Annotated in this window: 61 protein-coding genes and 10 tRNA genes (1 of these 71 running past the window's edge); 62 read left to right on the forward strand and 9 right to left on the reverse strand. The window is 43.7% G+C overall.

Annotation, left to right across the window (positions count from 1 at the left end; all coding sequences use genetic code 11):
- Nucleotides 1–294, forward strand: a 294-nt coding sequence (locus GX348_10115) for a hypothetical protein (protein ID NLP42532.1), incomplete at its 5' end; no start/stop codon positions are given.
- Nucleotides 295–524: 230 nt separating this feature from the next.
- Here the strand turns inward: GX348_10115 and GX348_10120 are convergent.
- The gene (locus GX348_10120) at nt 525–707 is read right to left on the reverse strand and encodes a hypothetical protein (GenBank protein NLP42533.1); all 183 of its coding nucleotides are present in this window, start codon (nt 705–707) and stop codon (nt 525–527) included.
- A gap of 648 nt (nt 708–1,355) precedes the next feature.
- Here GX348_10120 and GX348_10125 point away from each other — a divergent pair.
- The 32 genes from GX348_10125 (at nt 1,356) to GX348_10280 (ending at nt 29,048) form a co-directional block, all read left to right on the forward strand.
- A complete protein-coding gene (locus tag GX348_10125) occupies nt 1,356–1,949 on the forward strand; it encodes a rubrerythrin family protein (GenBank protein NLP42534.1) in 594 nt (197 codons plus the stop codon).
- A gap of 237 nt (nt 1,950–2,186) precedes the next feature.
- On the forward strand, nt 2,187–3,257 hold the full coding sequence (locus tag GX348_10130; protein ID NLP42535.1) for a GNAT family N-acetyltransferase: 1,071 nt from the start codon (nt 2,187–2,189) through the stop codon (nt 3,255–3,257).
- A gap of 145 nt (nt 3,258–3,402) precedes the next feature.
- Entirely contained in the window at nt 3,403–3,804 is a 402-nt protein-coding gene (locus tag GX348_10135) for an acyl-CoA thioesterase (GenBank protein NLP42536.1), read from the forward strand.
- Nucleotides 3,805–3,851: 47 nt separating this feature from the next.
- Nucleotides 3,852–4,658 (forward strand): glutamate racemase, encoded by an 807-nt coding sequence (locus tag GX348_10140; protein NLP42537.1) that lies wholly within the window; start codon nt 3,852–3,854, stop codon nt 4,656–4,658.
- A 75-nt stretch (nt 4,659–4,733) separates the two neighbouring features.
- Nucleotides 4,734–5,267: a hypothetical protein gene (locus GX348_10145; GenBank protein ID NLP42538.1), complete on the forward strand. Its 534-nt coding sequence runs from the start codon at nt 4,734–4,736 to the stop codon at nt 5,265–5,267.
- A 22-nt stretch (nt 5,268–5,289) separates the two neighbouring features.
- Entirely contained in the window at nt 5,290–5,964 is a 675-nt protein-coding gene (locus GX348_10150) for a F420-0:Gamma-glutamyl ligase (protein NLP42539.1), read from the forward strand.
- A gap of 76 nt (nt 5,965–6,040) precedes the next feature.
- Nucleotides 6,041–7,018, forward strand: a complete 978-nt coding sequence (locus GX348_10155; protein NLP42540.1) for a 2-hydroxyacyl-CoA dehydratase — start codon at nt 6,041–6,043, stop codon at nt 7,016–7,018.
- 9 nt (nt 7,019–7,027) lie between these two features.
- A complete protein-coding gene (locus GX348_10160) occupies nt 7,028–7,792 on the forward strand; it encodes a 2-hydroxyglutaryl-CoA dehydratase (protein NLP42541.1) in 765 nt (254 codons plus the stop codon).
- A gap of 2 nt (nt 7,793–7,794) precedes the next feature.
- Nucleotides 7,795–9,471, forward strand: coding sequence for a hydantoinase/oxoprolinase family protein (locus GX348_10165; GenBank protein ID NLP42542.1), 1,677 nt, complete (start codon nt 7,795–7,797; stop codon nt 9,469–9,471).
- Nucleotides 9,468–10,790, forward strand: coding sequence for a histone deacetylase (locus GX348_10170; GenBank protein ID NLP42543.1), 1,323 nt, complete (start codon nt 9,468–9,470; stop codon nt 10,788–10,790). The genes GX348_10165 and GX348_10170 overlap by 4 nt, the downstream gene beginning before the upstream one ends.
- A gap of 29 nt (nt 10,791–10,819) precedes the next feature.
- Nucleotides 10,820–11,563: a ribonuclease PH gene (gene rph / locus GX348_10175; GenBank protein NLP42544.1), complete on the forward strand. Its 744-nt coding sequence runs from the start codon at nt 10,820–10,822 to the stop codon at nt 11,561–11,563.
- Entirely contained in the window at nt 11,563–12,156 is a 594-nt protein-coding gene (locus GX348_10180; GenBank protein NLP42545.1) for an XTP/dITP diphosphatase, read from the forward strand. The genes rph and GX348_10180 overlap by 1 nt, the downstream gene beginning before the upstream one ends.
- Complete coding sequence (locus GX348_10185; GenBank protein ID NLP42546.1) at nt 12,153–12,629, forward strand: metallophosphoesterase; 477 nt, start codon at nt 12,153–12,155, stop codon at nt 12,627–12,629. The genes GX348_10180 and GX348_10185 overlap by 4 nt, the downstream gene beginning before the upstream one ends.
- 93 nt (nt 12,630–12,722) lie before the next feature.
- Complete coding sequence (locus GX348_10190; protein NLP42547.1) at nt 12,723–13,160, forward strand: RDD family protein; 438 nt, start codon at nt 12,723–12,725, stop codon at nt 13,158–13,160.
- Nucleotides 13,161–13,329: 169 nt separating this feature from the next.
- A complete protein-coding gene (locus tag GX348_10195) occupies nt 13,330–14,289 on the forward strand; it encodes a winged helix-turn-helix transcriptional regulator (GenBank protein NLP42548.1) in 960 nt (319 codons plus the stop codon).
- An 87-nt stretch (nt 14,290–14,376) separates the two neighbouring features.
- Nucleotides 14,377–14,808 (forward strand): methylaspartate mutase subunit S, encoded by a 432-nt coding sequence (locus GX348_10200; GenBank protein ID NLP42549.1) that lies wholly within the window; start codon nt 14,377–14,379, stop codon nt 14,806–14,808.
- Nucleotides 14,801–16,186, forward strand: a complete 1,386-nt coding sequence (locus tag GX348_10205; protein ID NLP42550.1) for a MutL protein — start codon at nt 14,801–14,803, stop codon at nt 16,184–16,186. Before GX348_10200 ends, GX348_10205 begins: the two co-directional genes overlap by 8 nt.
- Before the next feature lie 2 nt (nt 16,187–16,188).
- Complete coding sequence (locus GX348_10210) at nt 16,189–17,640, forward strand: methylaspartate mutase subunit E (protein ID NLP42551.1); 1,452 nt, start codon at nt 16,189–16,191, stop codon at nt 17,638–17,640.
- Between the two features lie 19 nt (nt 17,641–17,659).
- Nucleotides 17,660–18,904, forward strand: a complete 1,245-nt coding sequence (locus GX348_10215; GenBank protein NLP42552.1) for a methylaspartate ammonia-lyase — start codon at nt 17,660–17,662, stop codon at nt 18,902–18,904.
- 67 nt (nt 18,905–18,971) lie between these two features.
- Nucleotides 18,972–19,877, forward strand: a complete 906-nt coding sequence (locus GX348_10220) for an alanine-tRNA synthetase second additional domain-containing protein (protein NLP42553.1) — start codon at nt 18,972–18,974, stop codon at nt 19,875–19,877.
- Between the two features lie 49 nt (nt 19,878–19,926).
- A complete protein-coding gene (citD, locus tag GX348_10225; GenBank protein ID NLP42554.1) occupies nt 19,927–20,220 on the forward strand; it encodes a citrate lyase acyl carrier protein in 294 nt (97 codons plus the stop codon).
- Nucleotides 20,220–21,095 carry a CoA ester lyase gene (locus tag GX348_10230; GenBank protein NLP42555.1) on the forward strand — a complete coding sequence of 292 codons (876 nt, stop codon included), beginning with the start codon at nt 20,220–20,222 and terminating at the stop codon, nt 21,093–21,095. Before citD ends, GX348_10230 begins: the two co-directional genes overlap by 1 nt.
- Nucleotides 21,092–22,633: a citrate lyase subunit alpha gene (gene citF, locus GX348_10235; protein NLP42556.1), complete on the forward strand. Its 1,542-nt coding sequence runs from the start codon at nt 21,092–21,094 to the stop codon at nt 22,631–22,633. Before GX348_10230 ends, citF begins: the two co-directional genes overlap by 4 nt.
- Before the next feature lies 1 nt (nt 22,634).
- On the forward strand, nt 22,635–23,687 hold the full coding sequence (citC, locus tag GX348_10240; GenBank protein ID NLP42557.1) for a [citrate (pro-3S)-lyase] ligase: 1,053 nt from the start codon (nt 22,635–22,637) through the stop codon (nt 23,685–23,687).
- Nucleotides 23,688–23,803: 116 nt separating this feature from the next.
- The gene (locus tag GX348_10245) at nt 23,804–24,646 is read left to right on the forward strand and encodes a fumarate hydratase (protein ID NLP42558.1); all 843 of its coding nucleotides are present in this window, start codon (nt 23,804–23,806) and stop codon (nt 24,644–24,646) included.
- Between the two features lie 14 nt (nt 24,647–24,660).
- Nucleotides 24,661–25,218: a Fe-S-containing hydro-lyase gene (locus tag GX348_10250; protein NLP42559.1), complete on the forward strand. Its 558-nt coding sequence runs from the start codon at nt 24,661–24,663 to the stop codon at nt 25,216–25,218.
- 209 nt (nt 25,219–25,427) lie between these two features.
- Nucleotides 25,428–26,048, forward strand: coding sequence for a succinate dehydrogenase (locus GX348_10255; protein ID NLP42560.1), 621 nt, complete (start codon nt 25,428–25,430; stop codon nt 26,046–26,048).
- 38 nt (nt 26,049–26,086) lie between these two features.
- Nucleotides 26,087–27,838, forward strand: a complete 1,752-nt coding sequence (sdhA, locus tag GX348_10260) for a succinate dehydrogenase flavoprotein subunit (GenBank protein NLP42561.1) — start codon at nt 26,087–26,089, stop codon at nt 27,836–27,838.
- Nucleotides 27,839–27,856: 18 nt separating this feature from the next.
- Complete coding sequence (gene sdhB, locus GX348_10265) at nt 27,857–28,615, forward strand: succinate dehydrogenase iron-sulfur subunit (GenBank protein NLP42562.1); 759 nt, start codon at nt 27,857–27,859, stop codon at nt 28,613–28,615.
- Between the two features lie 186 nt (nt 28,616–28,801).
- A tRNA-Pro gene (locus GX348_10270) sits at nt 28,802–28,878 on the forward strand.
- A 14-nt stretch (nt 28,879–28,892) separates the two neighbouring features.
- Nucleotides 28,893–28,966: transfer RNA gene (locus GX348_10275), tRNA-Gly, on the forward strand.
- A gap of 5 nt (nt 28,967–28,971) precedes the next feature.
- Nucleotides 28,972–29,048: transfer RNA gene (locus GX348_10280), tRNA-Arg, on the forward strand.
- A 126-nt stretch (nt 29,049–29,174) separates the two neighbouring features.
- Here the strand turns inward: GX348_10280 and ndk are convergent.
- Both ndk and GX348_10290 read right to left on the reverse strand, forming a co-directional pair.
- Complete coding sequence (gene ndk / locus GX348_10285) at nt 29,175–29,588, reverse strand: nucleoside-diphosphate kinase (GenBank protein ID NLP42563.1); 414 nt, start codon at nt 29,586–29,588, stop codon at nt 29,175–29,177.
- A gap of 23 nt (nt 29,589–29,611) precedes the next feature.
- A complete protein-coding gene (locus GX348_10290; protein NLP42564.1) occupies nt 29,612–29,782 on the reverse strand; it encodes a hypothetical protein in 171 nt (56 codons plus the stop codon).
- A 183-nt stretch (nt 29,783–29,965) separates the two neighbouring features.
- On the opposite strand from GX348_10290, the gene GX348_10295 reads away from it, so the two are divergent.
- Together GX348_10295 and GX348_10300 are read left to right on the forward strand one after the other, a co-directional pair.
- Nucleotides 29,966–30,415, forward strand: coding sequence for a hypothetical protein (locus GX348_10295; GenBank protein NLP42565.1), 450 nt, complete (start codon nt 29,966–29,968; stop codon nt 30,413–30,415).
- A 199-nt stretch (nt 30,416–30,614) separates the two neighbouring features.
- Nucleotides 30,615–30,797: a hypothetical protein gene (locus GX348_10300; GenBank protein ID NLP42566.1), complete on the forward strand. Its 183-nt coding sequence runs from the start codon at nt 30,615–30,617 to the stop codon at nt 30,795–30,797.
- Between the two features lie 56 nt (nt 30,798–30,853).
- Here GX348_10300 and GX348_10305 read toward each other — a convergent pair whose 3' ends face one another.
- On the reverse strand, nt 30,854–31,039 hold the full coding sequence (locus GX348_10305; protein NLP42567.1) for a hypothetical protein: 186 nt from the start codon (nt 31,037–31,039) through the stop codon (nt 30,854–30,856).
- A gap of 270 nt (nt 31,040–31,309) precedes the next feature.
- On the opposite strand from GX348_10305, the gene GX348_10310 reads away from it, so the two are divergent.
- The 11 genes from GX348_10310 to GX348_10360 all read left to right on the forward strand — a co-directional run bounded on the left by GX348_10310 (nt 31,310) and on the right by GX348_10360 (nt 36,556).
- A complete protein-coding gene (locus GX348_10310) occupies nt 31,310–31,744 on the forward strand; it encodes a DUF3842 family protein (protein NLP42568.1) in 435 nt (144 codons plus the stop codon).
- A complete protein-coding gene (locus GX348_10315; GenBank protein NLP42569.1) occupies nt 31,731–31,928 on the forward strand; it encodes a CooT family nickel-binding protein in 198 nt (65 codons plus the stop codon). The genes GX348_10310 and GX348_10315 overlap by 14 nt, the downstream gene beginning before the upstream one ends.
- Nucleotides 31,929–32,078: 150 nt before the next feature.
- Complete coding sequence (larA, locus tag GX348_10320) at nt 32,079–33,374, forward strand: nickel-dependent lactate racemase (protein ID NLP42570.1); 1,296 nt, start codon at nt 32,079–32,081, stop codon at nt 33,372–33,374.
- 158 nt (nt 33,375–33,532) lie between these two features.
- Entirely contained in the window at nt 33,533–34,831 is a 1,299-nt protein-coding gene (locus GX348_10325) for a polysaccharide deacetylase family protein (protein ID NLP42571.1), read from the forward strand.
- Between the two features lie 105 nt (nt 34,832–34,936).
- Nucleotides 34,937–35,013 (forward strand) — tRNA-Arg (locus GX348_10330).
- Between the two features lie 135 nt (nt 35,014–35,148).
- Nucleotides 35,149–35,224: transfer RNA gene (locus GX348_10335), tRNA-His, on the forward strand.
- A 30-nt stretch (nt 35,225–35,254) separates the two neighbouring features.
- Nucleotides 35,255–35,330, forward strand: a tRNA-Gln gene (locus GX348_10340).
- Between the two features lie 14 nt (nt 35,331–35,344).
- Nucleotides 35,345–35,420 (forward strand) — tRNA-Lys (locus GX348_10345).
- 17 nt (nt 35,421–35,437) lie between these two features.
- Nucleotides 35,438–35,520 (forward strand) — tRNA-Leu (locus tag GX348_10350).
- Between the two features lie 194 nt (nt 35,521–35,714).
- A tRNA-Leu gene (locus GX348_10355) sits at nt 35,715–35,796 on the forward strand.
- A 205-nt stretch (nt 35,797–36,001) separates the two neighbouring features.
- Nucleotides 36,002–36,556, forward strand: coding sequence for a DUF2703 domain-containing protein (locus GX348_10360; GenBank protein NLP42572.1), 555 nt, complete (start codon nt 36,002–36,004; stop codon nt 36,554–36,556).
- A 48-nt stretch (nt 36,557–36,604) separates the two neighbouring features.
- Here the strand turns inward: GX348_10360 and GX348_10365 are convergent, their stop codons facing one another.
- On the reverse strand, nt 36,605–37,069 hold the full coding sequence (locus GX348_10365) for a hypothetical protein (protein NLP42573.1): 465 nt from the start codon (nt 37,067–37,069) through the stop codon (nt 36,605–36,607).
- A 140-nt stretch (nt 37,070–37,209) separates the two neighbouring features.
- Here GX348_10365 and GX348_10370 point away from each other — a divergent pair, with 140 nt between their 5' ends.
- The 3 genes from GX348_10370 (at nt 37,210) to GX348_10380 (ending at nt 39,269) form a co-directional block, all read left to right on the forward strand.
- Nucleotides 37,210–37,575: a hypothetical protein gene (locus GX348_10370; protein NLP42574.1), complete on the forward strand. Its 366-nt coding sequence runs from the start codon at nt 37,210–37,212 to the stop codon at nt 37,573–37,575.
- A 138-nt stretch (nt 37,576–37,713) separates the two neighbouring features.
- Nucleotides 37,714–38,760, forward strand: coding sequence for a stilbene synthase (locus GX348_10375; GenBank protein ID NLP42575.1), 1,047 nt, complete (start codon nt 37,714–37,716; stop codon nt 38,758–38,760).
- Entirely contained in the window at nt 38,754–39,269 is a 516-nt protein-coding gene (locus GX348_10380) for a hypothetical protein (protein ID NLP42576.1), read from the forward strand. The genes GX348_10375 and GX348_10380 overlap by 7 nt, the downstream gene beginning before the upstream one ends.
- Before the next feature lie 244 nt (nt 39,270–39,513).
- Here GX348_10380 and ilvD read toward each other — a convergent pair whose 3' ends face one another.
- Nucleotides 39,514–41,166 carry a dihydroxy-acid dehydratase gene (ilvD, locus tag GX348_10385; GenBank protein ID NLP42577.1) on the reverse strand — a complete coding sequence of 551 codons (1,653 nt, stop codon included), beginning with the start codon at nt 41,164–41,166 and terminating at the stop codon, nt 39,514–39,516.
- Nucleotides 41,167–41,418: 252 nt separating this feature from the next.
- Between ilvD and GX348_10390 the strand changes: the two genes are divergently transcribed.
- Both GX348_10390 and GX348_10395 read left to right on the forward strand, forming a co-directional pair.
- A complete protein-coding gene (locus GX348_10390; GenBank protein ID NLP42578.1) occupies nt 41,419–42,270 on the forward strand; it encodes a YitT family protein in 852 nt (283 codons plus the stop codon).
- 34 nt (nt 42,271–42,304) lie between these two features.
- The gene (locus GX348_10395; GenBank protein ID NLP42579.1) at nt 42,305–42,643 is read left to right on the forward strand and encodes a hypothetical protein; all 339 of its coding nucleotides are present in this window, start codon (nt 42,305–42,307) and stop codon (nt 42,641–42,643) included.
- 137 nt (nt 42,644–42,780) lie between these two features.
- Here the strand turns inward: GX348_10395 and GX348_10400 are convergent, their stop codons facing one another.
- On the reverse strand, nt 42,781–44,025 hold the full coding sequence (locus GX348_10400; protein ID NLP42580.1) for a radical SAM protein: 1,245 nt from the start codon (nt 44,023–44,025) through the stop codon (nt 42,781–42,783).
- 143 nt (nt 44,026–44,168) lie between these two features.
- Here GX348_10400 and GX348_10405 point away from each other — a divergent pair.
- From GX348_10405 to GX348_10430, 6 genes are all read left to right on the forward strand, one after another.
- Nucleotides 44,169–44,243: transfer RNA gene (locus GX348_10405), tRNA-Gly, on the forward strand.
- Nucleotides 44,244–44,469: 226 nt separating this feature from the next.
- Nucleotides 44,470–45,759, forward strand: coding sequence for a trigger factor (locus GX348_10410; protein ID NLP42581.1), 1,290 nt, complete (start codon nt 44,470–44,472; stop codon nt 45,757–45,759).
- Between the two features lie 53 nt (nt 45,760–45,812).
- Entirely contained in the window at nt 45,813–46,415 is a 603-nt protein-coding gene (gene clpP / locus GX348_10415) for an ATP-dependent Clp endopeptidase proteolytic subunit ClpP (GenBank protein ID NLP42582.1), read from the forward strand.
- A 12-nt stretch (nt 46,416–46,427) separates the two neighbouring features.
- Nucleotides 46,428–47,690 (forward strand): ATP-dependent Clp protease ATP-binding subunit ClpX, encoded by a 1,263-nt coding sequence (clpX, locus tag GX348_10420; protein NLP42583.1) that lies wholly within the window; start codon nt 46,428–46,430, stop codon nt 47,688–47,690.
- Nucleotides 47,691–47,915: 225 nt separating this feature from the next.
- Nucleotides 47,916–49,616, forward strand: a complete 1,701-nt coding sequence (gene lonB, locus GX348_10425; GenBank protein ID NLP42584.1) for an ATP-dependent protease LonB — start codon at nt 47,916–47,918, stop codon at nt 49,614–49,616.
- A 10-nt stretch (nt 49,617–49,626) separates the two neighbouring features.
- Entirely contained in the window at nt 49,627–49,821 is a 195-nt protein-coding gene (locus GX348_10430) for a DUF378 domain-containing protein (GenBank protein ID NLP42585.1), read from the forward strand.
- A 19-nt stretch (nt 49,822–49,840) separates the two neighbouring features.
- Here the strand turns inward: GX348_10430 and GX348_10435 are convergent, their stop codons facing one another.
- A complete protein-coding gene (locus tag GX348_10435) occupies nt 49,841–51,325 on the reverse strand; it encodes an AAA family ATPase (GenBank protein ID NLP42586.1) in 1,485 nt (494 codons plus the stop codon).
- Nucleotides 51,325–51,864, reverse strand: coding sequence for a hypothetical protein (locus GX348_10440; protein NLP42587.1), 540 nt, complete (start codon nt 51,862–51,864; stop codon nt 51,325–51,327). The genes GX348_10435 and GX348_10440 overlap by 1 nt, the downstream gene beginning before the upstream one ends.
- Nucleotides 51,865–52,067: 203 nt before the next feature.
- On the opposite strand from GX348_10440, the gene lon reads away from it, so the two are divergent.
- The 5 genes from lon to GX348_10465 form a co-directional block, all read left to right on the forward strand.
- Nucleotides 52,068–54,392, forward strand: a complete 2,325-nt coding sequence (gene lon, locus GX348_10445; protein NLP42588.1) for an endopeptidase La — start codon at nt 52,068–52,070, stop codon at nt 54,390–54,392.
- Complete coding sequence (locus GX348_10450; protein ID NLP42589.1) at nt 54,385–55,014, forward strand: YihA family ribosome biogenesis GTP-binding protein; 630 nt, start codon at nt 54,385–54,387, stop codon at nt 55,012–55,014. Before lon ends, GX348_10450 begins: the two co-directional genes overlap by 8 nt.
- Before the next feature lie 88 nt (nt 55,015–55,102).
- Nucleotides 55,103–55,552 (forward strand): Lrp/AsnC family transcriptional regulator, encoded by a 450-nt coding sequence (locus GX348_10455; protein NLP42590.1) that lies wholly within the window; start codon nt 55,103–55,105, stop codon nt 55,550–55,552.
- 33 nt (nt 55,553–55,585) lie between these two features.
- Nucleotides 55,586–56,062 (forward strand): Lrp/AsnC family transcriptional regulator, encoded by a 477-nt coding sequence (locus tag GX348_10460; GenBank protein ID NLP42591.1) that lies wholly within the window; start codon nt 55,586–55,588, stop codon nt 56,060–56,062.
- A gap of 363 nt (nt 56,063–56,425) precedes the next feature.
- Nucleotides 56,426–57,671 carry the 5' portion of a lactate permease LctP family transporter gene (locus GX348_10465; protein ID NLP42592.1) on the forward strand. It continues 383 nt past the right edge of the window, so 1,246 of the gene's 1,629 nt are visible here — the first part of the coding sequence; its start codon is at nt 56,426–56,428; the stop codon falls past the right edge of the window.

Consider the following 57,671-nt stretch of genomic DNA (forward strand, 5'->3'; position numbering starts at 1 on the left):
AAATGTGATGATCATAAGGACCATAAAGAAAAATGTGTTTGCGGCAGTGACTTTATCTTGCTCGAGTTAACAAAGGACGCTGAATCGGTAAGTCTGCGAGAAATAGAAATCAACGGTGGTTTTAGAATTGAATGGGTAAATGTAGAGTTTCCTGAAGGTTCTTGCATAGCTGTAAATGTTAGTAATATCATTTATGCTGGTGTTAATGCAAATATTGATAAAGAGAAATTTTCGATTGGTCAAATGACTACTGAACCTGCACCTGCACCCGAACCCGCTGAGCCCGAGGCCTAGTTAAAGAAATATAATAGAATACCGACCTCAATACCTGTCGATAAGGTTTTGGGGTCGGTTTCTTCTATTTAATTCTAAATTAATTCTAAAATTTATCAGCTAATATTAAACCATAGTCAATTCAGAGTGGGGTAACTACTCTGTTGATATAGATTACCTCCCGATTTTCCGTCTGTCTTAGGGCAGACGGTTTTTTGCTAATACAGGGTTGAGAGAGGTTGGATTATGGACTAATCTGAAAGGAAATCATAAACATTTTGGTTTGATTTGATGGCAGGATTGTCTCGTAAAAATACTTTCTCTTTATTTTTAGCGATTGCAAAGTCCATATCTTTTCCGGCAGACATTAGCTGATTGGTGGTTTTTGAAATAGTTCGGAACTTTAGATATGAGCTATTATTTCGATATGTCATTAATTGACCACCTCTGCAACACTATTTAAATTGTTCTTCTTGTTTTGCATAGACATCTTTCTGAATAGGTGGCGTCTCATTGCTCCTATTTTTAACGGTGTGCGGTAATTTGTAGCCGAGTTTTTCGCCGTAGCCGTCGGAACTTTTCAAAAGAATCACCTCCTAATGCTAGTTTGACCAGAACGAGAATATCAAATCCGGGCAGTAAAAAACTGGAGGTTCAAATAGACGTATTGCTTTATACAATATACAAGAAGATAGAGCTATCTCTACAATTGACAGAATATACAGAAAATAGTACAATTAAAATAACAGAAGAATAGAGAGGAGGCCTCCGCTATGGATACGATTAGACTTTGTATCATTAGTTTTGGAGTAGCTAGCCTGTTATCTCTCTGTGTTGTGTTAATTGTTTGTTTTAAAATCAAGGGTAATTAAAACGAGCCTGCGGGCTCTTTTTTTGCCGCCAGTCATATTCACAATTTATGATGCATAAGTAAAAGCATAGTTTAACTGTGACGACCATAATATTGAATGCAATTTTGAACTTGAATTATAATTATCTATATGGTAATATTATCAATGGATAGGATTTTTTAGAAAAGGATTAAATTTATCTAGAATATATATAATTAGGGGGAGAAGAAAATGAAAAATTTAAAAGGCACTAAAACGGCTGAAAACTTGCTCAAAGCATTCGCAGGTGAGTCCCAAGCTCGTAATCGCTATACTTATTACGCCTCGGTAGCGGAAAAAGAAGGCTATAAACAGATAAGAAATATTTTTATTGAAACAGCCGACAATGAAAAAGAGCATGCAAAAAGATTTTATAAGTTTTTACTCGAAGGATTCCAAGGCGAACTGCCGGCAATGATTGAGATTACTGCTGGTTTTCCTGTTGCTCAAGGCTGTACGCTGGACAACTTGAAGGCAGCCGCTGCTGGTGAAAACGAAGAGTGGTCTGACCTTTATCCCGCTTTTGCCAAAGTTGCTGAAGAAGAAGGTTTCCTGGAAATTGCTAAGGCTTTTAACATGATTGCATCGGCTGAAAAACGCCATGAGACACGTTACGTAAAATTAGCGAATAATATCAGCGAGGGTAAAGTATTCAAAAAAGATAGCAAAGTATTGTGGAAGTGCGGCAACTGTGGTTATGTACATGAAGGAGAAGGTGCGCCTGATTTATGTCCGGCTTGTATCCATCCTACAGCCCACTTTGAAGTATTCGTTGAAACTTACTAATTTACCTACAAACATTAAGCGGAGCCATTATGGCTTCGCTTTAATTTTTACTTTGATTAACAAGGTGGAGTAATTAGTGGGCTAGCATATCGCTAATTTGTATGCTGATGGCTACAGCGCAGAAGATTATAAAGCAGTTAAGATGATTTTTAAAATGGGGGACATAGTGGGAGGCTATTTTTTTTTCTCTTGTCAATACTAATGTTAAATAGCGTAATAGTGAGGGAGTATATGACAATGCCAAGCTCACGCAATATTAGTATTGAAAAAGTTCGTTATCATGACTTGAATGACTTAGAAAAGATCTTTACTAAGGAATTTGGCGAAGAAGTAGACGTCGCAATAATTAGGCAGCGTATTCATCGAATCCGGCAGTTTTATTTTGTGCTATTACCGCTTAGCGGTATTTCGTTGTGGCTTAAAAATCTGTTTAGTATCTATATTTGCCGGGTGGATGGAAAAGTTGCAGGCTTTATGCAGGTATCCTTTTTTAATCGCGGCCAATTGCATTTGGATTTCATTGCTATAAATAAAAAGTACCGCGGCCAAGGCTTGGGGACTTTAATTCTGCGCAAACTGATCGATGGGGCGGCTCGTAATAATTACGATATTATTCTTGAAGTAAGAGCAGACAATCCGGCCTACAACCTCTATAAACGCCTGGGCTTTATTGATAAGGCCCAAATCCTTCATTATGATAAAGATATTGATAAAAGCCTCCCTGTGCCGAATACGGCTAAGTCGCGGCTTGGTGGGCTGCGCAAGCGTAATAATAATGATTGGCAGCAAATTTACGAGCTTTATCTTAAGAGCCTGCCTCTGAAGTTGCATCAAATAGCTCGCCGTGAGGTTCGTGAATTTAATCCAAACTTGTTTACCAAATCTCTTGAGTGGTTTAAAAACTATATGATGGGCATTGTTAAGCAGCAGTATGTTCTCGAAAGGCATGGCAGGATTGTCGGTAGTCTGGAATTACAAAGCTATTTAAAAGCACAGTCCCATATTATGAATGTAATGCTCGACTCCGAGCATGAATATTTGCGTGAACGGGTTTATATACAAGCTCTTCAATTACTCCGAGCATATAAGAGAGGAACAATCAGCACGACAATTTACCGTGATGGTATTGAAAAGCAGCAAGCACTGGAAAGGCTCGGCTTTGTAGAAAAAGAGGCATATTATTTAATGTTTCGCCCGGCGCATTTGCAGAATAAGGCTGCTCAGGAAAATAAACGCCATTCGGAAGGGGATTCTAATAAATTGCTGCCTCAAAAATTGCCGCGTCCGGAATATGTTGCTATAGAGTAAAAACTGCCAAAAGAGCCTGCGGGCTCTTTTTTGAGGTCCTGTCGGCACTTTGACATATTAAATAAATATAAGTACAATAAAACGAGAATTCACTGGATATCTATGGCAAGTAAATCAGGTTAAATTTTAATAGAAGGTGAAGTTTATGATTACAGTAAGAGAAAAAGTCCGTTTTGTTGAGACTGATATGATGGGTGTTGTTCATCATTCCAATTATTTCCGCTGGTTCGAGATGGGACGGGTGGAGTATTTAAGGCAAGCGGGTATTTTGTTGACTGAGATGATGGAGCGCGGTATTTTATTCCCGATAACAGAAGTAAGCTGTAAATATCATTCGTCGGCAAAGTTTGATGATTACATATTAATCGAAACCAAAATGATCGATTATTCCCGAGTAAAGATGGTTTTCTCTTATGAAGTGCGGCGGGAAGCGGATGGTATTCTTTTGGCAACTGGCCAAACGACGAATCTATTTACGACAAATGGAAAAATAACCAGGCTGCCTGCTGAGTATTATAGCAAGTTGGAAAAATTTACTGTAAAATGAATATGATGTTCATTGAAAAGAGACACTAAGATACAGGGGGCGGCAGTATGGGAAATAATGCGCCAATAGGGGTGTTTGACTCTGGGATCGGCGGGCTGACCGTAATGAAAGAATTGATTAATTTACTGCCAGGCGAGAATTTTATTTATTTTGGCGATACGGCTCGGGTGCCGTATGGATCGCGGCCTCCGGCAGAAATAAAGGAATTTACCGATGATATAATGCGATTTTTATCAGCGCAGGACATAAAAATGGTTGTAATGGCTTGCAATGCTATGACCTCAGTTAGTTATGAGTTTGTTAAGGAGAAATACAAACTTCCTACTGTTGGCGTTAATCGCGGCCTAGAAAGGGCAATTAAGCTAAGCACTACCAAAAAAATTGGGGTTATTGGCACGGTTGCAACAGTTACCAGCCGCTTACATGAAAAGGAGTTATTCATACAGGATTCAAATGCTAAGATTTACGCGGTTGGGTGTCCCCAATTAGTGCCGTTGATTGAGAGCGGAATTTTAGAGGGACCGCAGATTGAGGAAGCTGCTGCTGAATATCTCCTACCGCTAAAGCAGGCAGGGGTAGATGTTATAATACTGGCATGCACCCATTATCCATTTATTACGGAGGTTATCAGCCGTTTCATGGGCAAGGGTACGGCTATTATAAACCCGGCTTGTGAAACAGCTCAGGACGCTTGGGAAATCTTGAAAAAATCTGATCAGCTGGCGGCTAGAGGGCAAGGTTCAGTAGAATTATGCTTTTCGTCCGACCTTGAACAAGCCGCACGGATGGCAGGACATCTATTTGATACTACAGCTGTTAGCTTTAGGTTGGTCAATCTGCAAGATTTTCGTTAAAGACCTAGAAAATTTGGGGAATTTTTGGTATAATTCTTAGTTGTAGTTTATATTGGTGTATATGGAGGATTTGTCGTGGAGTTTTTGTTTGGTTTAATTGTGCTGGTTGTCGTGGTTGTTCTCTCAGTTTGGATTTATATAGTCCGTCAAGGCGACGCCGAGTTTGAATTCTTAGTCGACCAGCGCACAGAGTTTACACTTGTAGACATGACGGAAAATACAGCAACTTTTTCGTGCAAGGTTCCGTTTGTAAACAAAGGAACACAAGATGGTACAATTATGGACGCCTATACCCGTCATCTTCTACCGTATGAGCAGTATGATGGCGTAGAGGTAAACTCACGCTTGGAACTTGAGACAGCTCCACGTACCGACGGCTACTTTGAGGCTTTGATTGTTCCCAAGACGACTGGTCAGGCTGTTATTGTTACAGTTAAATTAACCGCCAAAAACGGGAATATCCGTGAAGCTCTCGGCCAAATGGTGGACATGCCCATTGATATTGTGTACCAAATAGTTGCACGCAGCGAATGGTATATTACCAAAAACCGCTTAGTCATGAAGTCGCAGGAAATAGCAAAAGCAGCAGGCTTAAAACGCGCCGTATAGAATCGGTGCAGGAGGTAGTGTCATGGCAGAATTAGAACTTAAACCGGTACGTACCCGGATTTTAACTCCAGAAGATAACATTGTTGACGCAATTATAGAATATGCCCAAGATGATATTGGTCCCGATGATATTGTGTCGGTAGCAGAAAGTGTTGTTGCAATTACACAGGGGCAGGCTACTAGACCGGAAGAATTAAAACCGTCTTTTTTAGCTAAGGTTATGTGCCGGTTTGTACCGCAGAAGGGCAGTTTATCTAGCTGTTACGGCATGCAGGCCGCAATTAATGCAGAGGGTCAATGGCGGGTGTTTTTTGCCATGATTATGGGCTTTTTAGCTAAGATTATTGGTAAAGACGGCGTCTTTTACGAACTGGCCGGCAGACAAGCGGCCCTGATTGATGATGTTACCGGTACAATGCCGCCGTTTGATAAACATATTGTATACGGTCCGGACAATCCTAACGGAGTAGCTGAAGAGATCAAAAGCCGCTTGGGATGTTTTGGCGCAGCGGTTGCCGATGTTAATGACCTTAAACGGGCTGCAGTGCTGGGGATTTCATCTGGTTTGGACCCCGAAAGGTTGGCGCAGATCCTCATTGATAATCCCTTTGGCAATGCTTCTCAGAGGACGCCTATCGTTATTATCAAAAATTATGGAAAAGTTGAGGCAGCAGCACAGGCTAAAGCTTTGGGTTAAATGACTACGTAAGAGGATAGAATAACACTATCCTCTTTATTGTTTAAACTAGAAGATTGCAAGGAGGCAGTAATACGTGGCCCGCATTGGAATAACAACTACGGTGCCGGTTGAAATAATTTTGGCCGCCGGTCATATTCCTATAGATATTAATAATATTTTTATTGGGGACGAAGGCGCGCAGCGGCATGTGCAGGCTGCCGAGGACGCCGGTTATCCTCGAAATATCTGCGGCTGGATAAAGGGGTTATATTCTGTTGTTGTAAACAGTCCTGATATAGACAAAGTGCTAGCCGTTACTCAAGGCGACTGCAGTAATACTCATGCTCTGATGGAAACTTTTGAACATGCCGGTATTAGTACAATACCGTTTGCTTATCCATTTGACCGGGATTATGACCTTTTAAAACTTCAGATGGAAAAGCTTATGAAAGTCCTTGGAACCGACTGGGACGCTGTCCAAAAGACAAAGCAGCGTTTGGATAAAGTAAGGGCCAAAGTTAGAGAAATCGACCGCCTCACTTGGGAGGAAAACACTGTAAGCGGGTTTCACAATCACCTGTATCAAGTATCGTGCAGTGATTTTAATGGTGATGTGGAAACCTTTGAAAAAGATGTTGATACATTTATTGTTAAGGCCGAAGCTGGAGATGAGTTTAATGAAGAGCTCCGAATTGGTTACATAGGCGTACCGCCAATTTTTACTGACCTTTACCCCTATCTTGAACAAATGGGGGCTAGGGTGGTATTTAACGAGGTGCAGCGGCAATTCGCAATGCCGAATGAGGTTGAGGACGTGGTTGAACAATATCGGCTATACACATATCCGTACGGTGTTTTTGGCCGGATAGACGACATTCGTAAAGAAGCTGAGAGGCGTAACCTTGATGGAATCATTCATTATGTTCAAAGTTTCTGTTTCAGACAAATTGAGGATATGATTCTTCGCGAACGTTTAGATATCCCTATTCTGACAATCGAAGGTGACAAGCCGGGCAAGCTTGACGCGCGGACGCGGCTTAGAATTGATAGTTTCTTAGAAATGCTCCGGTGAGGTGATTAGATGAGATGCGGGATTGATTTAGGCAGTCGCAGCGTAAAATTGGTAGTAATGGACGGCGAAGAAATAAAGTTTGAAAAAGTTTATGAAACCGTTGAATTTTATCGTAATTTTGGTCGACGAACCGACGAGGGTATGGTAGTCGACTTTGCTGCGCTTGAAATAGGTGAGGTAACGCAAGTTACGGCTACCGGTTATGGCCGAAATACTATTGATATTGTCGGCGCGACAGTTATTGCGGAGCTCAAAGCCCATACTGCAGGTGCTATCTGGCAGACCGGCCTAGAAGATTTCACTTTGCTGGATCTAGGCGGGCAGGATAGCAAGGTAATTAAAGTGCGCAAGGGCAAAATGGTAGGCTTTGAAACTAATGATAAATGTGCTGCGAGTACAGGCCGCTACTTGGAAAACATGGCAACTGTTCTGGGAATCAGTTTAGCCGAAATGAGCAGCTATAGTGAAAACCCGGTCGAATTGAATGCCACTTGCGCAATCTTTGGTGAGTCAGAACTTATCGGCCGAATTGTTGAGGGTCATAGTATTTCGGCATTAGCTGCCGGTGTCAACTATACCATTTTTAAGCGGATTAGACCGATGCTGACGGCTCTGGCGAGCGAGACTATAATATTTACAGGTGGGGTTGCCTTGGGTAAGGCTATTCGCGAACTGATTGAGCGCGAACTCCAAGTTAAGGTGGTTGTGCCGAAACATCCGCAATTGAATGGAGCAATCGGCTGTGCAGTATATCAAGCGAAAAAGAGGCGATAAATGTGCTGCTGGGGATTGATGTGGGGGGGACTTTTACTGATGCTGTAATTATTGCATCGGGCAGGATATTGGCTAGCGCTAAGAGGCAAACTACGCATCACGACCTTCTGGAAGGTATTTTAAATGTCCTTGATGATATACTTCCGGCTATTGACCAGTCAAAGCTTAAAAGGGTAGCTCTTTCTACAACTATTGTCACAAATGCGTTAATCGAAGGCCGGATTGAAAAGGTGGGGCTGTGTCTTGTTCCCGGACCAGGGTTTGACACTAGCAAAATTATTCCCGCTCCGGCCTTTATATTGTCTGGTTATATCGATCATCGCGGTCGGGAAGTAAAAAAAATCGAAAAGTCCGAAATCCAGGATTTTTGCAGGCGCAGCGCCGATATCGACGTATATGCCGTTGTCGGTAAGTTTGCAGTGCGGAATCCTAAACACGAGACACTGATGGCTGAATGGATAAAAGATGAAGCTAAACCAAGCCATATAACAATCGGGTCGGCAGTTTCGGGCAGTCTTAATTTTTGGCGGCGGACTAACTCAGCCTATTTTAATGCGGCCGTTTGGAGGCAGTTTAGCAATTTTTCTGCGGCCGTTGAACGGGCGTTGTTGCAAAGAAAGATTAGTGCGCCGGTTTACATATTAAAGGCCGATGGGGGAACGATGCCGCTGACGGCAGCCAAAACCCTACCTGTAGAGGCGGTTTTCACTGGGCCGGCTGCAAGTGTTTTAGGTATTATGGCAATGTATAATTCAGATCGTCCAGCAGTATCGGTAGATATCGGCGGGACGACAACCGATATTGCCCTTTGGGAAAATGGCAAGCCGTTATTTTCATCACGCGGCGCAATGATAAAAGGCTTTCCCACCTCTATTCGTTCGCTTCGCCTGAAGTCAGTTGGAATAGGCGGCGATAGCTTTATTTGGCGTGAGAATGGTGAATTAAGAGTCGGGCCAATGCGAAAAGGTCCGGCTATGGCAGCCGGCGGGAACTGGCCAGCTTTATCTGACGCCATGATTGTGGCAGGTTTGGCTAGGTTTGGCGACAAAAATAGAGCCCTTCAGGCTATTTCTCAAGTAGCTTTACCAGGGCAGTCGCTAACTGACGCTGCCTGGGCGGTGCTGAATACTGCAGCTGAAATTGTCAAAAAAGCTATCAATGATATGATTGACGAGCAAGCTGCTGAGCCTGTTTACCGGGTTGAGGATGTTATAAAAGCTGCTCGGTTTAAACCTGAGACCCTGATTGGAGTAGGCGGCGCAGCTGGCGGTCTGTCGCCTGTTATCGCCAAGCAATTCGGGATTCCTTGCCAAGTGCCAAACGGCGCAATGGTAGCAAACGCAGTCGGAGCCGCGGTTGCGCGCCCGACAATTGATATTACGCTCCGTGCTGATACTGCTGAAGGCTATTATTCGGTAGCTGAACTTGGTGTTAAGCAAGCTCTCGCCAACCGCAGGCTAAGTCTTTCGGACGCCTATCAATTAGCCGTTAAATATTTGCAAGAGCGGGCTCGCCAGGTCGGGATAGACGCCTCAGATGTTGAGGTTGTTCAACAGGAAGAGTTTAATTTAGTGAGAGGTTTTAACTCGACTGGTAAGATAATTAGCTCTCGTGTCCAAATTAAACCAGGTGTACTTATGCCAATTGATGATAGCGGGGCAAAGGGGGTATTGGAATGACTGCCAAAAAACCGCTTGGTCTGGTGTTTTTCCCGGCCTTTGACTGGGCAATAACGCCAACTCATCCCGAACGTCAGGAAAGACTCTTATATACGCGTGATCAGATTGTGGAAGAGGGTCTTTTAGACATGCCTGAAATCTGCGAGTATAGACCGCGGCTGGCCACGTATCAAGATATTGAGCGAGTTCATCTCGGAGTGCCTGATATAGCCTCTTTAATTACCGATGCTCACTTAGTGTCGGCAGGCGGGGCAATTACGGCAGCCGAGGCTGTATTGAAGGGCGAGGTGGCCCGCTCTTTTGCTTTAGTGAGACCTCCCGGTCATCATGCCATGAAGGTTGTACACGGCACGCGGGGTTTTTGCACAATAAATATTGAAGCAATTATGGTGGAATACTTACGTAAATACTATGGCATTAAGAAGGTCGCCATTGTTGACACTGATGTTCATCATGGGGACGGGACCCAAGATATTTTTTATCATGATCCTGATACGTTATTTATTTCATTTCATCAGGATGGTCGTACATTATATCCTGGAACAGGTTTTATGGATGAGATGGGCAGCCCTAACGCCTATTGCTCTAATATTAATATTCCGCTGCCGCCTGGGACAACTGACCAAGGTCTTCATTATGTACTTGACAATCTAATTGTGCCGATGTTAGCTGATTTCAAACCTGATCTCGTAATTAACTCAGCCGGGCAGGACAACCATTACAGCGATCCTTTAGCCAATATGGCTATAACTGCCCAAGGTTATGCCCGGTTGGCCGATAAGCTTAAGGCCGATATCGCCGTTTTAGAAGGTGGGTATTCGATTGAAGATGCCTTGCCCTATGTTAATGTTGGCATTATTTTGGCGATGGCTAATTTGGACTATCGAAAAGTTGTTGAACCGCATATTGAAGATTGCCCGAACCAAAGCGAAAAAACTACTTTGTATATTAGACAAATAGTCGATAAATGGCGCGGGATTTGGGCAGCCCGTGATTCTCTCAGGCGCGAAGCGATAGCGAAGGCTGGTGACTTCTGGGTCAGCCGGCGCGGCATATACTATGATGACAGCGGCATTAATGAGGAACGCCGTGAACGAGTGCGGGTGTGCCCGAAATGCTCTGGTTACTTCACTGTCGAGACAGAGGCCGAAGGATATGGTTTTGGGGCGAAGTCGGCATTTGCGGCTGTTGTTCCGCGGGATTCCTGCCCGCGTTGCAGAAAACAAGCCAAAGATGAAACGATTAAGGCAAGAAACCAGGGCCGCTATGGCCATTATTTTATCCAAGATAAGCAACAGGACGTTTTTGAGAAGTTATAGCGATAAGAAACAATACTTAGGAGGTAACCATGACAAGAGTCGATGGACGCGATAAAGATGAACTGCGGAAAGTGAAAATAACACGCGATTATTTAAAATACGCTGAGGGGTCAGTTTTAATAGAAGTCGGCAATACAAAGGTTATTTGTGCGGCAACAATTGAAGACAAGGTACCGCATTTTTTGAAGGGTACTGGCGAAGGATGGATTACAGCTGAGTATTCACTTCTGCCGCGGTCGACTCAGACGCGTAACGCCCGAGAGTCGGCGAAAGGCAAATTAACCGGCCGCACGCATGAAATTCAGCGGCTGATTGGCCGAGCGCTGCGCAGTGTTGTTGATTTGAAGGCGTTGGGGGAAAAGACTATCTGGATTGACTGTGATGTTGTTCAGGCTGATGGCGGGACAAGAACAGCTTCTATTACCGGAGCTTTTGTTGCCTTGGTTGATGCTGTCGATAAAATTTATTCAGATTCGGCCAAACCGTTCCCAGTTAAAGATTTTCTTGCGGCAATTAGTGTAGGAATTGTCGGCGAAGATGCTGTGCTTGATTTATGCTATGAAGAAGACTCTAATGCTGTTGTAGATATGAATGTTGTCATGACGGGGTTTGGGCAATTTGTTGAGGTCCAAGGTACTGGTGAAAAGCACCCGTTTACCAGGAAGCAGTTTAATGACATGCTGGAGATTGGTGAAGCCGGTGTGAATAGACTGATTGACTATCAGAAAGATATTTTAGGACCGCTATCATGGAAGGTGGGGCGTGAAGGGTGATTGAGATAGTTATCGCCACTAAAAATGCCGGTAAGGTTGCTGAGTTTGCCGCTGCGTTGGCTGAATTGCCGGTGAAAGTTTTGTCGTTAACTGATTTTGGTGAAATTCCGGAAGCTGTTGAAGACGGTAGCACCTTTGCTGAGAACGCCGAAAAAAAAGCGCGTCATTACGCTCACCATACCGGCAAAGCATGCTTGGCTGATGACTCTGGGCTTGAGGTTGACGCTTTAGGAGGAGCGCCCGGCGTATATTCGGCGCGCTATGCTGGCGAGCATGCTACCGATTCGCTGAACAATATAAAGCTGCTCGATGAACTTATGAAAACAGGGAGTGATAATCGTTCCGGTCGATTTCGCTGCGCGTTGGCGTTTGCTGCCGACGATGGCAAAATCATTACTGCTGACGGAATATGTGAAGGTATTATTTTAGACAAGCCGCGCGGAAACGGCGGTTTTGGCTACGATCCGCTGTTTTATGTCCCACAATTCGGCAAAACATTTGCAGAACTTACTGTTGCTGAAAAAAACGTTATAAGTCATCGGGGTCTCGCCATAAAAAATATGGCGGCCAAGCTGGTAGGATTTTTTAGATGAAGATCGGTGTTATTAGCGATACACATGGCAACATGACGGCGATAAAAAAGGCAGCTGAAGCGGCGGGGGCAGTTGACCTTTGGTTGCACTGCGGCGACTATAGCTGGGATAGCGATTACCTCAAGAGATTAACCGGTGTGCAGGTGATTGCAGCCAAGGGAAACTGTGATGGCGGTGCACCGACCAAGCTTGACGAATTTTTAAACCTCGAAGGACTGTCGATATGGCTGACACATGGACATCGCTACCATGTTAATCAAGGATTAGCGGAACTTCGATTTTGGGCAAGACAGTATGAGGCAGCTATCGTTGTTTTTGGTCACACTCACATTCCGGAATTAATAAAAGATGCTGAATCTTTACTGTTTAACCCCGGTAGCGCATCGCTGCCGTCTAATAATCAAAAGCCTACCTTTGGAATTATAACTATTGATGGAGATAATATTTCCGCCTGCCAAATCGAATTACTATAGAAATAAGCGTCATAAAAGGCGCTTTTTTTTATGTAATGCATATATTGTATTGATGGCTGCAGCCGCAATATAAAGTATGAGGGGAGTCTGGAGATGGAAGGTGAACGTCAAATACTAAAAGGGGCCGGAGTTTGTATTAGGTTCCTTGCTTTATTGATTGATGCCTTGGTTTTTTTGCCTATTTCTTATATTATTGCCGTTGTTTTTGGCACGTATGGATCTAGCGGTTTTGAGTTGGAAGGTCCGGGATTATTGTTAAGCACTTTGTTGGGCTTAGCTTACTATGTGTTGTTTGAAGGGAAAAAAGGTGCGACTCTAGGCAAGATGGCAGTCGGGTTAAAGGTGGTCAAGTTGGATGGAAGTCCTTGCGATGTCCGGGCAGCTGTGCTGAGAACAGTGCTCCGGGTTATTGACGCCTTGCCGGCCGCCTATATAATTGGTGTAATTTCAGTATGGGTAACTGAACTAAATCAACGGATTGGTGATAAAGTCGCCGGAACAATTGTAGTCCGCGTTAAAAATCTTAAATAATTCAGCATTGATAAAAGACTTAGGCGTAAAGTTCGCGCCTAAGTCTTTTATTGGGTTTAAATGGTTAGGTAAATTTCCCCAAAAGCATTGTCTTTTGAATACGCATATGGGATAATATATTCATAAAAAGTAATTGGACTAATGGATTAATCCAATATGCGAGGTAAATATGATTCTACAACGTTTTGGGATGCCCATATATCTTCAGGTGAAAAACTACATTCTGGAAAAGATAAAGGCGGGTGATTATAAACCTGGTTCCAAACTGCCTACCGAGCGGGATTTATCCGCTGAACTTGGTATAAGCCGGAATACAGTCAGTGCCGCCTATAAAGAGCTTTTAATGGAAGGCGTGCTTGAGGCTCGACAAGGCCGAGGGACGTTTGTTAAAGCTGTTGCAGACGATGATTTTCAAATAGACGCCGCCGGTAGTAAGCGGGAGCGACTACTCAGGCTAATTGACAATGCAATGGCGAAAGCGCAGGAATTGGGTTTTTCATTTGAACAGTTTGCTGCTATTGTCAGAATACGGGCTCAGGAAAAAGCTGTTGCAGTTCGCAGTATGCGCATAGCAGTTGTAGCTTGTGCCCCTGAACATGTGCATCACTATGTAAGTCAGATTGGTCAAACGGTCAATGTTAGTTTTGAAGAAATTAGTCTTCTGGAGTTGAGAACGGGAAAAGTTCCGGCAGAACTTCTGGTGGCATGCGATCTTGTTGTTACAGCAGTTGAACACAAATCTGAAGTAGCCGATTTAATGGGAGGAGATAAAACCAAGCTAATTACTGTAGCTGCCGTTCCGAACTTAGAAGCTGTTATTAAATTAGCGAGACTGGTAGTAGGAACAACAGTTGGAGTGGTTGCTGTCAGCAGTCATTATTTTGAATTATTTGAATCATTGCTGAGCAAGAATATGATTAGCGGGCTTAACCTTCAAGTTTGTTACTCCGATGATCCCGAACAGCTACGGAAATTTATTGCGCAGCAAAGCGTTATAGTGGTGGCCGATGAACGCCAGAATGCTGTTCGACGATATGCGCAAGAAGGTCAGGATATAATACCCTTCTATTATGAGATTGATCAGGGGTCTTTAAATCAGCTGCTGGCCAGATTGATTACGCCAGTATAAAGGGTAACCATAATACAAATGAATATCATCAGTGTGGAATAAGCAGTGTGAACTGCCAATTTTTAAAATGCAAAGGGGTTTTAATACATGGAGAACAAGGTAAAAGTAGTTTTGGGTGTTATCGGTGCAGATTGTCACGCTGTAGGTAACAAAATTCTCAATCACGCTATTACCGCAGCGGGGTTTGAAGTGGTTAATCTGGGAGTTTTAGTGCCGCAGGAAGACTTTGTGAACGCTGCAATTGAAACTGATGCTAAAGCTATATTAGTAGCTTCGCTTTATGGACATGGTGAAATAGATTGCCGGGGACTTAGAGATCGCTGCCGTGAGGCTGGAATTGGCAATATTCTTCTCTATGTCGGCGGTAATCTTGTAGTTGGTAAAACTGATTTCGCCGAGGTTGAGAAAAAATTCACCGAAATGGGTTACGATAAGGTTTATGCGCCAGGTACACTGCCTGATCAAGTAACGGAAGATTTAAGAAGCGATCTTAAAAAGCGGGGGCTTTTAAGTGAATAATGTATTGCTCATTGATTTTGGCAGTACTTATACCAAAATCACGGCAGTAGATGTTGAGCGCGAGGCTATTTTGGGTACGGCCCGCGGGATAACAACAGTCGAAACTGATATCATGGATGGCTTGAATCAGGCTCTTGAGGATTTATTCCAAAAAACCGGAAAGCTTGAATTCGTCAAAGTGCTAGGCTGTTCGAGTGCGGCCGGAGGACTTAAAATGGTGGCCGTTGGTCTGGTGCCGGAACTCACGGCGGAAGCTGCAAAACGTGCAGCGCTAGGAGCAGGAGCAAAGATTCTCGGGGTATTTGGCAATGAGTTAAGTGAATATGAGATTGAAGAAATCGCGGCAATGAAACCTGATATTATCTTGCTGGCAGGTGGCACAGATGGCGGCAATAAAGAAGTCATTCTCCATAATGCCAATATGCTAAAAAACTTAGGCCAAGATGTGCCGATGGTAGTTGCCGGCAATAAATCGGTTACGCCGACGATAGTAAAGATTCTTTCTGAGACGATGACCGAAGTTCGTCATACTGAAAATGTCATGCCTAAGCTTAATGAATTAAATATCCAGCCGGCCCGGGAAACCATCCGCGAGATATTTTTGAAACGAATTATCGCAGCCAAAGGGCTCAACCGAGCCAACAAGTTTGTCGATAAAATGGTCATGCCGACCCCGGCAGCCGTTCTTACGGCAGCTGAATTGCTGTCAATAGGCGGTCCGAATGAAACTGGGCTAGGCGATCTTATGGTAGTTGATATTGGTGGTGCAACAACGGATATATACTCGATAGCCAAGGGTGATCCGACCAAAGCAAATGTTGCCCTGCGTGGTTTGCCTGAACCGTTTGCTAAGCGGACGGTAGAAGGTGACCTCGGGATGCGCTACAGTGCCGGAGCGCTGCTCAAGGCGGCCGGAGCTAATATAATTGCCGGCTATGCCGGGATACCGGAAGAAGAAGTTGTCCGATATGTCGATAAAGTAGCTCAAGAAATTGAGTACCTGCCGAAAGGCGAAAAGGAAGAAAAAACGGAAATTGCTATGGGGCGGGCCTGTACCAGTGTTAGCGCCGATCGTCACGCTGGTCACTTGGAGACAGTTTATACATTATACGGCCCGGCGTTTGTTCAAGTTGGCAAAGATTTAACAGCCGTAAAGACAGTAGTCGGCACGGGTGGCGTAATTATCAATAATCCTCAACCTGAGGAGATTCTCAGCGGTATAATGTTCGATCACTCTGTTCCGCATATTTTGAAACCGCAGGAACCTGAATATCTGATCGACAGCGATTATATCTTAGCGTCAATGGGTCTTTTAGGTGGAGAATATCCGGATTTAGCTGTTCGACTAATGAAAAAATATATTGTGCGGAGGGAATAACAGTGGAATTAAAAAATAAAAAGTGGACGCATGCTGAATTTAATGCTGTGCGTGAAGAAGTACTTAAACAATGGCCTACCGGCGACGAAGTCAATTTTGAGGAAGCGGTAAAATATCATGAAACTATCCCGGCCAAGCGGCAGTTTGCAAAACGCTTAATAAAAGCTAAGAAAAATGGCGAAACGCTCACCCAGCCTAGAGCCGGTGTAGCTTTGATCAATGAACATATCAATTTATTGAATTTCCTTCGCACTGAAGGTGAGGCTGATCTTTTGCCGACAACTATCGACAGTTACACCCGGCAAAATCAGTATAAAGAAGCCGAGAACGGCATTGAAGAAAGTAAAAGGGCAGGGCGTTCGCTGCTAAACGGTTTTCCGGCCGTTAACCATGGGGTAAAAGGTGTCCGTCAAGTTGTAGAAAGTGTTGATGCTCCGCTGCAAGTTCGTCATGGCACCCCTGATGCCCGTTTACTTACCGAAATAACGCTGGCCGGCGGTTACACCTCATATGAGGGCGGCGGAATTTCGTATAACATTCCGTATGCAAAGAGTGTATCACTGGAAAAAACAATTCTTGACTGGCAATATGCTGACCGTCTTGTCGGTTTGTATGCTGAGCATGGTATTGAGATCAACCGTGAACCGTTCGGGCCACTGACCGGCACTCTTGTTCCGCCCAGTATTTCCCATGCTATTGCTATTATCGAAGGGATGCTTGCGGCTGAACAAGGTGTCAAAAATATAACTCTTGGTTACGGTCAATGCGGTAATTTAATTCAGGATGTTGCGGCTATCAAGTCGCTTGAGCAGCTGGCCGAAGAGTATTTTGCAAAGCATGGTTATAACGACTGTATTCTAACTACGGTCTTCCATCAGTGGATGGGCGGATTCCCGCAAGACGAGGCTAAAGCCTTTGCGGTAATTTCATGGGGAGCGGCAGCGGCAGCTCTGTCCAAAGCAACTAAAGTAATTGTCAAAACTCCGCATGAAGCACTGGGGATTCCGACGAAAGAAGCTAATGCCCAGGGTCTCAGAGCTACCAAGCAAGCAATTAACATGCTGTTGGATCAGCCCTTCCCGATTACTAAGGAAGTTGAGCAGGAAATTGAAATTATTAAAGCAGAAACGCGTTGTATTTTGGATAAAGTATTTGAACTAGGTAAGAACGACTATGCCATTGGAACTGTTAGAGCATTTCAGGCGGGCGTTCTTGATGTACCGTTTGCGCCAAGCAACTATACCCTCAACAAGATTTTACCGGCACGGGACAATACCGGCGCAGTAAGACTGTTTGATACCGGCAATCTGCCGTTCACCCAAGACCTTGTTGATTTTCATAAAATAAAAATGGATGAGCGCGCGAAAGCCGAAGGCCGCATCGCCAGTTTCCAAATGGTAATTGATGATATATATGCTATTTCAAAAGGCCGCCTTGTTGGCAGACCTAGATAATTAAGAGGAGATGTTCTTAATGAAAATAAAAGACATTGTGTGTTCAAGAGGGCTAACAGGGTTTTATTTTGATGACCAGCGGGCCATTAAAGCAGGTGCTGAGCATGATGGCTTCACATACATTGGCAATCCGGTCACTCCTAGCTTTCAGAAGGTGCGTCAAGCCGGCGAGTGTGTATCGGTGATGATTGTGCTTGAGGACGGACAGGTAGCTTATGGTGATTGCGCAGCTGTGCAATATAGCGGTGCCGGCGGGCGTGACCCATTGTTCTTGGCTGATGATTTTATTCCGGTTATCCAGCAAGAAATAAAGCCGCGGTTAGTTGGTCGTGAGCTCTCATCATTTAAAGCGCTGGCCGAAGAAATAGACAATATGGTTGATTCGAAAACCGGCAAGCGCATTCATACTGCTCTGCGTTATGGTGTAACCCAGGCTATTCTTGATGCGGTAGCTAGAGCAAAACATAAATTGATGTGCGAAGTAATCGCTGAAGAATATAATACTCAAGTTAGTGACAAAGAGATTCCAGTCTTTACTCAATCAGGCGACGATCGTTATGATAACGCTGACAAGATGATTATCAAAAAGGCTCAGGTACTGCCACATGCACTTATTAACCATGTAAAATCCAAGCTCGGCGATGACGGCAGCTTGCTGTTGGAATACGTTGAATGGTTAAAAAACCGCGTTTTGAAGCTTCGTACCGATGAAGACTACAACCCGGTGCTGCATATCGATGTCTATGGCACTATCGGCTTGGCATTTGACAATGATATTGCCAAAATTGTAGCCTATTTTGCAAAGTTAGAAAAAGCTGCTGCGCCTTTAAAGTTACGGATTGAAGGCCCTGTCGACGTTGAGGACCGCGACAAACAAATTGCTATTTTGGCCGAGATTACCGAGCGTGTACATCAGGCTAATATTAAAGTTGAAATTGTCGCTGACGAATGGTGCAATACTTTTGAAGACATCAAACTGTTTGCCGATAACCATGCGGGTGATATGCTGCAAATCAAAACGCCGGACCTTGGCGGTATAAACAATATTATTGAAGCCAATCTATATTGCAAACAAAAAGGTATTGGAGCCTACCAAGGCGGCACTTGCAATGAGACTGATCGTTCAGCACAAGTATGTGTACACATTGCAATGGCTACCCAGCCTGACCAAATGCTTGCCAAACCGGGCATGGGGGTAGACGAAGGATTAATGATTGTCTACAACGAAATGAACCGTATTCTGGCACTGCGTAAAGCTTATTAGTTTTACAAGGCCGCAGCGGTGCAGATAATGGAGGTATAGTATGAAACCAACAATTATTGAACAACTTATGTACGCCAGTTACTTTGCACCGCGGGGCCGTAATCGGATGTATGTTCTTGGGCAGCAAATCAGTGAACGCTATTTATCACCGCTTGACAGACTGATAGGTGTCATTGGCGATGCGGGCGCAGGCAAATCATCGCTTATCAAAGGCATGTTTCCCGGCCTGGAACTAACTAATGATGATGACGGAGTAAATGTCAGACCGCTGCCGTTGCTTAAGAATGTTGATAAAGGTTTTTTTTCCAGCCATTCGTATCATGTAGATATGAGATTTGAAATGGCTTTTACGCAACTGCATGTCTTGGCCGAGGCAGTAAAGCTGGCGCTCAAGAATAACAAGCGGGTCATTGTTGAACACTTTGACCTGCTTTATCCTGCTTTAGGAATAAACGCCGAAGTTTTGATTGGGGTTGGCGGCGAAGTTATTGTTTCTCGTCCGACAGTCTTCGGACCTTTTCCGCAAGAAATCAAGGATGTTGTTGTAAAAACATTAAGGTACCGTAAAATGGCACATACTGCTGAGGACCTTACAAGTATGGTATTGACGAAAGACTATGGTGCCGGCCTACAATTTGGACATCGCGACGTTCATCACGGGTTTGTACTTGAGTATCCGGCTCTGATTGAGGCTGACCTTAACGAAGTTGAGAAGAAGGTAAACAAGATAATTGATGAGGGTATTAATGTATCATATTATGATGAGGGCCACATCAGAATTGGCGAGGATGTGTGGGATTGCTCAGGTCCTCGTACACATGTTAGAAACACTGAGAACATTGAGAACTTTCGTCTGTTCAAAGAATACAAGTTTGATCCAAAGGCCAATACGTTTCTTATTATCGGCCAAGTTGGACCGCTATCTGAAAATCTTGACGGGTTTGCCGGCGTAAGTTACGCTGTTTCGATATAATTTCCACAAATTGGAGTCAGCAGGACTGGCTCAAAGGGAGGCTTTAGGTTTGGGAATAATTTTAACGACTGCCCAGGCGGGCACCCTCGAATCAAGTGATATATTAGTTACTGTTTCCCCGCTTGCCGAAGGCTCCGGGACTGTTATTGAAATTGAAAGTATCGTGATGGCTCAATATGGCAGAGCTATTCGCCAAACCCTTGCTGGGGTTTTAGCTGAGCAGGGTATAGAAGACGTCTATCTGAAAGCAGTCGACAGAGGAGCTTTGGATTGTACCATTAAGGCACGTACTTTGGCAGCGCTTGGCAGGGCGGGCGCAGTGCTGAAGGGGGAGGTACTGTAATGGATCTTAGAAGGACAATGCTGTTCATTCCGGGTAATAATCCCGGAATGCTGCAAAATGGCGGTGTGTTCGGCGCTGACTCGGTTATCTTAGATGTCGAGGATGCGGTGGCTCCGGGCGAGAAAGATGCGGCGCGTCTATTGGTAGCCCATTCATTGCTTAATGTTAACTATGGGCGCAGCGAAACCGTTGTCCGGATAAATACCATAGACACTTTTGGCAAAGAAGATATAAGAACCCTTGTTCCGTGTCAGCCGGACCTGTTTCTGGTGCCCAAAGTAGAGTCGGCTGCAGATATAAAAGCAGTGGTCTCCCTGATTGAAGCGGCTGAAAAGCCTGGTCAGAAACGGGTGAATTTGATTGCTTTGCTTGAAACGCCGCGTGGTATTGCCGAGGCGTATAATATTGCTAAGGCTGACGAACGCGTAGTCGCACTGGCCTTGGGTGCCGAGGATTATACGGCAGTGCTCGGCGCTAATCGTACAAAACAAGGAACAGAGATATTCACAGCCCGCACGTTGATTGTAAATGCGGCGGCTGCGGCCGGCATCCAATCAATAGATACTCCGTACACCGATGCTAATGATGAGCAAGGACTTTTAGAGGATACCGAGATGGCCAAACAACTTGGCTTTAAGGGTAAATTAGCTATAAATCCGCGGCAAATTGATATTATTCATGAGGTGTTTAATCCGACTGAGCATGATATCGAATGGGCGGAGCGGGTTGTAGAGGCTATTCGGCTGGCCGAAGCCGAAGGCTCAGGCGTTGCATCACTTCACGGCAAAATGGTTGATGCGCCTGTTGTTAATCGCGCAGAACGTATCCTATACTTAGCAAGGCTGTTGGGCTTGGTTAAGGAGGCTGAGATATGAGAAATGCAATTAATCGTGAAATACCTGAGCAAATAGAGGGCTATGGCAAGGTAGTGCCCTTCGCCGGGGCCTTTAATACTCCGCCGAATATGGAGCGTCGGGCGCCTAAGGTAAAGATGGTTAGGCCCCGTCAAAGCAAGCTGTTAAATAGTTTAGAACAAGCATTTAAGGCCATACCGGTTGTCGACGGCATGACACTTTCGTTCCATCATCACTTTCGGAATGGTGATAAAGTTGTTAACATGGTATTGGCAACTGCGGCTCAACTCGGCATTAAGAATCTAAAAGTTGCGCTAAGTTCGGTTTTTCCGGTGCACAAACCGTTAATCGATCATATTAAAAACGGTGTTGTTACCGCTCTTGACATCAACTACATGTCAGGGCCTGTCGCTCAGGCAATATCACACGGCATCTTAGCCAAGCCTGTAATTATGCGTACGCATGGCGGGCGGGCGCGGGCTATTGAGTGCGGACAGCTTAAAATTGACGTTGCTTTCATAGCCGCGCCTGCTGCCGACGAATATGGCAATATTAACGGTGTTCAGGGTACCGCAGCCTGCGGTTCGCTTGGTTATGCTTTTCCTGACGCCCAATATGCCGACCATGTTATAGCGGTCACCGATTGTATTTTTGATTATCCGCTAATGCCTGTTTCGATCCCGCAAACTCGGGTTGATTATGTTGTAAAAGTCGACAGTGTTGGTGACCCTAAAGGAATAGTCTCCGGCACTACCCGTATTACTAAAGACCCGGTAGGCCTAAAAATTGCAGATAATGCAGCCAGGGTAATAAAAGCTGCCGGCCTGATAAAAGATGGCTTTTCCTTCCAAACGGGAGCTGGTGGAGCGTCGTTGGCTACAGCCCACTTTGTCCGTCAAATGATGGAGAAGCAGAATATAACCGGGAGTTTTGCATTAGGCGGAATAACCGGCTATATGGTAGAAATGCTGGAAAAGGGCTTGTTTAAAAAGCTAATGGATGTGCAAGGTTTTGACTTAGAAGCAGTCAGATCAATCGGATCTAATCCTAACCACCTGGAAATTGGTGCTGATTATTACGCCAGTCCATACAATTCGGGGTGTACCGTAAATATGCTCGACGCTGTTATCTTAGGGGCAACTGAAATTGACACCGACTTTAATGTAAACGTTGTTACTGGCTCTGACGGCGTTATAATGGGCGGTTCGGGCGGGCACGCCGATGCAGCGGCGGGAGCTGAAATCACGATTGTTGTGGCCAATCTGTTGCGCGGTCGTTTGCCGATTATTGTTGACAAAGTATTAACCGTTACAACACCGGGTGAAACCATTGACGTACTGGTAACCGAACGCGGCGTAGCTGTAAATCCCCAGCGCGAAGATTTGAAAGAACAATTGAAAGCGGCGGGATTGTTGGTTAAAGATATTACTGAATTGAAAGCTTTGGCCGAAGATATTGCCGGCGAGCCTGATGCGGTAGTTACCGGTGATAATATTGTTGCTGTAGTTGAGTACCGTGACGGGACTATAATTGATGTTGTTCGCCAGGTGGTGGACTGATATGTCGTGGGGTGGTTTTGACGAACGTATTATTAATCTCAATAATGCGCGTCAAGTTAATGAAGTTAGGCAATTCTTGTCTAACTTCGATCTCATATTTGACGAAACTGCTATCGAGTATACAATGGCCTTATACCGGGATAATTCTATTATTGCGACAGGGTCGTTTATGGGAGAAGTTCTTCGGAATATTGCAGTCGAGGATTCTTTGCAGGGCGAGGGACTAACGTCGGTGGTTATTAGTCATTTGCTTAAAGCAGCCTCGCGTCGGGGGATTTTCCATTATTTTATTTATACTAAACCAGAAAAGGCCCATTTATTTGCCGCGCTCGGCTTTAAAGAGATTGGCAAGGTTGAACCATATGCCGCTCTCTTGGAATCAGGGCTTGGGTCAATTGACAGCTATTGCCGGGAAATATCGGCAAGCGCCGCTAAATTGCCTCCGGAAAACCGGGCGTGTCTGGTAGTAAATTGCAACCCCTTTACGCTAGGGCACAAGGCTGTTATAGCCAAGGCGGCCGCTGAAAATCAAGGTGTGGTTGTCCTTGTGGTTAGTGAAGAAAAGTCAGTGTTTCCGTTTGAGGTACGGCTTGATTTAGTTAAAGCGGGATTATCGGAATATAATAATGTAGTGATTGTTCCGGCCGGAAAATATATTGTATCGGCCGCGACTTTTCCTGGGTATTTTACGCGGGGCGATGAGACGGTGTTGGCTCAGACAAGACTTGATGCTGAGATTTTCAGTCGTCATATCGCTCCAGCCTTAAAAGTAACTACCCGCTACGTTGGTAGTGAACCCTACTGTTCAATAACCAGGGCATATAATCAGGCATTGCTGGAGGTTTTACCCCAAAAGGGGATCAAGGTAGTCGAGATGCCGCGCCTGGCGATTAACGGGGAAATAATCAGTGCCTCAAAAGTAAGGCAGGCTATTCGGGATAATGACTGGCAAACTGTAAGAAGGATGGTTCCCGACTCTACCTATTTGTATTTAATATCAGATGAGGGCAAACTAATTGCTAACATAATAAGGCGAGTTAAGTCCCGTCATTAAGATGCCGGCAACGGGAAAACTAAAGCTAATAGCTAGATATTCTGGTTAAAAACTGGTTGTCAACCTATTTGGATTGTGCTAAAATTAACGTGAATGTGGGTAATAGGAGGTAAAAAATGCGTTCGATTAATGTTGAAGAAGTTACTCAGGCAGTGGCAAAGCTCTGTGTAGATGCTTGCTATTATTTGTCGGAGGATGTTTACGAAGCACTTGTCAAAGCTAAAGAAACAGAAGAATCTCCACTAGGAAAAGATGTAATTAGCCAGATAGTGCAAAACGCCGATATCGCAAGAAACGAAGATAGGCCGATCTGTCAGGATACTGGTATGACGGTCATTTTTATGGAAATCGGTCAAGATGTGCATTTTGTTGGCGGCAATCTCGAAGATGCAGTAAATGCCGGGGTTGCTAAAGGTTACACCGAAGGTTATCTTCGGAAGTCGGTAGTGGCCGAACCTCTATTCGACCGCAAAAACACGACTAACAATACTCCTGCTGTGATCCATACTTATATTGTTCCCGGTGACAAAGTTAAAATTAAAGTTGCTCCCAAAGGGTTCGGCAGTGAGAACAAAAGCGGGCTTAAAATGCTTGTTCCTGCTGACGGCGTAGAAGGAGTTAAAAAGGCAGTATTGGATATTGTTCAAAGTGCCGGTATGAACCCATGCCCGCCGACAGTTATTGGGGTTGGTATTGGCGGAACAATGGAAAAATCAGCAATCTTAGCTAAAAAGGCACTGCTTCGGTCAATCAAAGTGCGCAATCCGCATCCGGAGTATGCTAAATTAGAACAAGAACTTTTAGAAATGGTTAATAAAACTGGTATTGGACCTCAGCTTGGTGGTACCACAACAGCGCTTGCTGTAAACGTTGAATGGTATCCCACGCATATTGCTGGATTGCCTGTAAGTGTAAATATAAATTGCCACGCTACAAGGCATGCTGAGATTGAGCTGTAAGGAGGTGTAAAGTGATGGCAGAAAAAATTCGCATTACCACACCGCTAACTGATGAAGCGGCCCGTAAGCTTAAAGCAGGTGACAGCGTACTTATAAGCGGTGTTATCTATAGCGCTCGCGATGCAGCGCATAAGCGTATGGTTGAAACCTTAGATCGCGGTGAAAAATTACCAGTTGATTTAACTAATCAAATTGTTTACTATTTGGGACCAACGCCTGCAAAACCAGGCAATCCGATTGGATCGGCTGGCCCTACTACTTCAGGCCGGATGGACGCTTATGCTCCTAAGATTATTGAACAAGGCTTGAAAGGCATGATAGGCAAGGGTTCACGTTCCGCAGAGGTAGTAGATGCAATGAAAAAACATGGTGCTGTTTATTTTGCCGCTGTTGGCGGAGCTGCAGCGCTGATTTCAAAGTGTATTAAAAAGTACGAAGTACTGGCGTATGGCGATCTTGGCCCTGAGGCTATAGCAGCGTTGACGGTAGAAGACTTCCCGGCAATAGTCGTTGTCGACAGTGAAGGAAATAACTTTTACGAAGAAGGTCAAAAACCGTATCGCAGACTTTAATTAATTCTTATTGTCGTTCATCTGTTTTAAAGTTCAAATACTGCTTACTGCGTATTAGATCCTCGTTATAGTGCCAAGCGCATTCATAATATTAAGACAGATGCTATTTTTTTTGGCTAGATATAAGACAAGCAAAAATTAGGCTGCCAGATTGGCAGGGAGGCGGCGGCTCCGATTAATATCCGCCGAATATTACAGGAGGTAAAAGCATGAACAACAATCTTGACTTTTATATCAGGCGCGTTCATTCGATTTCAGGTCTTGTTCCTATCGGTTTTTTCTTACTAGAGCATATCTTCTCGATCTCAACTGTACTAGGAGGCGGCGCAGCCTTTGATGCAACAGTTGCCAAACTTGCAGCTATTCCGGCCGAAATTATGCTGCCGCTTGAGATTTTTGCTATCGCTATTCCTTTCTTGTTCCATGCAATCTATGGACTGTACATAACCTTTAATGCTAAAAATAATCAGGGTGATTATGGTTATGTTCGCAACTGGCAGTTTTATTTGCAGCGCATGACCGCTCTTTATCTTGCAGTATTCCTCATCTGGCACGTAGGATATCTGCGTATCATGCTTAAAGGCAGCGGTGTACCTATTAATTACGATTTAATGCATGGCTACCTATCCAACCCGATTGTGCTGGTTCTATATTGCATCGGTATTGTTGCAGCGATTTTCCACTTCACCAATGGTCTTTTCACAATGTCTATTACTTGGGGTGTAACAGTTGGTCCTCGCGCTCAGGCATTTGCGAACAAGATTGCTTGGGGATTATGCGCGGTACTGTCAATCGTTGCTGTAATGGCCACGATTGCCTTTGCATCCTAACTTAGTTATTTACATTAAAAATTAAGGAGAGAACCCGAGTGAAAAAGAAAATTATAGTTGTTGGCGGCGGTTTGTCCGGCTTAATGGCTACTTTAAAGATTTGCGAAGCCGGCGGCGAAGTTGATTTATTCTCGTATTGCCCGGTAAAACGTTCTCATTCCCTTTGTGCACAAGGCGGTATGAATGCTTGTATGGATACAAAGGGTGAAAATGATAGCACTTATGAACATTTTGATGATACTGTTTATGGTGGTGACTTCCTTGCCGACCAGACTGCAATAAAAGGCATGTGCGAAGCCGCTCCTAAATTGATTAAAATGTTCGATCGTATGGGTGTTCCATTTACTCGTACAGCTGAAGGCTTAATGGACCTTCGTAATTTCGGCGGTCAGAAAAACAAACGTACTTTATTTTCTGGTTCCACTACCGGTCAGCAACTTCTTTACGCGCTTGACGAACAAGTTCGTGCCTGGGAAGTAAAAGGTGCTGTTAAGAAATACGAATTCTGGGAATTCATCAAAATCATTAAAAATAAAGAAGGCATTTGCCGCGGTGCTGTATGCCAAGACATGAATACCATGGAAATCAAAGCCTTCCGCGCTGATACAGTTATCCTGGCAACAGGCGGCCCTGGTATGATATTCGGCAGATGTACTGCTTCGACAATCTGTAATGGTTCAGCAGTATCTGCTGTATACCAGCAAGGCGCTAAAATCGGTAACCCTGAATTTATTCAGATTCACCCGACCGCAATTCCTGGTTCCGATAAAAACCGCTTAATGTCAGAAGCTTGCCGTGGTGAAGGCGGCCGTGTTTGGGTATATAAAGATGGTAAGCCTTGGTACTTCTTGGAAGAAATGTACCCTGCATATGGCAACCTTGTACCGCGTGACGTAGCATCTCGTGCGATTTACGATGTATGCGTAAACCAAAAACTTGGTATCGACGGCGAAAACAAAGTATATCTTGACCTTTCCCATATTCCGGCTGATTACCTCGAGCGTAAACTGGGCGGTATTCTGGAAATGTATTCGGAATTCGTGGGCGATGACCCCCGTAAAGTTCCGATGCAAATTTATCCTTCCGTTCACTATTCCATGGGCGGTATCTGGGTAGATATTAAACACAATACCAACATTCCTGGTCTTATGGCATCTGGCGAATGTGATTATCAATATCACGGTGCAAACCGTCTTGGTGCAAACTCACTTCTATCCGCTTGCTATTCTGGTACTGTATCCGGTCCGGAAGCTATGCGTTGGGCTAAACAAGGGGAAAAAGGTTCAGAACTTACTGACGCAGAATTGAAAAAAGCCGAAGACGAAGCTCGCGCTGAATATGAAGCCATCTTAAAAATGGATGGACCAGAAAATGCGCATCAGCTACACCATGAACTCGGTAACTTAATGACCAGATACGTTACCATCGAGCGTGTGAATAAAGACCTTGATTACTGTTTCGCTGAAGTAAAGAAAATTCTTAAACGTTGGGATAATATCGGCCTAACTGACAGATCAACCTGGGCAAACCAAGAAGCAATGTTTGTAAGACAGCTTCGCAATATGATTATTTATGCTTTAGTAATAACCAAAGCAGCACGTATGCGTGATGAAAGCCGCGGCGCGCACTACAAGCGCGAATTCCCAACCCGTGATGACGAACGCTTCATGAAGATTACAATCGCTGAATATGACCCGGCAACAGAAGAACCTATAATTAGCTATGAGGATTTTGATCATTCGCTGGTTAAACCGCGTCCTCGTAACTATGCTGTTGCCAAAAAAGCGTAAAAAGGAGGTTGGATAATCATGGCAGAAAATAAGAAAAAAGTTCATTTTATTATAGAAAGACAAGATGGTCCTAACTCCAAACCTTACACAGAAGAGTTTGAAGTTGACTATCGCCCTGCACTTAATGTTGTTGCGTGTCTTATGGAAATTCAAAAGAATCCTGTAACAAAAGACGGCAAAAAGACAACTGCCCCTGTTTGGGAATGTAACTGTCTTGAAAAAGTTTGCGGTGCGTGCACAATGGTTATTAATGGTAAGGTTCAACAAGCATGCTCAGCATTGATTGATCACCTGCAACAGCCAATTCGCCTTGCGCCGGCTCGTACCTTCCCTGTTATCCGTGACCTTCACATTGACCGTACCTTAATGTTTGAAAACTTAAAACGCATTCAAGGTTGGGTAAAGGTTGATGGAACCTGGGAAGTGCATAACGATGCTCCGCGTCAGAATCCGAGGGTTGCTCAAGAAGCATACGAGATTTCCCGCTGCATGACTTGCGGATGCTGTATGGAAGCCTGCCCTAACGTTAACCCTGGTTCAGATTTCATCGGACCACAGCCATTAGGACAAGTGCATTTGTTCAACTTGCACCCAATTGGTGAGTATTTTAAGGAAGATCGCCTGAATGCAATTATGGCCAAAGGTGGTATCGCTAGCTGCGGTAACAGCCAAAACTGCGTACAAGCTTGCCCTAAGGAAATTAAACTTACCACTTATATTGCTAAATTGAACAGAGAAACTAATAAACAAGCCCTGAAAAATCTGTTCAATAAGTAAGCCGCAAAGTTATAGTTTAAGATTTGCTATGACAAGCATTTTGTGATAATATAAGTTATGTGATTAGTAGCCAAGGCTTTTCGCCTTGGCTACTAATTTAACTAATTCCTAAGATTCAATAAATATTTCCAAAAGAAAAGTATTGACTGTTATGTAACCTTATGATACAATAGTTTTTGTGATTAACGGGGCGTGGCTCAGTTTGGTAGAGCACCTGGCTTGGGACCAGGGGGTCGCAGGTTCGAATCCTGCCGCTCCGACCACAATATAATAATAAGCGGGTGTAGCTCAATGGTAGAGCCCTAGCCTTCCAAGCTAGTCACGTGGGTTCGATTCCCATCACCCGCTCCAATTTTGTCCCAGTAGCTCAGTTGGATAGAGCAACGGCCTTCTAAGCCGTGTGTCGGGAGTTCGAATCTCTCCTGGGACGCCATTGAATTTTAGCATAAAAGCCATCTAGTAAAATTACTAGATGGCTTCTTATTTAGTGCAGATTGAATCAAATTTATCTGATGACCAAGACGGTAATACTCCCGGCTTCTCACTTTATACATCTATCTTATATTAGCTCATTCTTATTGAAAAAAATTTCGATTTCTCGCTCCGCGCTGCTAATACTATCTGATCCGTGAATAATATTTCTTTCTATTGTCAGTCCGAAGTCGCCGCGGATTGTGCCTGGTGCTGCTTCCGCTGGATTAGTGGGGCCAATCATTGCGCGTACAATTTTGACTGCATTTTCACCGGTAAGAACCATAGCTAAAACGGGGCCTGACATTATATAATTTACAAGATTGCTATTGAAACTTTTACCTCTATGCTCTTTATAATGCTCATCAGCCTGCTCAGCCAATATATTAAAAAATTTTACTCCTGCAATTTTTAGCCCACGCCGTTCAAATCGACTAATTATATCTCCGCAGACACCTTTGGCCACGCCATCGGGCTTAATTAATACAAATGTTCTTTCCACTGGCTTTCCTCGCAATCATCGAATTATCTTATATCGTGTTGTTCCATAATTTCTGATTCCGAGCCATGGACACCACACTCAGGGCAAAACCATGACCGTAATCTGAGCAATACGGCTTTATCATCAAACTCATAATTTAACTTCGTGTATTTTACTGTTTTTTCATCATGCTCACACCAAGCTTTTTTCTCCATAAGAACCACCCCTCACAATATGATAGAATATATTGAATATTCTATCATATTGCCATCGCTCCGCGCAATTATTTCAAAGATTTTTTATCAACATATGTACCACCCGGGTATTGATGAGCAGGATTTATTATCTTTAAGTATGAAAATATAATAATATAGTAAAATAATGCTGGAGGTTAGGTTATGAATAAGCATGAGTATTTACAACAGATAGCAGCAGAACACGACTATAATTACAATTGTTACGAGGTCGACTGTGAGCAGTTTATTAGCAATCTAATTAAAGGCTTTATGAACTACCTGGGAGGCCAACCCAATATTCTGAAACTTGCCCCCTATGGGAACTATGATAGGAATATTTCTTACTCTTTTACTGAAGCGGTTGAATTTAGTAGTGAAGACAACCTAAAACGCTTTGGTTTGCTCTTAATTCTTGGAATACATAAAATTAATCATATCAAATTTAAAATTGGCAAAGTCAAGGGTAAGTATTATGTCGGTGTAGGTGTTGGTGAAGAAAGTAAAGAATTCTATATTGAAGATCAACAGGCATGTAATTTATCAATCGTGTATGATTACATTTATAAGACTTATGAAGATTATTATAAGGCAGAAATTAAGGCTAACATATGATATAAACAAGACCGTCATAACGGCTATTCGCCGATGACGGTCTTCTTGTTCAAGTTGCTAACTAGCTTTTACCACTTAGACGATAAAAAACACGCATGGCAGGAGTATGGTCAAAAATTAGAAGACTTTTCATATGTCTTTTGGACATACTAATTGTAAGTACTAAAGTGGAGGTGCTTGTATGACCCTGGAAAAGCATATAAAAGCTGGCGGAGATGCAGGATTTAATGCTAAGGAATTAAAACTCAACAAATTCGTCAAAAAGCTGCCTGAGGATAAGCAGGAAACACTGTACAAAGAATTGAAATCTCACGGAGCTATTGACAATCCCGTCACATATACCGAAACGCATCTCGAGGGTGGTATAGAAGACGAACTTTGATTGCTAATGAGTAAGCGACCGTCTAAAGCCTCACGGGCTAATGACGGTCGTTTTCATTAAAAGGTGCTATCAGGCCAGAGAAGGCCTTTAACCAAAATCACAGCTACCAATATGCCAAATAAAATGAACAGTATGCCTCTATTTATTTGCTTAAGCTTAAGGTTATAAAAGCCGGCCCAGAACAAAGTAAGCGTTAAAAGGATTAGGCCAACCATACCGGTAATATCAAATAACTTCTCCACAGGTGTCCACTCCTTTAATTCGGCATTTTTGAAATGGGGTTTTGTTATTATTCTCCATATTGTCAGTATACCCTATATGAGTATATATACAAACACAACTTTAATGCAGCAATTTTGCAGGAAGAACAAAGCAAATCTCGAAGGTATAATAATATTCCTGGAACAAGCGGAGGCTAAAGGAGATACATTATTTTTCAATAGCTCAGATTCCGTAGCGCAATGGGAGAATTAAAGCTTATATCATTCTTAATATGATTCGGGAGGAAATAGATGCGAATTGCAGTCATTGACGGGCAGGGCGGCGGTATGGGCAAGGTAATTATTGAGCGACTACGGCGTGAATTTCACGACAAAGTAGAAGTTTTGGCCCTTGGTACTAACTCCTTGGCTACTGCAGCAATGCTGAAAGCGGGTGCAAATGAAGGCGCGACTGGTGAAAATGCAATCATCTATAATGCAAACGAGGTTGACTGGATAGTAGGATCGCTTAGCATTATTGTCGCTAATTCCATGCAGGGCGAGTTATCGCCCAACATGGCTGCCGCCATAGCGAGCAGCAAAGCTAAAAAACTTTTACTGCCTATCCACCGCAGTAATATCGAAATTATTGGAATCGCGGCTGAACCATTGCCGCACCTTGTTGAAATGCTATTGGCCCAAATTAGAAAATGTATGGAGATGGAGGATAAAAATGTGCGAGGCTAATGTATATATCCACCATGGTGGTAAAGAAGAATTACTTCTTGAGCGGGTAGATAAATTAATACCGCAGGGTAATGAAATCTATCTTGAGAACATATTTGGACAACGTAAAACAATAGTAGCTCGCATTAAGGAATTACACCTTGTGGATCACCGCATAATATTAGAACGTACTGACAATCAGTAAATATGCATTATACTATGATTTTTGCTGGAGTCTTTTTGTTTTACCTTGATTTTTTATCTCATTTCAATAATAATTGATATAATAAATAGTATGTAAAACGAGTTTTCTGCTGTTTCAGAACCGCACATTTGTAATTTAGGAGGGAAACATATGTTGAAAGAATATGCGCTGGGATTTGGAGACGGCGAATTTAAAATTTCACTGCCTGAAGAACGCGTCATAAATTTTGTGGAAGGAAAACACTATGAGGCCGTTGCTGACGTACCAGCAGCCGTTAAAGTTGCATTGAATAACCCAATTGGTACGCCGCCGTTAAAAGAAGTCGTAAAAAAAGGTGATAGCGTAGCTATAATTGCCAGCGATATAACCCGTAAATGGGTTCGCCATGATCTTTTTTTGCCGGTTCTTTTAAATGAATTAAATGAAGCAGGTATTCCTGATTCAGATATAAAAATTGTAGTTAGTCTTGGTGCTCATCGTTATCATACTGATGAAGAAAATGTAGCAACCTACGGTCAAGAAGTTGTAGATCGCGTTGAGATTGTGCAAAGCTATGCTCCTAAAACCGAAGACTTTGTTTTTATTGGTAAAACTTCACGCGGCAATGAGACTTGGATTAATAAGCACGTTGCCAATGCTGACAAAGTAATTCTCACGGGTGGTATTGTTTATCACTTGATGGCCGGTTTCGGCGGTGGAAGAAAAGCTATTATGCCTGGTGTCTCGGGTTATGCAAGTATTCAAGCTAATCATAGATTGTGCCTGCATGAAGAAGTCGGTAAAGGCATAAGCCCCCGCTGCGTATCTGGCAAACTTGAAGGTAATTTTATGAATGAAGATATGACTGAAATGGCCGCACTAGCAAAACCGGCGTTCTTGCTCAATGCAGTACTTACAGCTGAAGGCCAGATTGCTCGTATTGTGGCCGGACATTGGTATGATGCTTGGCTCGAGGGAACTAAGACAGTAGAAGAAATCTTCGGCGTTCCAATTAACGGAAAGGCTGACCTTGTAATTGCCTCAGCTGGCGGATTCCCTAAAGATATCAACTTGTATCAAGGTTCAAAAACTATTGATAATGCCTATATTGCAGCCAAAGAAGACGGTGTTATTATTATGCTGCTTGAGTGTCGTGATATTATGGAGCCGCCTGATTTCAGCGGCTGGTTCAACTATGAATCGTTATATGATCGTGAAATTGCTTTGCGCGACGGATTTACCGTGCCAGGTTTTATTGCCTTAAAATGCGGCGCCATGGCTAGACAAATCCCGATGATTCTTGTAACCCTTCCGGAGAACAAGGCTTTTGTTGAAAAGGCTGGGTTTATTGCTGCGGAAACATTGGATGAGGCAATTGCTATTGCTGAACAAAAGCTTGGCCGTAAAGACTATACCGTAACTGTAATGCCTCATGCTGCCAATACTATGCCGATCCTCAAAAAGTAAATAAGTGATAGTTGACCTTTATAGTAAAATATTTGGCAAGGTAGATCGGTTTTATTAAGCTGATTTTACCTTGTTTTTTTATATACTAATATCATTTTGCATAATTGACTGATACTCACCATAAATATCTATGTAGGACATGGATAGGAGTTGGTGATGTGAAAGTCTTAACAATGCTGCTGCTTTGGTATTTTACGCTGATGGGGACGGTCTATGCCGAACCTGGCGAAATAATTGACAATGTTGCAATTACTGGAAAGGCAGTAGCCATCAGTGTGGAAGATATTAGAACGGCAGCAGAATTAGAAAGTGTCGTTGCTATCGGTGAAATGGAACAGATAAAAATGACCTTCTTTTTGTCGGGGCAATTTATCGAAAAGAATGCGGTTCTAGTAAAAAAAACCTCTGATAAAGGCTACGAATTTGGGAATTATGGTCTCACCATGAAATATTGGGGACAGCTAAGAGACGACGAAATAGCGAAAGAGTTAACGGGGGCAGGGGAGATACTGCAAAATACACTTGGGGTATCAGCTAAATTTGTCCGCCCGCCATATAATTACTACGAGAATGATTTTCTTAAAGCAGCCTATGCTAACTTTCTCAGCGTTATTCGTGGTTTAGATACTAGCGACTGGACAATAAATTCACCGCAAGCAATTATCGACAAAATAAAAAACTCTGCTGCCAGCGGTGATATTATTAGCATAAATATGAAGGCAAAACACTCAGCCGCCGCTCTGCCGGAAGTAATTCGCGAGCTCAAGGGTATGGGCTTCGAAATTGTGACCGTCTCCCAACTGCTTGCGAAAGTTCCGCCAAAGGCAGTAAAGTCGCCGAAGGCTATTCACCCATTTGCTGTCATAAGCCGGGTGAGCGAGGCTAGTCCTAAAGTTGCCCTAACATTTGATGACGGAGGGAGTAGTTATAGGGTAGATACTATTCTTGATGTTTTAAGGGCTAATGAGGTTCACTCGACCTTTTTTTTATCTGGTGATTGGGCAGAAAACAACCCAAACTTGGTACGTAAAATAGCAGAAGAAGGGCATGAGATTGCCAACCATTCATATTCGCATCCAGTTTTTTCTTGGCTTGGGGCGGATGCCATCGCAGCTGAGCTTATTAGTACGGAAACTGCGTTAAAGAAAGGTATAGGTGATGCGCCGGCAAGATATTTCCGTCCGCCTTATGGAGATTATAACAATTATGTAATAGAGGAGGTTAGAAACCTAGGCTATGAAGCTATTGTTTTATGGGACGTTGATACCCGGGACTGGAGTGGGTTATCCTCAGAAACTATAATAAATAGGGTTATTAGTCAAGTAACGGGCGGTTCAATTGTTCTTTTTCATCTCCACGCTCCAGGAACGCCCGATGCATTAAGTCAGATAATACCGCTTTTAAAAGATCGTGGCTATGTGTTGACTACTGTTGGAGCAATATTAGAAAGTGTATGACCTAGGTCTAATGTGGTGGTGTATTAAGTGAGGAAAAAATTCTTATTGATTTTATGTTGACAATAATCTATTTCGATTATATAATATACAAGTAATCGCTGATGTGACTCCGTAGCTCAGCTGGATAGAGCGTTTGACTACGAATCAAAAGGTCGCAGGTTCGAATCCTGCCGGGGTCGCCATTATTAGCACCAGAAAAAATCTGGTGTTTTGTTTTCGCTAAGCCTGTTCCGAAAGGGTAAAAAACGAAAAAATAATCGTTGACATAAACTTAGCAGCATGATATAATGGAATTCGTCGTCAGGGACAAAAACATGGTGGCTGTGGTGAAGCGGTTAACACGGCGGATTGTGGCTCCGTTACTCGAGGGTTCGAATCCCTTCAGTCACCCCATTTATTTAACAATTATTACAATGTATATATAGGGGCGTAGCCAAGTCGGTAAGGCAACGGACTTTGACTCCGTCATGCGTTGGTTCGAGTCCAGCCGCCCCTGCCATTGATGTTACTAATGACCCACTAGCTCAGTCGGTAGAGCACCTGACTTTTAATCAGGGTGTCGATGGTTCGAGTCCATCGTGGGTCACCATTTAAAATTCAATACATGCGGGAGTGGCGGAATTGGCAGACGCACCAGACTTAGGATCTGGCGGGTGACCGTGGGGGTTCAAGTCCCTTCTCCCGCACCAATTCAAACAATGATAAGGCTTACAGAGCAAACTGTAGGTCTTTTTACTTTTTGCCTTGATTTCCAAATGCAATGGGAGGCAGAGCTATTAGCCAGCCTTGAGCATATGCCTACATTTACTTATCTTATTAAAAAAAGACTAGCAAAGTAAGCAGCTTTATGTTATCATGTAATAGTTGCAACACACCAATATATGCGGGAGTGGCGGAATTGGCAGACGCACCAGACTTAGGATCTGGCGGGTGACCGTGGGGGTTCAAGTCCCTTCCCCGCACCAATTTTTCTAAATGCATGCTTTAGGCTTTCAGGAATTTGTCCTGAAAGCCTTTTTATTTTATCTACCAGGTTTTAATGAATATAATTCCGGTGACAGAAATGCAGTCAGTGCTTGTTCTTTTGCCATGGCAAAGAAGATAGCAGGATATTGCTAATGTAAATATCTAGTAATATAATGACCTTAAAGGAGATAAGGGAGTGAGGGCGTGAACAAAGAAAAGTGCTGCTCCGGAATGGCGGTTGAGCTGAAGGGTTGCAGCAAGAGTAATAATAGTAGCTTAGATGAACCCGCCGAGAAAAAAACCCTTATTGAGTTTATGTTTATTGATTTAACAACGTGTGACCGTTGTATTGGCACTGATGCCAGTTTAGACGAGGCGATTGGCGAGGCGTCACTGTTTCTGCGTAATATCGGATATAATGTTGAAGTGCGGAAGACTTTAGTAGAAGATGAACAGCAGGCAGAGGCGTTGGGATTTATCAGTTCGCCGACAATTCGAATTAACGGGCGCGATATCCAACTCGATATTAAAGAGAGTCGGTGCAGCTGCTGCGGGGAAATTGCCGGGCAGGATATTGATTGCCGGGTTTGGATTTGGCAGGGTAGAGAATACACTGCGCCGCCCAAGGCCATGATTATTGACGCCATACTTCGCAATATCTATGGAGCTAAGAGAACCATGGTTTTGCCGCAGAGGCCTAAGCAGGTTCCGGATAACTTAAAGCGCTTTTTTGCTGCGGTTTCTAAACAAAAGCAATAATATAGTGCGAAAAAATAAACACCAGAAATCTGGTGTTTAAACGTAATACTAATTAACATTTCCCCAAGTCATATTGGGTTCGGTATATTCAGGCGGCGTTATATTGATAAATTCAGATTGGCCGTTATTCAGGACCTGCAGGTCAATGGTACCGAGCTTAAGTCTTTTGGGGCCATAGACACATACGCGGAGATTAACCAATGCGCCTTTATCGGTTTCGATGATTGCCTTTCCGGTTGACTTACCCGCCATAACGATGACTTCTGATTTTTCTTTGCTGGGTGAATCACCTCGGCTCCAAATAAGTTTAATACTTTCCGGTTTGGCCAAGTCGGTATCTTTTGTTAAGAAAGTATAATTCCAAAATATATTAGCCTGATCAATGTTAACGTTAACTGAGAGTTTTGCTTTAGGTTTTTCCAGTGACGGTGCTGCCTGAGCTGGGGATAGGACTAGGAACGAAGCGGCAAGCAAGACAAAACAACATAATGTAAAGCGTAGTAGCTGTTTCAATGTTGGTTACCTCCATCAATAGCTTTATTCCAAGTATATCATAATTTTACACTTAGTACCATAATAGAAAAAGTTTAGAACCTGTTTTATAATTGTATGATATAATAGTGACCATATTTATGTAGCTGGAGGATGACATTGTGACAAAAGAAGAAATTACAGCAATGAAGCCGGGGCGGGATCTTGATGTTAAGGTTGCATTAGCAGTGATGGATTATATGTGGCTTACGCACCTGATTCATTTTAGTGAAGAAATGACTGTTAAATGGTTAGGGACGCAGGCCGACCTTGCCGAATCCAAGGGAGCCTTTGTAGCTGTAAAGCCAGAGAAAGTATATGCTTTAAAGTTGCGTGACAGATTTGATGAGGCTGTTCCCCAATATTCTACTGATGCCAACGCTGCGAGGCTGGTTATTGAAAAATTAGCTGCTAGCGGCTATCAGCTTGCAGGTGATATGAGTCCGGAACAAATCTGCAAAGCAGCTTTAGAAAAAGTTGCATTATAATTACGCGCAAGATTAAAGATCGGTGTTAGAGCTGAGCCTAACGCCGATCTTTTATTTATAATTCAATGAGGATATATTGGTAAAAAATCACATAGAATGCACCGAGCCTTGAAAATGCTAATCATATGAGGTGATAAGATGTCCATGCCGAAAATTCTTGGGGTGGCTACAGCGGTGCCGAAACATGCTGTTAACCAAGACGAGGTAAAGCAATTTGTCGCTGCTATGTTTAACGACAATTTCCATGGGCTTGGGCGAATGTTGTCCATTTTTGATAATGGCAATATAAAAACTCGGTACTTCTCTTGTCCGCTCGATTGGTATTCGAAACCCCATTCGTTCAATGAAGCAAATAACCAGTTCGAAAAAACGGCGCTCGAGCTTGCAATCAATGCGGTCTCGTCGGCAATTGAACGTGCTGGGGTAGATCCCCAAGATATTAGCGGCGTGGTATTTGTAACTTCAACGGGTATTACTACTCCTACCTTAGATGCAAAGCTTATTCAGAAGTTAGGCTTATCTTTTCATTCCGTTCGTCTCCCTGTATGGGGATTGGGCTGTGCCGGCGGGATAAGCGGGCTGGCTCGAGCAGCTGAGATGGCTAATTCGCTGCCGAGTAGCTATGTAGTAGTTGTTTCGGTTGAATTATGCAGTATTACCTTTCAGCAAAACGACTTTTCTAAGTCAAATTTAGTTGGCACAAGTATTTTTGCTGATGGAGCTGCCGCCGCAGTGTTGGGGTTAAATGGGGCGGGGCCGGAAATAATCGGAAGCTACAGCACCTTGTTTCCGGATACTGAGGACATTATGGGATGGGATGTTGTTGAAACAGGGCTGAAAGTTCGCTTTTCCCGGGATATACCAAGTATTATTAGGCGGCATCTGCCCAAGTTATTAGATGAGGCCTGCAGCTGCTGGGGGCTGACACAGGCAGAAATAAATCATTATATTGTTCACCCGGGCGGGGCCAAAGTCCTTACGGCCTATAACGAAAGTCTTGGCCTTATTAACGGTGAGCTGGCTGAAGCTGAGGACATCCTTAAACACTATGGCAATATGTCGAGTGCGTCAGTTTTCTTTGTTTTAGAGCAGTTTTTAGCAAACACTTCTGCTAATAATAGCTACGGCGTTATGTTGGCGCTAGGGCCTGGTTTTAGCGCAGAGCAGGTGTTATTCCGATGGTAGTAACTTGTAGTCTTATCTTAGTGGCTGTTATAATTATTGAAAGAATCTTTGAAATTAGGCTGGCGGCTCGTAATCGAAGAATTGTATCAGCAATGGGGGTCAAAGAATACGGTCGCAAGCATTATCCCTTGATGGTGCTGCTTCACACTGGCTGGCTGTTTGGGTGGCTGTCAGAAGCGCTGTTATATAACCGTTTGAGTGAAGTATGGTATGTATGGCTTGCTTTATTTTTACTGGCTGAAATTTTGCGCTATTGGTGCATATTAAGTTTGGGACAATTTTGGAATACTCGGATTTTTGTTGTTCCGGGTACCCGCCTTGTACAGCGAGGTCCTTATCGGTTTATGACTCATCCTAATTATTTGGCGGTATCGGTTGTTTTATTAAGTGTGCCGCTTATCTTCTCTGCTTATATAACGGCAATTGCTGCAACAATCTTGAACGCAGCCTTGCTGTTGTGCATTCGTATACCCGCTGAAGAACGGGCTCTCAAAAGTATAAGCAAATAAGACTGCAAAAGGGTGGCGCGATGGCCACCCTTTGTCGTTGCACTATTTACATTTGGAGGATTCTTTGTTTTTGGAACTCGGGGCAATTTCTTTTGAAAACTCAGTAGATGAACTACTGCTTTTCTTGTCGTTTTTTCCGCCCGGAAGGTCTTTAAAACCCATATTATCACCTCCGGTGTTAGTATTACCCATCTTTTACAAAGATAAACCGAAGATGACAAAATTACCTTATTTTTAGCGTAAGCTATTTCAGAACAGCACCGGTATTAGCCGAACTGACAAGCTTAGCATAGCGGGCAAGATAGCCAGTTTTTACTTTAGGTTCGGGCTTGACCCAGGCAGCTTTGCGGGCTGCTAGCTCGTCGTCGCTCAAAGCTACATTAAGCTTGCGGCCGGGGATATCTATCGAAACGATATCGCCTTCTTTTAACAGGCCAATCGGTCCGCCGTCCATAGCTTCGGGCGAGACATGACCGATGCAGGCACCGCGGGTTGCTCCGCTGAACCGGCCATCAGTCAACAGTGCGACACGCAGCCCCATACCGGTGATAACGGCAGTTGGGTTAAGCATCTCCCGCATGCCGGGGCCGCCTTTCGGGCCTTCATAACGAATGATAACAACGTCGCCATCCTTTACCTGCTTACCAATTATAGCATCAATAGCTTCTTCTTCGGAGTCAAAGACACGGGCCGGTCCTTCGAACACGAGCATGTCTTCGGTTACGGCACTTTCTTTGACAACGGCGGTATCGGGAGCAAGATTACCTTTGAGAATAGCAATGCCGCCGGTCTTGCGGTATGGATTATCGATTGCTTTTATTACATCAGAGCGGGTTATTTCTGCATTTTTGATTCTGTCCGCAACAGTACCGGATACGGTAAGGGCTTCAGTATGGATAAGGCCGGCCTTAGACAGTTCCTTCATAACGGCTGAGATTCCGCCAGCCTCGTTCAGGTCTTGAAGATGGTGGGTGCCGCCTGGGCTAAGTTTTGTTATATATGGGGTTTTGGCGCTTATTGCGTCAAACAGTTCAAGTGGTAATTCGAGACCTGACTCGTGGGCAATTGCTGTCAGGTGAAGCACTGTATTGGATGATCCGCCGATACCCATATCAACAGTTATGGCGTTTTCGAAAGCTTTCATAGTCATGATGTCGCGCGGTTTTATATCTTTAGCAACTAAATCGATTATCATAGAACCTGCTTTTTTTGCCAGCATGCGGCGGGCGCCAAACTGGGCGGCAGGGATAGTTCCGTTTCCAGGAAGTGCCATACCGAGAGCTTCGGTCAAACAGTTCATCGAGTTGGCAGTAAATAACCCGGCGCATGAGCCGCATCCTGGGCACCCTGCTTTCTCGAGGGAGTCAAGCTCGGCAACTGTGATTTTACCGCTTTCGTATAAGCCGGCAGCCTCAAACAGGTTACTTACGCTAATATCTTTCCCGCTATAGCGACCGGCCATCATGGGACCGCCGCTGACGACGATGCACGGGATGTTTAGTCTGGCAGCGGCCATTAACATACCGGGGACTATTTTGTCACAGTTAGGTATAAGCACAAGACCATCAAGGGCGTGAGCTGTAGCAACTGATTCGATAGAATCGGCGATTAGTTCGCGGCTGGCCAGAGGGAACTTCATGCCTTCATGGCCCATGGCAATGCCGTCGCAAATACCGATTGCCGGGAATTCCATAGGTGTGCCACCGGCAGATGCTACGCCAAGTTTGACGGCGTCGGCAATATCCCTAAGATGAATGTGACCTGGAATTATTTCGTTAAAAGCATTTACTACCCCGATTAGCGGTTTCTGCAAATCCTCCGGGGTATAGCCCATAGCATAGAATAATGCCCGATGGGCAGCTCGAGTAGAACCTTTTTTTACAATATTGCTGCGCAAGGAACTCACTCCCTTATAAAAGTGTTATTGTTGTAGTATATACATTAGATGTTTGTTCACAATATCCTGCTTTTGGGCGCGGCGGAGAAGGCCTTAAAATTATTCCAGTGGCGCATATTAACAGTAGATGGTATTAATCCGAAGGGTTATGAAAAACGACTTTTGGTCATTAATACATGTAATTCAATAACCGATACAGGAAATTTGAGATGGTTTCACGAACAATATCCAAAATTATATATGGAGGCCTACATGCGGAAGAAAACTATTCAATATTTTTTTGTCAGTCTTGGGTGTATAATTAGCAGCTGTTCGATAAATCTTTTACTTGTTCCTAACCATTTTCTCAGTGGCGGAATCAGTGGCTTGGCAATAATCTTTTATTATTTATTTAAGCTGCCTATTGGTCTGCAGATTTTTTTAATGAACGTCCCACTGCTTGTAGCCGCTTACCGTAATCTCGGCAAAGAGTATACTACGATAGCGATTTATGGCACAATTTGGTTTTCGGTTGCTATAGATGCAACTCGATTTCTAAATAACTGGAAGGTCCTTGATGATCCACTACTCGCCGCCATTATGGGCGGTGTGATGTCCGGAATTGGAAGCGGCCTGATTTTCCGTGTCGATGGAAGTTCTGGCGGATTAGATATAATCGCAGCTATCGTAAAGAAAAAATACTCTCTTAATGTTGGGTTTGTAAGCTTTGCAATTAATTGTGCTATTATGCTTATTGCGGCAGGCTTATTTGGACTTAAGCTAGCGGTTTTGACGCTAATTTCGATGTTTGTCAGCGCGAATGTTACCGATAAGGTTGTAGAAGGTTTCAATAGGAAGAAAACAATCTATATTGTCTCATATAACTCCGAACAGATAGTTAAAACCATTTTACAGGAGGTTGGCCGCGGTGTAACTATCTTACGTGGCGAGGGAGCCTTTACTAGACAGGAAAAAGAGGTAATCTTTGTTGTGGTGAGTTTAACGCAAATTGCAAAGATTAAAGCGCTGGTTCATGAGGCTGATCCTTATGCCTTTATGATAATGCAGGACGCTGCCGAAGTGCTGGGACGAGGATTTACTCTACCAGGCAGCAAACAGCTTTAATAGATGAAGTGAGCCTTGGTTCAGATGGAGTTTGATGGAGTTTAATGGAGTTTACAGCGTCGTGGTCACCGGACAAAAAAACGCTCTACCCAAATGGGTAGGGCGTTTTCAGTACAAGCATTTAATATGGGCGGCAGTCAGGTTTGCATTGGCGGGGACGGCAGGACGGATTGCAAGTGCTGGCAGGGCGGCATTGGCGCGGGTAACAATAGCGGGGGTAGCAGTAGCTTGGGCCACACCATCTAGGATTGCAGTAACGCGGATTGCAGTTGGGCGCGCAGCGCGGATTACAGCTAGGGCTGCAGGTAGGATAGCAATTTGGTCTGCAGGATGGTTTACAGCCAGGCGAGCAGGCCGGATTGCAGGTAGGTGAGCAATTTGGCCTACAGGGGGTTCCTGTTGGGTAACAGCCTATTTGTCTTTCATTGTCATAATAGTCAATTTCATCTTCCCATTCGGCTATTTCGGGGTCTTCCCATTTAGGGCGTCTTGTGTCTTCAAACATAAATTTCATTCCTCCCATTTACCAGTATAAGGGTTATACGAGCACCCACATGAGCATGCCAACCACCGTTTGTTTGGGTCGCTGCCTTGCGCTAGCGGCCGGCAGTCGCTGCAGGCATAGCGAAACTCACAATCTTTGCATTTCTCTACATGATCCTTGGTTGTACGCCAACATTGCTGTAAAGGCTGTCCGCGAAGTACCTCCGTAAGAGATTCCGTGAGTATGTTTCCGCATATTTGGCTGCGGGCAAATATGCAGGGAATAATGTCGCCAGTCGCGGTGACAGCTATTTTCCCTGCTAGGCAGCTGTGATGCATCTGGGCTTTGGCAAAGCTCTCGGCATCGGTATAAAACGGAGGTTTAATAGGTTGCTTAGTATACATTGAAGGAATTAATTCTTTGTCATCACCGCGGCCTGTTGGTCTAACAACGTCAGGGGGGTTGACTTCGACGCCGAGTTGCTGGCAGAGATCCATGATTTTCTGTGGCTCGGTTTCATTTGCTTTCATTATAATAGAAGCAATGCGCAAAGGAATCTGGGCTGCAATGATCTTTTTTATGGCTGTAAGGGTCTTGTCAAAGCTGCCTTGATTAAGGGTAACTTTATCGTGAATTTCACTGCAGTCGGAGTAAATCGTTGTAGCGATGCTTACATCGTTTTCTTTGAAAAAATTAATGCAAGAATCGTCGACTAGGGTAGCATTAGTGAATATTTCAATAAATTCATAGCCGGATTTTTTAGCTTTAACTACCAATTCGCGCCATTTTGGGTACATCAGGGGTTCGCCCCCAATAAGCTGAATGGCAGTTGCGCCGGCTTGACGAGCCTCATCGATCAGACTCAGCCATCTTTCATGGGGTACACAATCCTTAGTTTCGATTACCGGACCGCTGGTAGCGTAACAGTGCAGGCAGCGATTATTACACTTGGATGTCAGCTCTAACCAGAGAAATTCAAGTCTGATGTCATCTGCTACCTGTACTTCGGCAGTCGGCGCTTTTATCCCCGGGTCAAAAGTATAGAGCGAGCCAACACCTTTTCCGGTGAGATCATCAAGAAAACTTAAGTATTTCTTACTATTGGAATTAGTAACATCAAGCAATTTATCCAGAGAGTGTTCCTGACAGGCCAACAGCAATTGAACAGCGCCATTGTTTATCGAATAAACTTTCCCGCTTTGGAAGTCATAAATAGCACCGCGTTTTGCTCCCTTAACCAGTCTGCAGTCCTTATTCAATCGGTAATACAAGATGGATTCCCTCCTTTAACTCTGGGCCTGGTACATAATATGCAAAATTGTCGGCATGGTGTGTCTTTGTGTTAATAAAGTATGTTGACAAGTTTTTGTAAATGGTATATAATAAATTTCGTTGTCAGGGGTCGAAGTAAAATGCGGAAGTAGCTCAGTGGTAGAGCATCGCCTTGCCAAGGCGAGGGTCGCGAGTTCGAATCTCGTTTTCCGCTCCATAGAAGGTAAGCAAAAACCAGCAGGGGTGACTGCTGGTTTTTAGCATATCTCTTGTTTTTGTTATACAATTATGGTATCATTAAGCGCATGACATGCTGAAATAACCCTGATTTTTTTAAAAAATAATTGGGGAAACCGTGAAATTTATGCCAAAATTGGTAATGCTATATTTGGCGGGAAAGCTTGTCGTATATTTTGCAACTACATAGGGAGGATATAGCATCAATGAAAACAACGGCCGAAAGAATAGAAAAGAATAAAGTGGTATTGGAAATAGAGGTACCGCAGGAAGAAGTAGCAAAGGCGATTGATAAAGCGTATCATAAACTGGCTGGTAAGGTTAATATCCCTGGTTTCCGTAAGGGTAAAGCACCGCGTAAAGTTATCGAGATGCGCCTCGGAAAAGAAGTACTGCTTGACGAAGCATTCGACATTATAGCTCCCGCGGCATATTCCAAAGCAATTGAGGAACAAAAAGTTGAGCCGGTAACTCGTCCCCAGATTGAGGTTGTAGCTTTAACTGAAGATCAGCCTTTAGTTTTCAAAGCTACGGTTATCACGAAGCCTGAAGTGAAGCTTGGCCAATATAAAGGACTCAAAATTGAGAAAAAGGTTGAACCGGTTACTGACGAAAAAATTGCAGAAGAACTCGAAAATCTCCGCAACCGCCATGCTAAGATGGTTGTTGCTGAGGATGCAGCAATCGAAAACGGTGACTTTGCTATCATCGATTTTGAAGGCTTTATTGACGATGTTGCATTTGAAGGTGGCGCTGGTAAGAGCTATCCGCTTCAAATTGGATCCGGCAGTTTTATTCCCGGTTTTGAAGAACAGCTTATCGGCGCTAAAGCTGGCGAAGAGCGCGATGTAAAAGTTGTTTTCCCGACAGAATACCATGCAGCTGATTTAGCCGGCAAGGAAGCAGTATTCAAAGTTAAAATTAACGATGTTAAACGGAAAGAAATGCCGACATTAGATGATGATTTTGCCAAGGATGTCAGTGAGTTCGAAACGGTTGAGGAATTAAAGGCTGATATCAAGAATAAATTAGAAAAGGCAGCCGAAGAAAAAGCTGACCGTGAATTCCAAAATGAAGCCATTAAACAAGTGGTTGAAAGCTCTGAACTGGATATTCCTGATGTAATGGTCGAAAGCCGTATCGACAATATGATTAATGACTTGGCAATTAACATTGAAAACCGTGGTATGAAACTTGACCAGTATTTAGCCTATGCCAAGATGGATATGGACGGCTTGCGGGAAAGCTATCGTGAAGCGGCTGTGGTGAATGTTAAAACCGACTTGGTTCTTGAAGAAATTGTAAAGGCTGAAAATATCGAGGCAAGCGCTGAAGATCTTAAAGCTGAAGTCGCTGCAATGGCCCAAGCATACGCCGCTCCCGTCGAAGAAGTTGAGAAGATTATCCGCAAGCAAGGACATCTGAACGCTTTAGTGCAATCAGTACTTCGCAAGAAGGCGGCTAAATTTATTATTGATGGTACTGAAAAAGAGTAAGCAGTATCAGTTAGTAAGTTAATTCTCTGACAAAATGAAAAGAGGTGATTTTCATGAGTTTTGTGCCAATAGTTGTTGAGCAGTCAAATCGCGGCGAAAGAGCATACGATATTTACTCACGTCTTTTAAAAGACCGTATCATTTTCCTTGGTGGCCCCATCGACGATACCGTAGCTAATCTGGTTATTGCCCAGTTACTGTTCTTAGAGTCCGAAGACCCTGATAAGGATATTCATTTGTACATTAACAGTCCAGGCGGGGTTGTAACAGCAGGATTGGCAATATATGATACAATGCAGTACATTAAGCCCAATGTTTCAACCATCTGTCTAGGAATGGCTGCAAGCATGGCTGCAGTACTTCTGGCTGCCGGCGCTAAAGGAAAACGATATGCTCTCCCCTATGCGCGCGTTATGATTCATCAGCCGTTGGGCGGAGCTCAGGGGCAAGCTACCGACATTGAAATTCACGCCCGGGAAATTTTACGGATGCGGGGATTACTCAATGACATACTTGTCAATCATACCGGTCAGCCGCTGGAGAATATTCAGCGTGATACTGAACGTGATTTCTTTATGTCGAGCCAACAAGCCAAAGAATATGGTATAATTGACTCGGTAATAGTTCGAGGTGAGCGCAAGGATAATCCCAAATAGAGAGGTGATATGATGTTGAAATTTGGGGATGATAAGGGTCAATTGAAGTGCTCATTTTGCGGCAAGTTGCAAGAGCAAGTCAAAAAGCTCGTTGCGGGTCCTGGCGTATATATTTGTGACGAATGCATTGAATTATGCAATGAAATAATTGAAGAAGAACTAAATGAAGATATTGACGTAGAACTAAAAGATATTCTAAAGCCGAAAGAGATTAAAGAAATTCTCGATCAATATGTTATTGGTCAGGAGGACGCAAAAAAATCACTCTCGGTCGCTGTCTATAATCATTACAAGAGGATTAATCTTGCCAATAAAATGGACGATGTCGAGCTGCAAAAGTCAAATATCGTCATGTTAGGGCCAACCGGCAGTGGTAAGACGCTGTTGGCTCAAACTCTAGCTAAGATTTTGAATGTGCCGTTCGCCATTGCCGATGCTACCTCGTTAACTGAGGCTGGATACGTTGGTGAAGATGTTGAGAATATCCTTCTCAAGCTTATTCAGGCTGCTGATTATGATGTAGAAAAGGCGGAAAAGGGTATCGTATACATCGATGAAATTGATAAGATTGCCCGTAAGTCGGAAAATCCGTCAATTACTCGTGATGTTTCAGGCGAAGGTGTACAGCAAGCCTTGCTGAAAATCCTGGAAGGCACTGTCGCCAGTGTACCGCCACAAGGCGGGCGTAAGCATCCGCACCAGGAATTTATTCAGATTGACACCACTAATATCTTGTTTATCTGTGGTGGCGCCTTCGACGGAATTGATAAAATTATCAGTGCCCGTACGGGTAAGAAAACGATGGGCTTTGGTGCAGAGATTGAGAGTAAGGAGAAGAAAAAGGTCGGCGAAATCTTAAAAAAGATATTGCCTGAAGACTTGTTAAGATTCGGCCTTATTCCCGAATTTGTCGGTCGATTACCTGTTATCGTAACCTTGGATGCACTCGATGAAGAGGCACTCATTCGGATTCTGCTCGAACCAAAGAATGCCCTTGTCAAGCAATACCAAAAATTCCTTGAACTTGACAATGTACAGCTTGAGTTTAAGGAAGATGCTCTTAAAGCTATCTCTAGCGAGGCGCTAAAACGTAACACGGGCGCAAGGGGACTCAGAGCCATCATTGAGAGCATTATGCGCAATGTGATGTATGAAATTCCGTCGCGGACAGATATTGTAAAATGTACAGTAACTAAAGATGTAGTAGTTAACAATGAAGAACCAATATTAGTTACTGTTGACAGAAAAAGCAAGAAAAAAGAAGAATCCGCCTAAACAAAGGAGATATATCTCCTTTGTTTTTTTATTTTCCGTGCCTAAAGTATAACTTCCTGATTGCGAAATAAGTACGACATAAGCTTGGTTTTATATGACTTATGTGGCGGCTTTTGCTAGGATAAAATCACCTTGCTTGCCCATACTAGAATCATAGTGCCATTAGGAAAAAATTTGCCGGCCTGTTGGCGAATTGTAGATGCGGGAAGGAGGGTTTGTGGCTAAGTGGATTATGCCGTAAATATCATCACGGTGATTCAATTCTTTTTTGCCATTGTCATCGGCATGTACTTTCTGAATCTTCTGCGGTCGCAACAAGGTAACCGTGTGGCAGTAGAGCGTGAATCAAAGAAGGAAATGGACAAGCTGCAAAAACTTAGGGAGGTTTCATTAACCGAACCGCTTGCGGAAAAAACCCGTCCTACCACATTTGCCGAAATCATTGGTCAGGAAGAAGGATTGAAAGCGCTACGAGCCGCGCTTTGCGGCCCAAATCCGCAGCACGTTCTTATCTACGGACCGCCGGGAATAGGCAAGACAGCAGCTGCAAGGCTGATTTTAGACGAAGCCAAGCGTAATCCGCTGTCACCCTTTAGTGCAGCAGCCAAGTTTATTGAAATGGATGCTACAACAGCCAGATTCGATGAACGCGGCATCGCTGATCCACTGATTGGTACAGTCCATGATCCAATTTACCAAGGCGCTGGACCTATGGGGGTTGCGGGCATTCCGCAGCCAAAACCAGGTGCTGTTACGAAAGCACATGGCGGGTTATTGTTCATTGATGAGATCGGTGAACTCCACCATATTCAAATGAACAAGCTGCTTAAGGTACTTGAAGACCGAAAGGTATTTCTGGAAAGCTCGTATTATAATAGCGAAGATACAAATATCCCTACCCATATTCACGATATGTTTCAAAACGGCCTGCCGGCTGATTTTCGTTTGGTTGGGGCAACAACACGTACACCGCAGGACATACCGCCGGCAATAAGGTCGCGTTGCGTAGAAATTTTCTTTCGCCCGCTTAATGCGGAAGAAGTGGGTATTGTAGCAAGAAATGCTGCCCAAAAAGTCAAATTTGAAATTGAGGATTCGGCTATCGAGGTAATAAAGAATTATGCTATGAATGGCCGTGATGCAGTAAATATTGTTCAGATTGCGGCGGGAGTAGCTTTAAATCACCATGGTCAAAAAATAACCGGGCAGGACGTCGAATGGGTAGTAAACTTCGGCCAATATAATCCCCGGCCGGATAAGAAGGTGCCGCTTAAGCCGCAAATAGGTTTTGCTAATGGCTTAGCGGTATATGGAGCCAATATTGGTATGGTCATGGAAATCGAAGTTTCAGCAGTTCCTAACCCCTGTGGAACTGGAAAACTGACAGTTACAGGGGTTATTGATGAAGAGGAAATCGGAGTACCAGGCCGAACCATGCGGCGTAAAAGTATGGCCAAAGGTTCGCTAGAAAATGTTCTAACTGTGTTGGCTAATCGATGCGGTATTGATTATCACAAGTATGATATCCATGTTAATTTTCCGGGAGGCGGACCGATTGATGGACCGTCGGCCGGTATAACAGTCGCTGTTGCCATCTATTCTGCAGTTATGGGCATTCCGATCGACAATCAGGTGGCCATGACTGGAGAAATATCAATCCGGGGACTAGTCAAACCGGTAGGCGGCGTTAGTGCTAAGGTCAATGCTGCAATCCAAGCTGGTGCTAAGAAAATAATAATACCACAAGAAAACTGGCAGGAAATATATCGAAATATGGAGGCACAGGTAATTGGTATAAACACGCTGGAAGAGGCGTTGGAGCATGCTCTGCTGAAAAACGCGGATGCAGGAAGGGATGACAAAGCAGCCTTGCAACCAGAGGTTTTGGCAGCCGCCGGGGTTCCCAGTGTGTTTAGTCCAAGTTAAGGGGGTTATTATGGATAAATTAGCTTTATTGCTCGTTATTGTTGGGGCATTGAATTGGCTTCTAATCGGGGTATTGAATTTTGATCTAGTAGCGTCAATTTTTGGTGGTCAAAACTCCTTTTTAAGCCGCGCTGTGTATACGTTGGTTGGCTTGGCAGGTATTTGGTCACTTGGCCTTTTATTCAGGGATAAAGGAAGAGCATAGGTAAAAAAATAAGCCCTCGCTAAGAGGGCTTATTAATTTGCAACATATTTCTAAACTCATCTCCTGTAAGTGATTCTTTATCCAAGAGTATGTCGAGAATTTTAGCAGCTGTTTCTTGCTGAGTTATAAGCACAGATCGAACATAATTTTCAACGTCTCTTAGTATTTCACTCATAGTTGAGTGCAGCAGCTCCGGCGGCAAGCTGTCAGCTGAGACAATACCTAAGCTCGACATCCCGCCCTGAATAATTTGTTTAGCTAACTCAGTGGCCTGATTAAAGTCATTTGACGCGCCGGTACTGCGGTTGCCAAGCGTTAATTCTTCTGCAACGGCTCCGGCTAAGGCGACAGCAATTTTTTTCTTTAGTTGATCTAAGGTATACAAATAAATATCATTTTCTTGCGTTTGCCTTACATAGCCCAAAGCATTGCTACGAGAGGCTACATTAATAGTTGCGACCGAGCCCGGCTTTGAGATTTCACTAAGCAGGGCATGCCCAATTTCATGGACGGCAATACGCTGCTTTTCTTCCGGACTCGGCAGGCGATCAAGTTTTTCGCCCATAATTACCTTATCGATAGCACTTCTAAGATGGTGGGGCAATATCTGGTGCTGGTCTTCACGCAACGCTAAAATTGCGGCCTCATTGGCCAGACTTTCAAGATGGGCACCGGAAAAGCCCATTGTTGCGTCTGCAATTTCCTCGAGGCAGACATCTTCAGCCAATGGTTTATTCCTGGTATGCAAAGCCAGAATCTGCAGACGACCTTTTTTATCAGGCAAATCCACTTTAACCTGCCTGTCAAAACGCCCTGGCCGCAGCAGAGCGGGATCAAGCATATCAGGACGATTAGTTGCGGCAATTATTAACAATCTTACAGTTTCGTCTGAGGCTAAACCGTCCATTTGAACTAGCAGCTCGTTGAGCGTTTGTTCATGCTCCATATGACTATTAGCCTCACCGCGCTTGCCGCCTAATATTTCAATCTCGTCAATAAAAATGACGGCACTTTGTTTCCCTTGTTTTCTCGCTATGGTTTTGGCCTGACTGAATAATTGACGGATTCGTTTGGCACCGACCCCAACATACATCTCAACAAATTCTGAACCGCTCGCAGCCAGGAATACTGAATCGGTATAATGGGCGGCTGCCTTGGCCAGCAATGTTTTTCCCGTGCCGGGCGGGCCATTTAGCAAAATGCCCTTTAGCGGTCTTATTCCTAACCTTTTGATACTTTCAACATCTTTAATAAACTCTAAAGCCTCGCGCAATTCATTTTTGGCCACATCCTGGCCGCCAATATCGTCGAGACTAACCACACTGACCGTTGTCTCTTTATGCGGAGCGGCAAACGATTTTCCGCCTTGGCGCATATTATTAAAATAGAGGATAGCGCCTATAAATGCGGCGAAAAAAATAAAGGGTAGTATATTTATTCCCTGCCACACAAGGAATGCCGTTAATGCAATGACGATACCGGCGGCGATTTCTTTGGTATACATCATTTCACCTCCGGTTGGCCGGCTTGGCGGGGAACAACTATATACATATCGGCGTCGGCTTTTTTTAATCCTAAATAAACATTAACAGAGTCTACATAAACTTGAGCTTCGACACCATTAACTGCGGCCTTTTGTACAATTTGCTCAGCCATAGAGGCAAAGTTGCCTGTAGCAATACCTTCCTGAACAAATAAATGGACATTATAATACACTTGTTCTAATTCGGGCGTGCGGTTATCCTTTATGACCACGCTGAACTGGTTATCCCCCAAGATAGCGGCAGCACCTTCATAAACGGTTTGGTAAGTTTTCTGCAGGTTCTTCACATTAGTTAATGAAATGTGAAGTTTGGCTGTACCGCTGATTTTGTTATTACTATCTACATAAAAAGAATCTATGCCATTAATGTTGTTAAGCACCTTCGCTAAAGGTTTATCGACTGCGTACCGCTGCCATAGAAATTGCCCTCCGCCTAAAATAATTAGCGTCAGGATAATAGCAGCTAGCACGACAGATAACCGGTTTTTATTAATGTTCACTATAGGGTACCTCCTTTGCACGCTGCTTAGTTAACATAAAGTATTATAGCATTTAGCTAAAACAGGCGCAAAGGTAAATAAAGCTTACTGTTTAGGTAATAAGGCTGGCAATAAAGGATTTTTACAAAGCGGGTAAGAATATTTATAAATGTTGGTGTGGAAAATAGTAGTGCTAAACGTAAACTAAAGGAGGCGAAAACATCGTGGCAAAGAAAAATCGTATAATTCCATTATTGCCACTTCGTGGCATTCTGGTTTTTCCATATATGATTATTCATCTTGATGTCGGGCGTGAAAAATCGATAGGTGCCTTAGAAGAATCTATGGTTCACGACCGCCAAATAATGCTGGCAACCCAAAAAGAGGCGCAAAATGACGCGCCTAATCCTGAAGATATATTTGAATTCGGTACAGTGGCTGAAATAAAGCAGCTTTTAAAACTTCCCGGAGGTACAATTAGAGTACTCGTTGAAGGGTTGCATCGCGCTAAGATAACGAACTACATGGATTTAGACCCTTTTTACAAGGTAGAAATAGAAGAATTTGCTGAAACAGAGGCAAAAACTCCAGAAGTTGAGGCCCTTACCCGTACAGCTATCCATCAGTTTGAACAATGGGTTAAGCTGAGTAAAAAAATCCCCCCCGAAACGCTTGTTTCGGTGGTGGTTGTTGAAGAACCCGGCAGACTGACTGATCTTATTGCGAGCCATTTATCCCTAAAGATTGAGGATAAGCAGGCGCTGTTAGATGCTGTTGATATTAAAGAACGTTTAAGCAAGCTCTGTGAGATTCTTGGGCGGGAGATGGAAATTCTTGAGCTTGAAAAGAAAATTAATGTCCGAGTCCGCAAGCAGATGGAGAGAACGCAAAAAGAATATTATTTGCGTGAGCAGCTAAAAGCAATCCAAAAAGAATTGGGCGAGAAAGATGATCGTACTGCGGAAGCTGATGAGTATCGTGAACGGCTAAAACAGCAGCCTGACTTACCGCCTGAAGTAACCGAGAAAATCACTAAAGAGATTGAGCGGCTGGAAAAAATGCCGCCGATGGCAGCTGAAAGTGCTGTTATCCGTACTTATCTGGATTGGCTTTTAGCGTTGCCTTGGACACATGAAACAGAAGACAATCTAGATATTGCTACAGCCGAACAAATTCTCAATGAAGATCACTATGGCCTTGAGAAGGTTAAAGAACGAATCTTAGAATACTTATCTATCCGAAAGCTTGCCGATAAGATGAAGGGGCCTATTCTTTGCCTCGTTGGTCCGCCTGGTGTCGGAAAAACCTCTTTGGCCCGATCAATCGCCCGGTCGATGGACCGTAAATTTGTCCGTGTTTCGCTAGGTGGAGTGCGTGACGAGGCCGAGATCCGCGGCCATCGCCGTACGTATGTAGGGGCGCTACCTGGACGTATCATACAGGGAATGCGCAATGCCGACTCGCGCAATCCAATATTTTTATTAGATGAAATTGACAAGATGAGCGCAGATTTTAGAGGTGATCCGTCGGCTGCTTTGCTCGAAGTTCTCGATCCAGAACAAAATAATACCTTCAGTGATCATTATATAGAAATCCCCTTTGACCTATCACAAGTGTTATGGGTTGTAACAGCAAATGTCATGCATAATATTCCCAGGCCGCTGCTTGACCGTATGGAAATAATAAGTATAGCCGGGTACACTGAAGAAGAAAAGATTCAAATTGCAAAACGTTACCTTATTCCAAAACAGATGCGGGATCATGGACTTAATGAGAAACAAATTTTCTTCTCCGAAGGTACTTTGCAAAAAGTTATTAGTGATTACACGCGTGAAGCCGGCGTACGTAATCTAGAACGCAATATTGCAGGATTATGCCGAAAAGTTGCGCGGCAAATTGTACAAAATAAAAAGTCGAGCGTTAAGGTAACTGCCCAGAATCTCCACACCTTTTTAGGAGCCCCAAAATTTCGCCGTCGCCAGGCTGAAGGTAAAGCTGAAGTTGGCGTAACTACCGGCTTGGCATGGACAGAAGTAGGCGGCGAGGTGTTAAATACTGAGGTTTCGATTATGAAAGGCAAAGGCAAACTACTTTTAACGGGACAGCTCGGTGAAGTTATGCGCGAGTCTGCGCAAGCCGGCTTAAGCTATATTAGGTCACGGGTTAAGGGACTTGGCATTGACGAAGAGTTTTATGAGAAAAATGATATTCACATTCATCTGCCAGAAGGAGCTATTCCTAAAGATGGGCCATCCGCCGGTATAACTATGGCTACAGCGATGGTATCAGCGCTCACCGGTACACCGGTGCGCAATGATATTGCGATGACAGGCGAAATAACCTTGCGGGGTCGGGTGCTGCCCGTAGGTGGCATTAAAGAAAAGGTACTTGCCGCTCATCGGCTGGGAATTAACACGATTATTATGCCTAAAGAAAATCAGCGGGATATTGATGAGATTCCGGCTAACGTTAAACGTCACTTAGAATTTGTCTTAGTAGAGCATATGGACCAAGTATTAGACCGGGCACTGGTGAAAGAGAATGACTGATGATAATGCAATAAATATTATTGCGGCTAAGTATGCCGCATCGGCGGTGCGAGCTGATCAATACCCGGACCCGGAAGAAGAAATATGTGAAATCGCGTTTATTGGGCGTTCAAATGTTGGAAAATCATCGCTTATAAATTCTTTAGCCCGGCGGCATGGGCTTGCCAGAACGAGCAGAACGCCGGGTAAGACCCAGACTCTTAATTTTTACCGGTTGGCCGCCAAAATAAATGATAACCGTCAGGACTTTTATATCGTTGACTTGCCGGGTTACGGCTATGCCCGAACCGGTCAAACTAACAGGCGCCAGTGGGCTAAGTTTTCGGAAGATTATATGCTGAGGTCCCCGCGGTTAAAGCTTATTTGCCATCTAATTGATATAAGGCATCCGCCGATGCCCAGTGATATCGCAGCCTATCGTTGGTTGATAGAGCATAATCTTCCTGTACAATTGATAGCAACCAAGGCCGATAAAATTAGTCGAATGGGTTTAAAGAAACAAGTTGAAACAATAAAAAAAGGTTTAGGGGCAATAAACAATAATATACTTGCCTATTCATCAGAAAAGGGTTTTGGACGGGATGAATTACTTGACGTAATCGGCCTGGTTTTGTTAAAATGAATCAGGCTGGAGGAGGACAGCTAATGCTGTCCTCCTTTAAGATGTGAACTTATGGCCGGCCATACAGCAATTAAGATAGGGGTATGTTATGCTCACGTCATTTGACAAAGAATTACTTAATATCTTGCAGACAAAGTTGCCGATAGCCAGTAGTCCTTTTGCAGAAATTGCAGACCGGCTAGATTCTGATGAAAAAACGGTTATTGATAGATTGAGATATTTGAAGGAGCACGGATACATACGCAAGATAGGGGCCTTTTTTGATTCAACAAGCTTAGGCTATGTCGGTACACTAGTTGCTGCCAAGGTCGAGCCGGAACATATTGAAGAGGTTGCGCAGATAATAAATACTTATGAAGGTGTAACTCATAATTATGAGCGCGACGGCATCTTAAATTTATGGTTTACGCTTATGGTGCCAGATATTGCCAGTCAAAAACGAATTTTAAGCGAAATTCAAGGTCTTAAAGGAGTTTTGAAGCTTATTAATCTTCCTGCAAATAAAAAATATAAGGTAAGTGTCCAGTTTAAACTTTAGGCTGCGCTATGAGCACTAACGGAGGTAAAAATAATGCTTGATGCCTTAGATAAAAAAATTATTGCTGCCATGCAGGACGAATTTCCGCTTGTAGCAGAACCTTATAAGGAAATTGCTCTTCGAGTCGGTATCAGCGAACCCGAATTATTGGACAGGCTTAGGAATTATCGTCGGACCGGAAAAATCCGTAAAATGGGCGCAGTCTTGAAACACCGCGAAGTGGGCTTTGCCGCTAATGCCTTGTGTGCATGGATTGTACCGGAAGATAGAATGGATGAAGTTGGCAAGATTATGATGGAACATCCGGCGATTACACATGCTTACTCCCGAGCACCGCAGCCCGAATGGCCATATAATTTTTATATAATGCTGCATGCCCACACTCGGGAAGAGTGTTGCAAGATGGCGGAAGAACTAGCATCAGCCACTGGCCTAAATCAATACACAATGCTCTTTAGCACTCGGGAATACAAGAAAGCTAGCATGCGGTATTTTGTCGAAAAAGGATAGAAATTTTGCTAATATTAAAAAATTACTCGAAAATTCTCAAATGAAAAAGGAATATGCTGCAAATTGTCGAATAATGAAATGAGATTAATAGCTTAAGATTATAAGTTCTATTCTGCAGGTTTTATTCACTTATTACTAAGTTTGATTTAAATATTCCTAGTGATAAGTGTTTAAAATAAACAAGGGTTGTTTGTTTAAACTATATAAAGATAAGTGAGGTGATAAGATCAAATAATATCTCGTTCCTGGGTATAATTTAAAACTTCATAGGGTATACTCAGCATTGAACGAAAAACGCATCACGATACGTATAACTTAAAATTTTTTGTACGTTGAAAACATTATTGAAAGGGTGTTAATACAGTGACATGGACGCAAGTTTATGATCCAATGAATAACCTCGCGCTATCAGCGTTTTTAGCCGCAATACCTATTATTATCATATTCTATTTGTTGGCTATACGTAAGACGCCTGGCCAAATCGCAGGTGCGGTTGCAATGGTAGCAGCAGTTGCAGTAGCAATTTTTGCTTACGGAATGCCTGCTTCTACTGCGCTTACTGCAACAGCGATGGGTGCGCTTTACGGTGTATTCCCTATCTTCTGGATAGTTATCACAGCAATCTTTATTTACAACATGACAGTTGAAACCGGTCAATTCGAAATTGTTAAGAACTCGATTGCAACAATTACCGATGACCGCCGTCTGCAAGCTCTGTTAGTTGCCTTCTCCTTCGGTGCTTTCCTTGAAGGTGCTGCTGGTTTCGGTACTCCGGTTGCAATTTCAGCCGGTATGCTTGTTGGTCTTGGTTTTAATCCGCTCTACGCTGCAGGTCTTTGCTTGATTGCAAACACTGCGCCGGTTGCGTTCGGTGGTATTGGTATTCCAATTATCGTTGCCGGTCAGGTCAGTGGCGTTGAAACTATGAAGATTTCCCAAATGGTTGGTCGTCAGTTGCCATTCTTATCCGTAATCATCCCTATCTGGTTGGTTGTACTGATGGCTGGTTGGAAATCCGCAATGGAAGTACTTCCTGCATGTCTGGTTGCCGGTGTAGCTTTCGCTGGCCTTCAATGGTGGTCTTCTAACTTCCTTGGACCAGAACTTCCCGACATTCTGTCTTCATTGGCAGCAATTATTTCTCTTACACTGTTCCTCAAAGTTTGGAAACCTGTTAAAGTATGGCGCTTTGAAAACGAACCGAAAGTTAATGCTGCGGCAACCCTGCCGACTTACACTTCCGGACAAATCTTCAAAGCATGGTCTCCGTTCATTATCCTTACAGTATTCGTAATCCTTTGGGGTCTTAAGCCTGTGGCAGCAGTGCTTGACTCTGCAACAATTAAATGGTTTGTACCTGGTCTTCACAAAGTTGTAACTCAAGTAGCTCCGATTGCTAAGGAGCCTGTCCAAATGGCTGCTCTTTTCAAAATTAACTGGCTGAGCGCTGCAGGTACTGCATTATTATTCTCAAGCATCGTGTCTGCACTGATTCTTGGCGTTGGCCCTTCAAGATACCTTAGCATTTTTGGCAAAACCTTTATGCAATTGAGAAAGCCGCTTATTACTATCCCTTGCGTACTTGGTCTTGCTTATGTTATGAACTACT

It is taken from the genome of Veillonellaceae bacterium (assembly GCA_012523975.1).
GTDB lineage: Bacteria > Bacillota > Negativicutes > JAAYSF01 > JAAYSF01 > JAAYSF01.

Excerpts from the sequence above, each read along its gene's own strand:
- sdhB (NLP42562.1), top strand. The coding sequence starts at position 27,857 with ATGGCAGAAAATAAGAAAAAAGTTCATTTTATTATAGAAAGACAAGAT.
- GX348_10315 (NLP42569.1), top strand. The coding sequence starts at position 31,731 with ATGTGCGAGGCTAATGTATATATCCACCATGGTGGTAAAGAAGAATTA.
- GX348_10255 (NLP42560.1), top strand. The coding sequence starts at position 25,428 with ATGAACAACAATCTTGACTTTTATATCAGGCGCGTTCATTCGATTTCA.
- GX348_10140 (NLP42537.1), top strand. The coding sequence starts at position 3,852 with ATGGGAAATAATGCGCCAATAGGGGTGTTTGACTCTGGGATCGGCGGG.
- clpP (NLP42582.1), top strand. The coding sequence starts at position 45,813 with ATGAGTTTTGTGCCAATAGTTGTTGAGCAGTCAAATCGCGGCGAAAGA.
- GX348_10390 (NLP42578.1), top strand. The coding sequence starts at position 41,419 with ATGCGGAAGAAAACTATTCAATATTTTTTTGTCAGTCTTGGGTGTATA.
- GX348_10200 (NLP42549.1), top strand. The coding sequence starts at position 14,377 with ATGGAGAACAAGGTAAAAGTAGTTTTGGGTGTTATCGGTGCAGATTGT.
- GX348_10310 (NLP42568.1), top strand. The coding sequence starts at position 31,310 with ATGCGAATTGCAGTCATTGACGGGCAGGGCGGCGGTATGGGCAAGGTA.
- GX348_10250 (NLP42559.1), top strand. The coding sequence starts at position 24,661 with ATGGCAGAAAAAATTCGCATTACCACACCGCTAACTGATGAAGCGGCC.
- GX348_10455 (NLP42590.1), top strand. The coding sequence starts at position 55,103 with ATGCTCACGTCATTTGACAAAGAATTACTTAATATCTTGCAGACAAAG.
- GX348_10120 (NLP42533.1), bottom strand. The coding sequence starts at position 707 with ATGACATATCGAAATAATAGCTCATATCTAAAGTTCCGAACTATTTCA.
- GX348_10195 (NLP42548.1), top strand. The coding sequence starts at position 13,330 with ATGATTCTACAACGTTTTGGGATGCCCATATATCTTCAGGTGAAAAAC.
- GX348_10150 (NLP42539.1), top strand. The coding sequence starts at position 5,290 with ATGGCAGAATTAGAACTTAAACCGGTACGTACCCGGATTTTAACTCCA.
- GX348_10245 (NLP42558.1), top strand. The coding sequence starts at position 23,804 with ATGCGTTCGATTAATGTTGAAGAAGTTACTCAGGCAGTGGCAAAGCTC.
- GX348_10460 (NLP42591.1), top strand. The coding sequence starts at position 55,586 with ATGCTTGATGCCTTAGATAAAAAAATTATTGCTGCCATGCAGGACGAA.
- rph (NLP42544.1), top strand. The coding sequence starts at position 10,820 with ATGACAAGAGTCGATGGACGCGATAAAGATGAACTGCGGAAAGTGAAA.
- GX348_10375 (NLP42575.1), top strand. The coding sequence starts at position 37,714 with ATGTCCATGCCGAAAATTCTTGGGGTGGCTACAGCGGTGCCGAAACAT.
- GX348_10410 (NLP42581.1), top strand. The coding sequence starts at position 44,470 with ATGAAAACAACGGCCGAAAGAATAGAAAAGAATAAAGTGGTATTGGAA.
- GX348_10215 (NLP42552.1), top strand. The coding sequence starts at position 17,660 with ATGAAAATAAAAGACATTGTGTGTTCAAGAGGGCTAACAGGGTTTTAT.
- GX348_10160 (NLP42541.1), top strand. The coding sequence starts at position 7,028 with ATGAGATGCGGGATTGATTTAGGCAGTCGCAGCGTAAAATTGGTAGTA.
- GX348_10295 (NLP42565.1), top strand. The coding sequence starts at position 29,966 with ATGAATAAGCATGAGTATTTACAACAGATAGCAGCAGAACACGACTAT.
- GX348_10395 (NLP42579.1), top strand. The coding sequence starts at position 42,305 with ATGGAGTTTAATGGAGTTTACAGCGTCGTGGTCACCGGACAAAAAAAC.
- GX348_10185 (NLP42546.1), top strand. The coding sequence starts at position 12,153 with ATGAAGATCGGTGTTATTAGCGATACACATGGCAACATGACGGCGATA.
- GX348_10450 (NLP42589.1), top strand. The coding sequence starts at position 54,385 with ATGACTGATGATAATGCAATAAATATTATTGCGGCTAAGTATGCCGCA.
- GX348_10430 (NLP42585.1), top strand. The coding sequence starts at position 49,627 with ATGGATAAATTAGCTTTATTGCTCGTTATTGTTGGGGCATTGAATTGG.
- GX348_10130 (NLP42535.1), top strand. The coding sequence starts at position 2,187 with ATGCCAAGCTCACGCAATATTAGTATTGAAAAAGTTCGTTATCATGAC.
- GX348_10230 (NLP42555.1), top strand. The coding sequence starts at position 20,220 with ATGGATCTTAGAAGGACAATGCTGTTCATTCCGGGTAATAATCCCGGA.
- GX348_10125 (NLP42534.1), top strand. The coding sequence starts at position 1,356 with ATGAAAAATTTAAAAGGCACTAAAACGGCTGAAAACTTGCTCAAAGCA.
- GX348_10190 (NLP42547.1), top strand. The coding sequence starts at position 12,723 with ATGGAAGGTGAACGTCAAATACTAAAAGGGGCCGGAGTTTGTATTAGG.
- citF (NLP42556.1), top strand. The coding sequence starts at position 21,092 with ATGAGAAATGCAATTAATCGTGAAATACCTGAGCAAATAGAGGGCTAT.
- GX348_10170 (NLP42543.1), top strand. The coding sequence starts at position 9,468 with ATGACTGCCAAAAAACCGCTTGGTCTGGTGTTTTTCCCGGCCTTTGAC.
- GX348_10220 (NLP42553.1), top strand. The coding sequence starts at position 18,972 with ATGTACGCCAGTTACTTTGCACCGCGGGGCCGTAATCGGATGTATGTT.
- clpX (NLP42583.1), top strand. The coding sequence starts at position 46,428 with ATGTTGAAATTTGGGGATGATAAGGGTCAATTGAAGTGCTCATTTTGC.
- GX348_10380 (NLP42576.1), top strand. The coding sequence starts at position 38,754 with ATGGTAGTAACTTGTAGTCTTATCTTAGTGGCTGTTATAATTATTGAA.
- citC (NLP42557.1), top strand. The coding sequence starts at position 22,635 with ATGTCGTGGGGTGGTTTTGACGAACGTATTATTAATCTCAATAATGCG.
- GX348_10135 (NLP42536.1), top strand. The coding sequence starts at position 3,403 with ATGATTACAGTAAGAGAAAAAGTCCGTTTTGTTGAGACTGATATGATG.
- GX348_10290 (NLP42564.1), bottom strand. The coding sequence starts at position 29,782 with ATGGAGAAAAAAGCTTGGTGTGAGCATGATGAAAAAACAGTAAAATAC.
- GX348_10435 (NLP42586.1), bottom strand. The coding sequence starts at position 51,325 with ATGTATACCAAAGAAATCGCCGCCGGTATCGTCATTGCATTAACGGCA.
- larA (NLP42570.1), top strand. The coding sequence starts at position 32,079 with ATGTTGAAAGAATATGCGCTGGGATTTGGAGACGGCGAATTTAAAATT.